The sequence below is a fragment of the Pseudoalteromonas sp. SG41-5 genome (assembly GCF_014164495.1).
In the GTDB taxonomy this organism is placed as follows: domain Bacteria; phylum Pseudomonadota; class Gammaproteobacteria; order Enterobacterales; family Alteromonadaceae; genus Pseudoalteromonas; species Pseudoalteromonas rhizosphaerae.
The window spans coordinates 1-51,123 of the sequence record NZ_JACJFH010000027.1; the positions used below are offsets into that span (position 1 = coordinate 1).

Here is a 51,123-nt window from a genome sequence, read left to right on the forward strand (position 1 = left end):
GCCCAGAGGTTCGCAGCTTTTTAGTTGCTAATGCAATGTATTGGTTAGAAGAATTTGCCATTGATGGATTACGTGTCGATGCTGTTGCCTCAATGCTATACCTTGATTACAGTCGTGAAGATGGACAGTGGATCCCGAATAAGTTTGGCGGACGTGAGAATCTTGGTGCTATTGAGTGTTTAAAACAAGTTAACTTACGTTGTTATGCTAATAACCCCGGCATTATGATGGTAGCTGAAGAGTCAACGGCATGGCCTGGTGTTACCCGTCAGGTGAATCATGATGGCTTAGGGTTTGGTTACAAGTGGAATATGGGCTGGATGAACGACAGCCTTCACTATATGCAACGCGATCCTTTATATCGCCAACATCATCATCACGAATTAACTTTTTCGATGGTGTATGCCTATAGTGAAAATTATATTTTACCTTTAAGCCATGATGAAGTGGTGCACGGTAAAGGCTCATTAATTGAAAAAATGCCTGGTGATGATTGGCAAAAATTTGCAAATTTACGCGCGTATTATGCATTTATGTGGGCGCATCCAGGCAAAAAATTACTGTTCATGGGCGGTGAGATTGCCCAGCGTAGCGAGTGGAATCATGATCAATCAATTGATTGGCATTTACTTGAGCATCTATCGCATCAAGGTGTACAACGAACTATCGCGCAGCTCAATAAAGTATATCGCGATGTTCCAGCTTTACATCAGCTAGATACTGATCCGTCAGGTTTTAGCTGGATCGATAATCAAAATGCTCAACAAAGTATTTTTAGTTTTATTCGCTTTGCTAAGAAAGCCAGTAATTACGTGGTTGTGGTAAGTAACCTCACACCAACGGTTTATCATGATTATTGTATTGGTGTACCAAGCTCAGGTGAATTTGAAGTCATTTTAAATACCGATGACGAACAGCTATTTGGCTCTGGAGTACAAGTGTGTGGGCAATCAGCTAAAACAACCAGTACAGCAACTCCATGCCACGGGCATCAACATAGCATTAAACTCTCACTGCCAGCGCTTGCGACGGTTTATTTAAGAAGGGTGGCTGATGAGTTTATCGATTGAATTAAATAAAGGGCAAACTTTTCCGCTGGGAGCCAGTGTATTAACAAACGGTGTAAATTTTGCTGTTTATGCGCCATTGGCTAAACAGTTGTATGTGTGTTTATTTGATGCCAGTGGTCATACCGAAGTTTTAAAGTTAGCAATGAATAATAATGAAGGGGGGATATGGAGTTTACATATAACCCCACTGGCTATGGGCACTTTATATGGTTATCGCGCAGAAGGTGAATATCAACCTAAAAAAGGATTGTTTTTTAATAGCCAAAAATTGTTAATTGACCCCTATGCAAAAGATTTATTTGGTGAGTTTACCTGGAGTGAACGCCACTATGGGCAAATGCCTAAAGGTACTTTGAGTACGGTAAACAACGCCATTGATATCCCTAAATCTAGAGTCACACAGCTGCAGCCTTATCAAGGTAAAAAACCGGGCCATAGTTGGGGAGAAACGGTTATTTATGAATGTCACGTTAAAGGCGCCACAGCACGACATCCCTCTATTCCAAGTCAGCTACAAGGTACCTATTTGGGCTTGAGCCATCCCAGTTTTATAGAGCATTTACGTACACTTGGCGTAACCACTTTAGAATTGTTACCGGTACATAGTTTTATTAGCGAACAGTTTTTAACCGCCAAAGGCCTGCAAAACTACTGGGGTTACAATACATTAAATTTTTTTACACCAAATAAAGATTACTTAGTAACTGATGAAATTGGTGAATTTCAACAAATGGTTACTAAACTTCATCAAGCGGGTATTGAAGTGATTTTAGATGTGGTTTACAACCACACCGCAGAGGCTGGTAGCGACGGTCCTTTGTTATCTTGGCGCGGCCTAAATAACCCTGGTTATTACCGTAGTGTTAACGATAACCCTGAAGTTTATATCAATGACACTGGGTGTGGTAATACCTTAAATATAGACGACCCATTTAGCTTGAAAATGGTACTCGATAGCTTACGTTATTGGGTAGAAATAATGGGTGTTGATGGTTTTAGGTTTGATTTAGCAACTATTCTTGGACGGACGCCGCATGGCTTTAGCCAAACCCATAGTTTTTTACAAGCAATCAATCAAGATCCAGTGTTAAGCCAAGTGAAATTAATTGCTGAGCCTTGGGACATAGGCCCTGGTGGTTATCAATTGGGAGCATTTCCTGCGCCTTGGCGTGAGTGGAATGATAAATACCGTGATGTTGTTAGGCGCTTTTGGCAAGGGCAGCACAATATGCTGGCTGATCTTGCAAAACGTTTACATGGCTCTTTTGATTTGTTTGATCATAATCACCGTGGGCCATTAAATAGTATTAATTTTATAACCAGTCATGATGGCTTTACTTTAACCGATTTAGTGAGTTACGAACAAAAGCATAACGAAGCGAATGGTGAACAAAACCGCGATGGGCACAGTGCTAATTATTCGTTTAATTGCGGTGTTGAAGGCTTTACTGATGATTTAAAAGTTACCTCCATGCGGTTACAACAACAAAAAAACTTTTTACTTACCTTACTACTTTCCAAAGGAGTGCCTATGCTGTCATCAGGCAGTGAAATGGGGCACTCGCAAGGAGGGAATAACAATGCTTATTGTCAAAATAACCGCACTAGTTGGCTGGCATGGAAAGACTCGCAGCGTAGCCACAGCCTCATTCGTTTTATTGACGATGTATTGACCTTACGAAAGCAACACTGTGTGTTTAAACACAGTGTATTTTTACACGATAGCGATAAGCGATTTAGTGTTGATTGGTATACCGAGCAAAGCCAAGCCATGCAAGAAAGTGACTGGCATGATGGTTCAAAACAGTTTTTGATGTATAGCTTAAAAGATACACAACTAAATACGGCATTACTCATTATTTTGAATGCCAGTAATGTGGCAGTTAAATGTCAATTACCTGCTAATCACGATTTATCGGTATGGCGTTTAGCGCTTAGCAGTGTTGATCAAGCAATGGTTAAAAATACAGAACAGTTTGAGGTTGCTGCACAAAGCAGTTGGGTTTTTACAGCCAATTTAGAGGACGAATGTAATGGCGAATAATGGTGAACAAATGTGTGTTGCTAAAGGTTGGCAAGATGCCCCTTTAATAGATGAAAGTACGCTTGAAGATGATTTATCACGCCATTTCTATTATACCCTTGGGCGCGATAAGGTCGGAAAGTCTCAACTGTATTTGTATAACGCACTAGCGTTGACAATTCGCGATCGATTAGTCGCTCGTTGTCGAGCAACAAAACAGCAAATGCACAGTGAAAAGCGTCGTAAAACGGCTTATATATCACTTGAGTTTTTAATGGGCCGAGCACTAGGTAATGCCATTTTAAATTTAGATTTAGAAGAGCAAGTCAAACTTGCACTTAATAATTATTGCGCTCACATTGAACATGTTGCGCAAGCAGAGCATGACGCTGGGTTAGGTAATGGTGGTTTAGGCCGCTTAGCTGCGTGTTTTCTAGATAGTTGTGCGAGTTTAGCATTACCTGTAACCGGTTATGGTATTCGTTATGAATACGGCATGTTTAACCAGTCAATCGAAAATGGCCATCAAATAGAGCAGCCTGATAATTGGTTACGTGAAGGGCATCCATGGGAGCTGAGCGCACCAGAGCAAGCCAAGCGTGTTAAGTTTTTTGGCCATGTTGAAAGTTATACTGATAAGAACGGACGCATTCATCGACAATGGTTAGACACTGAAGATGTATTAGCTGTCCCTTATGATGTGCCGATCCCTGGCTATAAAAATGACATAGTTAACACCCTCAGACTCTGGAAATCAGAAGCCACTGATGAGTTTGATTTAGGTGAGTTTAACGCCGGTAGTTACTCAGAAGCCGTCGCGCATAAAAACCTTGCCGAACAAATCACCATGGTACTTTATCCTAATGACAGCAGCGAAAATGGTAAAGAGCTACGTTTAAGGCAGCAATACTTTTTATCGTCGGCGAGCTTACAAGATATTGTTGGTCTATGGGTATCACAGCATGGTGAAAAGTTTAGTGATTTTGCTGATTTTCATGTTTTTCAACTTAATGACACCCACCCAAGTATTGCTGTTGCAGAGTTAATGCGATTGCTGATTGATGATTATGACTTGGATTGGGATGCTGCATGGCAGATCACCACAAAAACCATGGCGTATACCAATCATACGTTGCTTCCAGAAGCGCTCGAAAAGTGGTCTGTGTCATTATTTGCGCGTTTATTACCGCGTATTCTTGAAATAATTTATGAAATAAATGCACGTTTTCTTGCTCAAGTTGCGTTGGCGTGGCCGGGGGATGTTGCAAAACAACAAGCGTTGTCTTTAATTGAAGAAGGCTCAGATCCACAAGTAAGAATGGCGTATTTAGCCATTGTTGGCAGTTTTTCAGTTAATGGCGTAGCAGCATTGCACACAGAATTACTTAAAGAAGGTTTGTTTAAAACTTTTTATGAATTGTGGCCTGAAAAATTCAACAATAAAACTAATGGTGTAACGCCAAGGCGGTGGATAGCTCATTGTAACCCCAAACTAACACAGTTGATTGGTGAAAAAATTGGTCAAGATTGGGTGAGGGATTTTGCGCAAATTAGCCAGCTGCGTCGCTATTATGATGATGTTAAATTCCATAAACAATGGCAAAGCGTCAAACTTGAAAACAAACAACGGCTAGTTGATTTAGTCAAAGAGCGTTGTGGTGTTGAATTTGACACTAGCATGCTATTTGATGTGCAAGTTAAACGAATTCATGAGTATAAGCGCCAATTACTGAATGTATTACACATAATTCACTTGTATGACCGGATCCGTCGTGGCGATACCGCCAATTTAGTGCCACGCTGTGTATTACTAGGAGGAAAAGCTGCACCGGGGTATTACATGGCTAAGCGCATTATTAAGCTAATTAATAATGTTGCAGATGTGATCAACAAAGATCCGCTTGCTCAGCCTTATTTACGGGTGGCATTTTTACCAAATTATAATGTTACAGCAATGGAAACGATTTGCCCCGCAACAGACTTGTCTGAACAAATTTCAACCGCAGGTAAAGAAGCATCTGGTACCGGTAATATGAAGTTTATGATGAATGGGGCGTTGACGATTGGCACTTTAGATGGTGCTAATATAGAAATTCGCGATGCAGTAGGGGCTGATAACTTCTTCTTATTCGGCGCACAAGCGGAACAAATTGAGGGAATAAAACAAAGCTACAACCCATTACACATTATTCATAATACGCCTGACTTACTAAGTGTTATGCAATTACTTGAAAGTGGGCACTTTAATTTATTCGAACCTGGTTTATTTGACGACATTATTGGTGCAATCAAAAGCCCACATGATCCTTGGTTGGTTGCCCACGATTTTGATAGTTTTGTACAAGCACAAAAGGCGGTTGAACACGCTTATCAAGATCAACAGCATTGGACGCAAATGAGTATTTTAAATACTGCGGCCAGTGGTACTTTTTCAAGTGATAGAACGATCAGCCAATACAGTGATGATATTTGGCATTTGGAAGCATTAACAACATCTAGTTCGGCCGACACAGCCGTAAGCAACAGCAAAGATTAATACGGAGATAAATTATGCCAAGTTATGCAAATCGCTACATAAGTAGTCTGACACGAGAAACCTACGCACTGATTTTAGCAGGGGGCAGAGGTTCACGCTTACATGAATTAACAAACTGGCGGGCCAAACCGGCAGTTTATTTTGGTGGCAAACATCGTATTATCGATTTCCCGCTATCAAACTGTATTAATTCAGGTATTCGTCGTGTTGGGATTGCCACACAGTATAAATCGCACTCGCTGATCCGCCATGTCAACCGTGCATGGGGCCACTTTAAAAAAGAACTGGGTGAATCGGTAGAGATATTACCGGCATCACAGCGTTATGGTGACGAATGGTATTGCGGCACTGCAGATGCGGTGTTCCAAAATATGGATATTATTCGTCATGAGCTACCTAAGTATGTAATGATTTTATCTGGCGATCATGTTTACCGTATGGATTACGGCGGCTTATTGGCAAAACATGTTGAAACAGGTGCAGACATGACGGTGTGCTGTATTGAAGTTCCTTGCGAAGAAGCCGCAGAAACATTTGGTGTGATGACGGTAGATGAAGAGAAACGAGTACGTCGTTTTGATGAGAAACCGAAAATGCCAAGTTCAATTCCTGGTCGTCCGGGCACTTGTTTAGCGTCAATGGGTAATTATGTATTTAATACTGAGTTCTTATTTGAACAACTAAAAAAAGACGCAGAAAACGAAGGTTCAGGCCGTGATTTTGGTCATGATATTATTCCGGCAATTATTGAAGAGCATAATGTATTTGCTTTTCCATTTCGAGAGCCAGGTCATGACGGCCAACCTTATTGGCGTGATGTGGGTACACTTGACTCATTCTGGGAAGCAAACATGGAACTGGTGATGCCAGAGCCACAGCTGGATTTATACGACCCAACTTGGCCTATTTGGACTTACCAAGAACAACTGCCACCGGCTAAGTTTATTTTTGATAATGATGACAGACGTGGCATGGCTGTAGATTCAACCGTATCAGGCGGCTGTATTATTTCAGGCTCGGTGGTTCGTAAATCACTGTTATTTTCTAATGTACATATTCGTTCATACTGCGTCATTGAAGAGTCAGTGATATTACCGGGTGCGATTATTCAACGTAATTGCCGCATTCGCCGTGCTATTATCGACCGTGGTTGTGAAGTGCCTGCGGGCGTTGAAATTGGTTTTGATCGTAAAGCAGACGAAGAAAATGGTTTCAGAGTATCTAAAAAGGGTATTGTGTTAGTGACCCGTGAAATGCTCACAGAACTTTCCAAAAAACTTGAGCGCCAAGAGCGTGAGAGTAAACGATTAGCTTAAAATATCATACAGTTGTAGGAAGTAAGAAAAAGATGCATGTATTAATGGTTGCGGCCGAAAATGACGCTTTACCAAATGCCAAAGTGGGTGGTGTTGCAGATGTACTACGAGATTGTCCCAAAGCATTAGCGGAGCTTGGCTTAACCGTTGATGTGGTTATTCCAGATTATGGTTTTACCGCGTTAGAGCGTGTGCAATTAGGCACGCTCCATGTGCCCTTTGCCGGATATATCTATGATGTTCAAGTGTGGCAAGTATATGTTGATCAGCAGCAAGTCAGGCAATTAGTACTATCACATCCGTTATTTAGTCAGCACCATGGCGCTGTATACTGTAATGATGATGGTGACCGACCTTTTGCCACTGATGCCACTAAGTTTGCATTATTTAATGCTGCAGTGTGTGAAGCGCTATTGCAAGGTGTGATCACTCGTCCTGATGTGTTGCATTTGCATGATTGGCACAGCGCGTGTGTGGCGGTATTGTTAAAGTTTGATCATCGGTTTGCATCTTTTTCTTCTTTGCGCAGCGTATTTACAGTACACAATATTGCACTGCAAGGGATCCGCCCATTCAAAGGAGATGATTCAAGTTTAGAAGCATGGTTTCCGGCGTTGAGTTATAACGGCGAGATATTATGCGATCCGCGTTATCCTCATTGCTTTAATCCGATGCGCAGCGCTATCAATTTAGTTGATAAGATACATTTAGTATCTCCAAGCTACGCACAAGAAGTATTGCAAGCCAGTGAACCGCATAATGGTTTTTTTGGTGGTGAAGGCTTAGAGCGCGATTTGAATAATGCGATGGCGAACAATAAAGTCGTCGGAATATTAAATGGCTGTGAGTACACTGAGCACAATGCACAGTCAACCAGTACGCTATCACAATTATACTTTGAGATAGAGCAGGCATTGTTTGTTTGGATGGCTAAAGAAGTTAACCTGCAAAGCAGTAACTATATAGCTCATCAACGGTTGCAGCAGTTCATTGAGCAGCCAGTTAAAGGGCCTTTAGTCACCAGTGTTGGACGCCTAACCGATCAAAAAGCTTTGTTACTGCGCCAACCCTACGAAAACCAGCAAGTGCTTGATGCATTGTGTGAAAAGTTAAATGAACAGCAAGGACGTATGATCATTTTAGGTTCCGGTGACACGGCCCTTGAAGAGGTTATAACAACTGCCATGGCACGAAATAGTAACTTATTATTTTTAAAGGGTTATGGTAATAGCGTTGGCGAATTACTGTATGAGTTAGGGGACTTATTCTTGATGCCTAGCTCCTTTGAGCCATGTGGTATTAGCCAAATGCTTGCTATGCGAGCAGGGCAGCCTTGCTTAGTACATCAAGTCGGTGGTTTAAAAGATACTATCACTCATTTGGAAAATGGTTTTAGCTTTAGTGGTGACACATTACAAACACAAAGCGAGGCGCTGGTAACGTGTTTTGCTAATACTCTTACTCTGAGACAAGAACAACCCAAACAATGGGATGAAATTGTCAGCAATGCTAAGGCTGCTCGCTTTACATGGTCTTATGTAGCAAAGGACTATATCAGTAAACTTTATAATTAATACTGCTATTTATCATCTTACTAGCTATAATGGATTGCAATAACATTATGATTTAGCTACTTAGTATTGTGTTTTATTTCGTAACTAACCATCAATAGTCGAGTTTAAGGGTGAAAAAGTGCAAGTATTTGTTGCGCGCCAAGCAATATTCAATCGTCAACAACATGTAGTTGCCTATGAATTATTGTTTCGTAATAGTACCAATAATTGTTTTCCAGATATTGACGAAAGCGTCGCAACAGCAAAACTGATCATGGAAAATCAGCTTAATTTTGGCACTCGACATATTACTGCTGGTAAAAAAGCACTGATTAATATCGGTCCTGATTCTTTAAAAATGGATTTATGTGCATTTTTGCCTTCGCAAGATGTGGTACTTGAGTTGCTCGAAACAATTGAGCCGACAGAAGAAAACTACCAGCTATGTCGTGCGCTGTTTCATAAAAACTTTGTGTTAGCACTTGACGATTTTGTATATGAGCCTAAGTGGGAAAGGTTTTTAAAACTTGTTAAATTAATCAAATTTGATATTCAAATAACTCCTTTGCAGCAAATTGAACCGATGATTCGACGGCTGCAAAAATACAAAAAGCTAAAGTTGCTTGCTGAAAAAGTCGAAACTATTGATGATTTTAAAATAGCTCATAAGATGGGCTTTGATTATTTTCAGGGTTATTTTTTTGCCAAGCCGGTAGTCATTCAACAAAAAGACATTGATATAAACTATGCATTAGCATTGACCATCTATGCACAAGTTATGAAAGAGCATCCTGATATCAATGCGATTGCGCGATTGTTTCAATTAGATACAGCGTTAGCATTTAAGTTATTAAGATTGATCAACAGCGGTGTGTTTCCTGTCCAAAAAGAAATAGAGTCACTCAAACAGGCTTTAGTCTATTTAGGCCATGATCATATAAAGAAGTTTGTTAGTTTGATCATTACCGCTCACGTTGGACAAACGAAACCTAACGAATTGATCAAAATGTGTATCATTCGGGCGCGATTTTGTGAGCTGATAGCGAAAAAGATAGCGCCTTCGCAAGCGAATAGTGCCTTTTTAACCGGTCTTTTTTCGTTGTTGGATGCAATATTAGATCGCCCAATGGAGCAATTACTCCTTCGTTTACCATTTCCAGAACCAATCAAAGACGCTCTAATGGAAGAAAAAAACACCCTGTATTATATCCTTGCAACAGTAAAAGCGTATGAATCAGGTAGCTGGTGGGCTATGGAGCAAGCAGTTGTATTTATTAACATAAATAGTGATTTACTGCCGAAGTTTTATCGAGATGCGCTAGACTGGTCAAACATACATAAGCACAACTAATAAGTCGAGCCCAATAATGCGTAATCAAAATATGGATGTTATTCGTGGTGTTGCTGTGCTTGGCTTAATGTACATGAATGCCTATTCCTTTGGTTTATTTGAATTTGGTTACGTACCATTACAGTCCCCGCCTTTTTCGGATCATGTTATTCAATGGGTGAGCCTTAGTGTTATTGACGGCCGCTTTCGCAGCTTATTTTGCTTACTCTTTGGTGCTGGCTTATATATTCAGTGGCAGCGTTACCAGCAGCTTGAGCAATTGCAAAAACGCTTAAAAGTATTGGCCGTGTTTGGTTTACTACATGGCTTTTTGTTGTGGGCTGGTGATATTTTGTTTATCTATGCATGCGCAGGTTGGTTGGTCATACAGTACCTTGATGCGAGTGACGAGATGTTATTAAAACGCGGTTGGCAATTTCTATCATTAGCCGCAGCGATAACGTTTTTGATAGCCTTAATTGACCCCACACTGACTATCTATCGAGATTCAGCCGATTTTTTAGCAAGTTATAATGCTTCACGAGGATCGGCATTAACTATTTTTGTCAATAATAGTGTGATGTTTATCGTGATGCTCATTGCACTTCCGCTGATCACTTTGTGGATGGCTGCAGGATTAATGCTATTCGGTATTTATGGCTATAAAAATAAACTGTTTGAGACTGGTTTAACTAAATTAAGCAAAATCAGAGTTTTGTCAATTGCGCTACTGTTAAGTGCGATTAGGATCAGTTTTGAATACCAATCTAGCTTATTTATTAGTGCATTAAAAGAACCCGTAAGCTGGTTTGCAGCATTATTCACAGCCCTATTAATTATTCATTTTGTGGTAATGCTGATGACAAAACATGACTTTCACTTTATTGCATTGCAGCGTGCAGGAAGGCTCGCATTAACTTTATATCTAATGCAAACTATTTGCTTGTTATTGTTGTTTAAAGTTTTTTATCCGCACTGGGTGCTAAGCTTTAATCATTTAGAATATTACGTATTAGTGAGTGGTTTAGTTATTTTTCAACTTAGTTTTAGTGTGATTTATTCGCGTTATTTTAAGCAAGGTCCAATGGAATTTATTTGGCGAAAGTATGCAAATGCTGCTTGAGTTGAAGCTACTGTAAATAGTGTGGTAATTTTTCACTGTCACTGCAGGTTAAAATTATCGCAAACCCATATACCGTAAAACAGAGCAATCGTTTAAGTATAAACAAACAGACTAGATGTTTGCTGTGAAAAGGCTAATTGTTGGTTTAACGGCGCTTTATACTGCGTTATTAATTTTAACAAGTGGCTTCTATTGTTTGCAATCTATGCCTTGTCTAAATCGCTTTTAAATTCAACTGAGCTCGCATCTTAAGGTGGTTTGGGTATACAATATCGGCCTTTAAAATTAATATGAATTTGGCCCATGACAGACTTAAAACGATTAAATAAATTTATTAGTGACACTGGTTTTTGTTCACGACGCGAAGCGGATAAATATATTGAAGATGGTCGTGTTACTGTCAATGGTATTCGACCGGAAATGGGTGTCAAAGTAGCATTGTCTGACACGGTACTGATTGATGGTAAGCCGCTGAAAAAAGTGCCGAAACGCGCGTACATCGCTTACAACAAACCCGTTGGTATAACCTGTACAACTGAGCGTAAAATTCAAAGTAATATCGTCAAAGCGGTTAACTACCCAGATCGTATTTTTCCAATTGGTCGCTTAGATCGCCCATCAGAAGGGTTGATTTTCCTGACAAATGAAGGAGATATCGTCAATAAAATCCTTCGTGCAGGCAATAATCATGAAAAAGAGTATGTTGTTACAGTCGACAAGCCATTAAATCGTCAGTTTGTGAATAAGATGGCAGGTGGTTTACCAATTTTAGATACAGTCACGAAAAAATGCAAAGTTACACAAACAGGACCGCAACAATTTACTATTGTATTAACGCAAGGTTTGAATCGTCAAATTCGTCGTATGTGTGAGTACTTGGGCTATGAAGTGGTCACCTTAAAACGCGTACGTATCATGAATGTCACGTTAAAAGGCTTAAATGTTGGCCAGTGGCGCCATTTAACTGAGCAAGAAATGGCTGAGATTAATAACTCGATTGCCGACTCGGGCAAAACCGAGGAGTTATCAGTGGATGAGAACAAACAATCTGCGAATATCAGCAAGCCTAAACAAGCACGCACGCCTTACAAAGATAACGATAAAAAGCGTGATTTTGCTAAGCATGTCAAACAAGGCCGTTTTGATTCTAAAAATGACCAAATTAACGCCAAACCTGCAAGAAGAAATAGCACCACTCGCACAGGCACATTAAGCCTTAAAAAATAAGATCAAATTGTAAAACCAGGAACAACATAAATTGTGCTCCTGGTTTTATTTAAACCTCAGTTATTTTGCTTTTGGCACCTCAATTTTAAATAGCACGGTATAGAGCACCGGCACTACGATTAATGTCAGCACGGTTGCAAAGCCTAAACCAAACATAATCGTCACCGCCATTGATTGGAAGAACACATCAAATAATAATGGGATCATTCCTAAAATGGTGGTGATTGCTGCCATCGCAACGGGGCGCACACGGCTTACACCGGAATCAAATACTGCTTGATAAGGCTCTTTGCCTTCACTGAGCTCAAGGTTGATCTGATCTACCAACACAATGCCATTTTTAATCAACATACCGCTTAAGCTTAATAACCCAAGTAGCGCCATAAAACTAAATGCGGCGTTCATCACTAGCAAGCCGGCGCTGACACCGATGATTGCTAAAGGTACTGTGGCCCAAATAACCAGAGGTTTTTTTACTGAGTTAAATAGCAACACAGTGACTGCAAACATCGCTAAGTAGCCCAAAGGTAACGAGCCAAAAATAGCTTTTTTTGCCTTTGTTGATGATTCAAACTCACCGCCCCATTGTAATTCATAGCCATTAGGGAGTTTAATTGCTTCAATACCTGGCCTGACTCTTGAAAATAGTTTAGCGGGTGTTTCATCGCCTATTACGTCATGATCGGCCATTACTGTAATAGTACGTTTGCGATCGCGGCGCATTATTAGGCTGTCTTCCCACTGTACAACAAACTCATCCACCACTTGAGTAACTGGCACGAATACGCCTAATACTGGGCTGTATATTTGTAGGTCACGGAGGCTTTCAACATTAAGACGCTCTTGTGCCGGTGAGCGGGCAATAATGGGGATCTGTTGAGTACCATCTTTGTAAATGCCGACTTTTTTACCGGAAAAACTGGTTAATAATAGTTGGTCCAAGTCTGTTTTAGCGATACCCAGACGCCGCGCTTTTTGTTCGTTAAGTTGCGGGCGAATGAGTTTTGAGCGTTCACGCCAATCATCACGAATATTATAAGCACCGGCATCTTTTGCTAGCACTTCTTTTGCTTGTTTAGCTAATTGGCGAAGCACTACTGGATCAGCCCCCGAAAAACGCGCTTCTATTTTAGCATCAGTAGAAGGGCCTATTTCCATACGTTTTATTTTAAGCTTGGCATCAAATACATGGTTGTATTCATAGTCGCGAACTTTTGCAATCATCGTCGCCACTGCTTCGCGGTCTTTTACACGGATAATTAATTGACCATAAGCTGGGTATGATTTTTCAGGTGCGTAGGTCAACATAAACCGTGGTGCGCCTTGTCCTATCGTTGATGTTACTTCTTCGACCAGCTCATCTTTTTGTAAGAATGCTTCGAGTTTGGCGACGCCATCTAAAGTGGCATGAATATCAGCCCCTTGGGTATGCCAATAATCTACGTAAAACATTGGCGTGTTAGAAGCTGGAAAAAACGCTTGTTTAATAAACTTAAAGCCAAAAACAGAGCTAGCTAATAAAACGACCATCAACAATAAAGTGGTTTTACGAAAACGCATCGAGGTGCTTAATAAACTTTTATATAGATTAAAGATCACACCTTGATATGGATCTTCATCATGGCTTTGCTGCTTGAGCTCTGTTTCTTTGAACATTAAGTCAGCAAAGAAAGGAGTTAAGGTGATGGCAGTGATCCAGCTTAGTAATAATGAGATAAATAATACCCAAAATAAGCTGCCGGCAAATTCCCCACTAGCGTCAGAGCTTAAGCCAATTGGCGCAAATGCAGTAATCGCAATCACGGTTGCGCCAAGTAAAGGCCACTTTGTTTGCTCCACTATATTAGCCGCTGCTGTTATCTTTGTTTGCCCTCGCTTTAGGTTTATTAAAATCCCTTCGGTGACTACGATGGCGTTATCAACCAACATTCCTAATGCAATGATCAGCGCACCTAAAGAGATACGTTGTAAATCAATCGCAAACAGTTTCATGAAAATGAATGTACCTAATACGGTCAGCAATAAAATTGCCCCGATCAGTACGCCACTTTTAAAGCCCATAAAGACAAGCAGGACAACAATAACGATAGCGACAGCTTCGAGTAAGCTGATGATAAAGCCATTGACTGATTTTTCGACTTCAACAGGTTGGTTATAAACGGTATTTATTTCCATGCCATGGGGGCGCTGATATTCAAGCGATGCTAAATGCGCTTTAATGTTATCGCCTATATCCACAACGTTTACACCACTGCTAAACGATACGCCAACGAGCAAGGCTTGCTGCTGGTTAAAACGGATTACATTATTAGGTACTTCGGCGTATTCACGAAACACCGTTGCAACGTCACCGAGGTAAATCAGTTCATTTTCACCTGGTTTTGAGATCAGTAGATTTTCGAGCTCTTTTACGTCTTTGAATTCGCCTGTTGGGTGCAGTCTAATTGATTCATCGCCTACGCGTATTTTACCTGCATTCGATACGGTATTTTGTGATTGCAATAATTGATATATTCTAGTTGGTGCAATACCAAGCTGCGCCAGCTTACGCGTCGATATTTCAACCATCACCTGTGCTTGTTGTTCACCACTGACGGTCACTTTACCTACGCCGTCAACGAGTACCAGTTCGCGCTTTAAGTAATCAACATAGTTTTTTAGTTCGTCATAAGAGTAACCATCGCCAGTGACGGCATACATTACGCCGTATACGTCGCCAAAATCATCTAAAATGGTACTTGGGTATACACCACTTGGCAGTGATGAAGCGTTATCGTTAATCTTGCGCCGTAGCTCATCCCAAATTTGTCGTAAGTCTTGTTTGCGATAGTTGCTTTTCATTTCAACGGTAATTTGTGATTTCCCTGGAGATGAAATGCTGGTTACGTAATCCACATACGGCAATTGTTGAATTGCATTTTCAATCGGAAAAGTAACTTCATCTTCTACCTGTTGTGGTGAAGCGCCAGGATATAAGGTGATCACCATGGCTTTTTTTATTGTAAATTCAGGGTCCTCAAGCTGACCAAGTCCTAAATAAGATACTACGCCACCGATTAATAGTAATAGCGCGCACATCCAACTGACGACCTTTTGTTTTATGGCAAGTTCAGCAATGCTCATTTTATAAGCCTCGCTCTTTTTGCCACGGACGTACTTGCATGCCTTCTTTAAGGTAGTGAACACCAGCTGCGACCACAGTTTGACCTTGCTCTAAACCAGCAAGCACTTCAATACCACGTCGATGTAATTGGCCAACTTCAACAGCTTGCTTTTTCACCTTGCCAGTCTGTGGATCGTATAGCCAGACATAGCTGTTATTAGTAGGCTGTGTTGGTTCAGAGAACACCGCTTCAACAGGGAGTAAAATATAGTGTGATTGCGAGTGAGTAACTTTACTTAGATCAATATCTACACTGCCGGTCATGCCTGCCAACAGGTTAAAATCCTTAGGCACAGGTAATGAAAATACCACCTTGTAAGTTAATGTGGCTGGATCTGCTTGGGTGTCGAATTCTTTAATCATTAAGGTATATGATTTATTTGGAAAACCGTCAAAAACCACGCTTGGCTGATAGTCAATGTCTTTATCAATACGGGCGATTAGTTTTTCGGGTACTTGAATGATCACATCCATTAAATCACGGGTTTCTAAGCGAAGAATGTTTTGTTTTGCTTGGATATTCTCAAAGTTTTTAACAAACACTTTGGAAACGGTGCCGCTAAAAGGGGCACGTAATTCGCTATTATCTAAGTTGGTTTTTGCAATTTTTAATGCCGACTCAGCTACCTGTTTATTGGCAAGTGCCTGATCAAGTTCGGATTGACTGGTAATTGATTTATTAAATAGTTTTTGTACGCGTTCAAGTTGCGAGTGCGCCAATTCAAAACGTGCTTTTCGCTCATCATATTGCAGTTGAAAATCTTCAGGGTCTAACTTGGCAAGGAGTTGATCTTTTTCAACATGTTGACCCGCCAATGCCGGGAACTCTAATAACTCACCGTTAACTCTAAACGCCAAATAAGAGCCTTGATTTGCCACTACTTCTGCCGGAAAACTGCGTATTGTCTGATCTGAGTTAGTATCAATTTCAAATAGTTTTACTGGACGAATAGCTTGTTCGACGTGAGTGTCGGTATTTGACTCTTTACAGGCGACTAAACTCAGTATTAATGTTGATATAATTAAAACTGGCGACAGTTTCATGGTCTTCTCCGTGGCTATGAAAACATAAATTAGGTGCAGCATACGCCGCGAACATATAAAATAAAAATTATTAAATTTTAAAAAGATCATAAATAAAATTTATAATCTTAAGTTGGACCATTATGAACTTAGTGCAGTTAAAAATGCTTGATGCCATTGTTCGCACTCAAAGCTTGTCGCAAGCTGCTTCAGCACTGTATAAATCGCAACCAGCTTTAACGTTAGCTATTAAGAAACTTGAAGCTGAGCTTGGTTTTGAATTGTTAGATCGTAGCCATTATCGATTGCAATTAACTGAAAAGGGTCGTATTTATCATCGCGAAGCAGCATTATTATTAGATGCTCAGGCACATTTAGCACAACTGGCCAGTGAGCTTGCACTTGGTAATGAAGCAAATTACAAAATTTGTTATGAGCAGTTATGTCACCAAGCACTGTATAACGATATTATTTGCAATGCTTTTGTTAAACATACCAGCACCGAGTTTAGTGTAACCAGCGGAAAACGCTTTGTTTCTCTTGAGCAAGTTAATAAAGGACAAGCAGACTTAGGGATTGGTCCGTGGTTTGATTTGTTTCATGCTACAGGCGATTTAGAAAGTTTACCGATTGGCAAGCTCGATATTGGTATTGTTAGTGTGACAGGATTAGTGCCAGATAAAGTAACTTATCAACAATTACAGAACTTTCCTTGTTTAGCGATGTTTGAAAGTGATATGAGTTTTGACTCTGATCGTTTATCGTATTCAAAAGGCTCTACCATGATGAAAATTGATGATATATCAACTTTAAAATCGTTTTTATTATCGGGAGCTGGCTGGGCAATGATGAGTTTAGCGCATTGTCAAAATGAACTTGAAAGTGGTGTATTACAACAAATTAAAATACTAGACAGAGAAAATACGTTTAGCGCACAGATCAGAGTATTCCGACAAAATGCCACTCATCATGGACCCGTGGCAAGAGCCGTGTGGCAAGATTTTAAGCAGTTAAGTAAAACGTTTTTAGGGTCGTAAATGCAAGCCAGTAAAGAAGACAAAATTTATACTGTGATGGCGAATATACCGCCAGGAAAAGTAGCTAGTTATGGACAAGTAGCGGCAATGGCAGGATTGCTAAATAATGCTCGGCTAGTAGGGCGGTTATTAAAGTTAATGCCAAAAGATTCAAGCATACCTTGGCATAGAGTAATCAACAGCCAAGGTAAAATTTCTTTTCCTGAAGGGACAGCGCAGTACCAAAAGCAATATCAATTACTGCAAAGTGAAGGCGTAATTTTTAAAAATGGTCGTGTTAATATGCGTCAATTTCAGTGGGACTAATTAAAAAATTTAACCGACCGTAATAATATAGCGGCTGATTGCAATATAGTGACAAACACAGCCTGCAATCACAAATACATGCCAAAGTGCGTGGCTATATTGACGACTTTTAGCACTATAAAAGAGTGTGCCGAGACTATACAAAATCCCTCCACTGAGTAACCACCATAGTGCATTTACTGGCACATTTAAATAAAGCGGGTAGACAATTGCAACTGCAAACCAACCCATTAATAAATATGTTGATAAAGACACCTTTTTGTTTTGTTTTTTCACCATTAATTTATAGCACACTCCGCCAAGTGCTAAAGACCATATAAATACCAGCGTTAAAATCGACCAAATTCCGGTTAATGAGAGTACTAAAAAAGGGGTGTAAGTGCCTGCAATCAAAATATAAATAGCACAGTGGTCACATTTTTTATAAAAAGCCCGCGCACCTATGCTGCTACTGCTGTGATAAAGCGTAGATGATAAAAACAGCAACAATAAACTACCGCCATAAATAATTGCACTGACCGTTGCTTCAATCGTGTGTATCTTGCCGGTAAGCTCCCACAATACAAACAGTGAAAATACAACGCCTGCGCCGTGAGACAAGCTATTAAGTTGCTCTTCTTTTTTAGAATAAGCGGGTTCAACCGACATCACATACTCATCGTAAAACATTAATATGGGTTTGAGTGTGCAAGTGTACGCTGAAACTTTCAATGCTTATTTATTGACTATATTTTAGTATTTTTAACCACTTTGAATGGTTTTAAAATTCACATCATCAAAAGGTTATGCACTTATGTGATTTAAAGTGCATAAAAAACAATTGGTTAAAATTTATTTCGTGGTTGGCACAACCTTTGATTAAGTAATAGCGACTAACTTAATAACACAATAGGGAATACCATCATGAAAAGCATTATTAAACTATCTGTTGCAGCACTTTTGGTTGTTGGTTCTACACAAGCAAGTGCAAATGACGGTCAATTAGATATCACTCAAACGCTATCAAACAGCATTGCACATTATATTGAAAGTACGAGTGATGAATTACAAAGCAAATTAAAACAGTCATTGTTTAGTGATTCGCAAAAAATGTTAACTGAACTGCTTTCACAGCATAGTGAGCAATCAGCTAAAGTTGCGGAAAATACATCACAACTCGTTGCAACTAGCAATGCAGTAAAAGTTGAGGATTAAGGCAATGAGCAGCGAATTAGGATTATTAGCTTTAATGTTAGCACCTGTAGTGAGCTTATTAAGTGTGTATGCCTCAGTTGAATTATTACGCAACGTAGGGCAGTGGTTAAACATAGGCTAAGGGGATAGCGATAAGTAATAATCAGTAACGTTGATCTTATTTGCTGCGGTGCACGTAACGTAATGCATAGTTAAACTGATGTAGTAAGCCTTATGAAACGTGCAATCTTTCCATTACCGGTATTTATTCTACCAAGCGGGTATACGCGGTTGCGTATCTTCGAACCTCGCTATCTTGATATGGTTAAAGAATCACTTAAAAATGATCATGGTTTCGTACTTTGCCAGTATGATGTTGATAGTTATCTCAACGTTCCTAGGTATGGATGCTTAGTTGATATTATTGACTTTTCACAAGATCAACAAGGACAACTATTAATTGATGTGGTGGCCAAATCTGTGGTTGAGTTAACTGATATAACTCAAGATAAACAGCAACTGCGTTTCGGTCAGCTATCTGCACCTAAAACATCTCTTTGGTTTGAACAACCTCACAACTTAGAGCGCGATGATTCATATTTAGTAACGGCACTAGAGCAGTTGTTTGCTGCTAATCTAGAGTTAACCGATTTATACCGCCAGACACACTTTGATGATCTGAATTGGGTGCTTGCAAGATGGCTTGAATTATTACCTATTTCAATTGATAAAAAACAACAGCTTGCCTTTAAATCGGACTTTGCGAATATCCACTCTTTCCTTCATACTGTGATTAATAACGAATTTTCCTAATTAATATGATCTTATTTTAGTTGCTCTGCGTATTGCACAAGCAAGAACACTAATAGGAATATTATGATGGTAAGTCAACAACTTTCAACACGTTGTGAACCTAACACAGGTAATTACACTGCCATGCCACAAACGCCAAGCAAAGAACTTGCAGATGCATTATCTGCGGTTGCAGCTAATCGTGATAAACACGCTTTTGCTTATTTATTTGCGTACTTTTCACCGAAAATAAAACGCTTTGGTATTAAGCAATTTAATTCAGAAGCGCAAGCGATGGAATTAGTGCAAGACACCCTTACCTCAGTGTGGCGAAAAGCACATCTTTATAATAATGATAAAGGTGCAGCTACAACGTGGGTATATACCGTAATGCGTAACGCATCATTTGATATGCTCAGAAAAATGAAAAGTAATAAAGAAGACAATATTAGCGAAGATATTTGGCCGCTAGTTGAGCAACATGATAATGCCGACTATGAATTTAGTGATCATCTTGAAAACCAGCAAATCAAAAATTACCTCGATAAATTACCTCAAGCTCAACGCGATGTTGTTAAAGGCGTTTATTTTCAAGATATGTCACAAGAGCAACTTGCAGATCAATTGAATATTCCAATTGGTACTGTGAAGTCACGTTTACGTTTAGCGTTACAAAAATTACGCAATGAAATGGGAGACCGCAATGATTAAACATCACCCAAGCGATGCGCTATTAGCGCAGTATTGTAATGCGTCATTACCGGCGAGTATCAGTGTTGCTGTCGCTATTCATCTTGACATGTGTAGTTGCTGTAAAGATAAAGTGCAACGCATTGAAGCGCAAACTGCTGTAGATGTGTTTGCGCATCATAATGAACAACTGCAAACTACAGATTTAGCTATTGATGAACTATCATTACTTGATGCAATTACTGCTGACGATAGTATTGATGATGTATATAAAGTGACGCCACAAACTATCCTTGTCAATCAGCAAAATTATCAATTGCCTCGTGCTCTTGCCCGTATTTCACATAGTAAGTTTATGCAAATGGGTAAGTTATCACGTTCTCGTATCGCTCTCGATGATGGTGCGCTACGTTCGAGTTTGCTACACATAGATGCTGGTGGGGAAATCCCTGAACATACCCACACTGGTTTTGAACTGACTTTATTACTCGATGGTGAGTTTAGTGATGAAGACGACCATTATGTGCCTGGCGACTTTATGTGGCTCGATGGTCGTCATCAACACACTCCGATCACAGAAAAAGGCTGTTTATGTTACACAGTAGTCAGTAGTGCTCTACACTTTAATAAAGGACTGAGTAAGTTACTCAATCCAATTGGCAATTTGATTTACTAGGAGTGTATATGCAGCAATCGACTATTCAAATAGGCATAAGTGCATGCCTTGCAGGTGAGAAAGTTCGGTTTGATAGTGGCCATAAAAAATCAAATTTTTGCATGGATGAATTTGCTAAACATGTTGAATATAAGCGTTTTTGTCCTGAAGTAGCGGTAGGTCTACCGATCCCAAGACCGACAATTAGACAGGTTAAAGTAGGCACAACTATTAAAGTGTGCCGTCCTGACGGCAGTGGTGATGTTGGCCCACAATTGACAGAGTACGGTAAAAAAGTTGCCACAGAGCAGGCTGCACAATTAAGCGGCTTTGTTTTTTGTGCTAAAAGTCCAAGCTGCGGCATGGAACGGATCAAAATATACAATGAAGCAGGCACCGGTAATACATCAGAAGGCGTGGGTTTTTTTGCTGCGCAAATTATGGCTCACAACCCATTGTTACCGTGTGAAGAAAATGGTCGTTTAAATGATATGCACTTGCGTGAAAACTTTGTAATGCGAGTGTTTACTTATAAAAACTGGCAATTATTGCGTCAACAACCAGCAACCCTGCATAGGTTAACGCAGTTTCATGCGCAATATAAGTATTTGTTAATGGCTCACAATTATCAGGCATATAAAGATCTTGGTAATTTACTGGGCACCTATGTTGGCGATGATTTTGAGCAGCTTGCTGACGATTATATTGCAGGTTTAATGGCAGCGCTGAAAAGACCTGCCTCACGCAAAAATAACAGCAATACTTTAATGCACTTACAAGGCTACTTTAAAAAACATTTATCCAAAATTGAAAAAGAAGAGTTACGAGATGCAATTGATGAGTATCGCTCAGGTTTAGTGCCGCTGTATGTACCGCTGACACTCTTAAAACATCATTTGAAAGTACATCCAAACGAATACTTAGCAAAGCAAGTTTACTTCAACCCTTATCCTCACGAACTTAAATTACGCTACGGAATTTAATGAACACTGTATTTTGGTTTAGGCGCGATTTGCGCCTTTTTAATAATCATGCCCTTTATCAAGCAATCGACAATGGTTGTAAAGACGCTATATTTTTTATCACTGAGCAACAATGGCAACGCCATGGTGTTGCTTCAATACAAATTGATTTGCTAAAACGAAGGTTAAACTTCTTAGGTCAGTTACTAGCTGATAATGGCATCACCTTGCATATCATTGAAGCGGGTAATTACGCAGGATGTGTGCAGCAGTTAAGCGAATTCTGCCAGCGACATTCAGTAACGCAGTTATTTGCCAATAAAGAATATGAAATTAATGAAGTTGAGCGCGATAACGCATTTTTACATCATGCTGATGAACTTAAAGTATCAGTCACCTTGTTTGATGGTGACGTGGTTGCACCGCCTGGAACGGTACTGAATCAAAGTGGTGAGATGTTTAAGGTGTTCACCCCTTTTAAAAATGCCTGGCTAAAGCAATATCAAGATACTCATTTTTATTTTCAAGCCCCCCCGACAATGTTTAGCCCAATACCTTGGCAAGGTTCAGCGTTACTTACCGGTGATGATTCCTCACATAAGTGGCCAGTTGATGATGCGTCATTAAGTCAAATCTGTGCCCGCTTTATCAGCGATAAATTACTCAGTTATAAAGATCAGCGAGATATTCCAAGTATTAAAGGCACATCAGGCTTAAGTCCGTATTTAGCTTTAGGCATTGTCAGCGTTCAGCAATTAATTGCTCTTGTACAGCAACAATATGTCGATGTTTTAAGTAGCTCTAAAAGCAATTTATTTACTTGGGTCAACGAGTTAGTGTGGCGTGAGTTTTATCGTCATTTAATTGTGGCTTATCCAAAACTTAATAAATATAACAATTTTAATGAGAAATATGACCCAGTAAAGTGGCGAACTGATGAGGCTGATTTCACTGCTTGGTGTGAAGGTAAAACAGGCTACCCGCTTGTTGATGCCGCTATGAGACAGCTTATTCAAACTGGCTGGATGCATAATCGCTTACGAATGGTAGTTGCCAGTCTTCTTACCAAACACTTGTTAATTGATTGGCGTAAAGGTGAACGTTTCTTTATGCAGCATTTGATCGATGGCGATTTAGCGTCTAACAACGGCGGTTGGCAATGGGCTGCAAGTACCGGGTGCGATGCCCAGCCATACTTTAGAATATTCAACCCGATTACTCAAAGTGAGCGATTTGATCCTGATGGTGATTTTATTCGTAAATATATACCGGAGTTGGAAAATGTGCCGAATAAGCAAATTCATTTTCCACATGAATATTTAGCGAAAAGCGGCAAAGCAAAAGCAGTTTATTGGCCAGCAATCGTTGATCATAAAACGGCTCGCTTACGAGCGCTTGATGCATTTAAGGTATGATATGAGCAACCACAGAACAGATAAATTTATCGCGATATACCAAAAGCTAAGTAAAGAAAATCTACATTTACTGAGTGATATTTATGCTGCAGACATTCACTTTTCTGATCCATTGCATGAAGTCGATGGTTTAGCTGACTTACATCAATATTTTGCTAAACTTTATAGTAATGTTATTGAATGCACGTTTGATATCAGTGATGCTGTTAGTGTAGGCGATAATGCTTTTGTTTACTGGACTATGTATTATCGCCATCCAAAGCTTAGTAATGGCCAGCAAATAGCCGTAGCAGGCCATAGCAAGTTAACATTTACTGGTGACAAAATCAGCCTTCATAAAGACTACTTTGATGCTGGTGCATTACTTTATCGACATATCCCTATTCTCGGTTCAATTATTAAATACATAGATAATAAGGCAGCGGAATAATGATCACGCTTATAACAGGTGCAACATCAGGTATTGGTGAACAACTTGCGAAACTGTATGCGCAAGCCGGGGATACAGTGATCGCTTGTGGGCGTAACCAAGAAAAACTAAACGAACTTGCGCAACTAACGAATATTGAAAGTTGTCAGTTTGACGCTACTGATTTACAAGAAATACGAAGTAGCACTGTTGCTTATACGCAATTTGATCGCGTTATTCTTAATGCTGGCAATTGTGAGTATATCGATGATGCGCATAATTTTGACAGTGCATTGTTTACCCGCGTTGTTACTACTAATTTGCTTTCGATGGGTTACTGTCTTGAGGCTTTACTACCGAGGATAAAGTCCGGTGGTCAGTTGGTGATTGTCAGTTCAAGCGTAACTTATTTACCGTTACCGCGCTCACAAGCATATGGCGCATCAAAAGCTGGGGTCAGTTACTTAGCAAAAAGTTTAGCCATTGATTTAGCTGATATTGACGTAACCTTAGTGCACCCAGGCTTTGTTAAAACACCGTTGACTCAAAAAAACGATTTTCCAATGCCAATGTCAGTTACTGCAGAAAAAGCGGCAAATTATATTATCAAAGGGGTCGCTAAGCGCCGCAAAGAGGTGCATTTTCCTTATCGTTTTACCCTTATTTTAAAATGTTTACGCATGTTGCCGCTGCCAATTTGGCTCATGCTTGCAAAAGGATTAAGTCGTTGAAAAAAATAGCAATTATAGGTTCTGGAATTGCAGGATTAAGCTGCGCGCATTTGTTGCACAAAAAGTATGATATTACGGTATTTGAAAAAAACAACTACATTGGTGGGCACACCGCAACGATAGATATACAGGTTGATGGTGTTAAGCGTGCTATTGATACTGGCTTTATTGTTTTTAATGATCGCACTTACCCTTATTTTGAAAAGCTGTTAAAGCGCATCGGCGTTGAACGACAACCGACAGAAATGAGTTTTAGTGTGCATAATCAGCAAACTGGTTTTGAATACAATGGCCACACTTTTGCCAGTTTGTTTGCTCAAAAGCGCAATATATTTCGTCCGCGTTTTTGGAAGTTACTTAGTGATATTGTGCGTTTTAACACCTTGTGTAAAAAACTATATCATGACAACGACTACCAAAGTGAGCAGATGCTAGGTCAGTTGCTCGACCAACACGGTTTTAATGATTTTTTTCGTTACCATTATATTTTGCCGATGGGCGCGGCTATCTGGTCAACAAGTATTAAAGAAATGAGTAATGTTGGCGTTGAGTTTTTTGTAAAATTCTTTTTCAATCATGGCTTATTAGATATTACTAATCGTCCGCAGTGGTATGTTATTCCCGGTGGTTCAAGGGAATATATCAATCCATTGATCAGTGGCTTTAAAGATAAAATAAAATTGAACACGGATATACAGTCTATTTTTCGCACCCCGGAGCAGGTGTTGATCCGATTGAAAAATGGTACCGTTGAGCAATTTGATAAAGTTATTTTTGCTTGTCATTCTGATCAAGCTCTCGCTTTACTTGAAAACCCAAGCACAGATGAAAAAGCAATTTTATCAGCCATTCCCTACACTGAAAATTCAGTGATTTTGCATACTGACACTGCTTTGCTGCCAAAACGTAAAGCCGCATGGGCCAGTTGGAATTATCTACTTACCGATAATCTTGATAAAGCTGCTGTTGTAACTTATCAAATGAATATTTTGCAAGGCATAACAAGTAAAACGCAATTTTGTGTCACGCTTAATCACCGCGAGGGAATTGATAAAACTAAAATACTCCGAGAATTTACGTATCATCATCCAGTATTCAATAAAACGTCTATTGCTGCTCAGCAACAAAAACAGCTTATTGATGGAGCCAACAACAGTTATTTTTGTGGCGCTTATTGGTATAACGGATTTCACGAAGACGGCGTGAAAAGCGCTGTAGATGTTGCTCGCAAACTTGGGGTTGAATTTGAATAGTGCACTTTTAATCGGTGATGTTCGTCATCACCGATTAGCAATTAAAGCGCATAGCTTTAATTATCAGTTGTACATGATGTGGGTTGATCTTAATGCTCCTCAGCAACTTGATGGTGTTCACCCTTGGCTTGGAACAACAGGCTTTAAAGCACTTAAATTTAAACAATCCGATTATCTTAATCGTGATTTAGATACTCAACAACCAATCAAACAACGAGCAATTAATAAAATTGTCGAGCTGGGGATTACTGCTCCGTTTAGTAATGTCTATATGCTCGGACAGCTGCGCTGTTTTGGGGTGTATTTTAGCCCAGTTAACTTTTTCTTCTATGAAACGGCTGATGGCGATTTTCCCTATATGGTTGCTGAAGTGAGTAATACCCCCTGGAACGAGCGACACTATTACTTGGTTGATTTACACAGGAAAGTGAACTTTAAAAAGGCTTTCTCCGTATCACCATTTATGAGTTTAGATATGGATTACCACTGGAAAGTGCGTTTAACAAAGCACAATACTATGATCCATATAGAAAATAAAAAAGATAATACGCTATTATTTACTGCCAGTTTGCGTTTACAACGCCAGTCACTCAGTCGTGCTGCGGTTACTGCGTTACTGAAACGTTTTCCTGCCATGACCATCACTGTGATGAAAGGAATTTACGTACAGGCGTTTAAACTATTTTGTAAGCGAGTGCCTTTTTTAGGTCACTCAGGCAAGAATTGATTAGCTAAAATAACGAAGGTCATGAGATGGAAAAAATATCCAGTTTAGCTGATAACGCATCAAGTAGCTTGTTAAGTAAGCTGTATAAAAAGTTAGTCATTGGTGCGTTTGATAGCATTGAAGTTGGCGCAATTACCCTAGTTGATGGTAACGACGTTCAACACTTTGGTGATCCTCAAAGTCACTTGCAGGCTAAAGTAGTTGTTAATAATCCGGCAATGTATAAAGCATTTGCGCTCTCTGGCAGTGTCGGAGCTGGCGAAGCTTATATTTTGGGCCTGTGGGAATGTACTAACTTAACTCAGTTGATTGAAATTTTTGCCATTAATCAGGCTCAACTGGACCAATTTGAACGTAAGTTTGCGTTTATTAGTAATCTTTACAATCGAATAAATCACCGTAAAAACAAAAATTCTGAGCAAGGTTCAAAGAAAAACATTGTTGCTCATTACGATTTAGGCAATGAGTTGTATTCATCATTTTTAAGCACTGAAATGCTTTACTCAAGCGCTGTCTACCCATCAAAAGATGCTTCTCTTGAGCAAGCACAAAGTCATAAGCTTGATTTAATCTGCCAACAAGTAGATTTACAACCCGGTGAAACGGTTATTGAAATTGGCACAGGGTGGGGAGCGTTTGCCATTCATGCTGCAACACATTATGACTGCCACGTTACTACTACAACTATTTCTGATGAGCAACATGCGTTTGTGGCAGAAAAAATTATCCAGTTGGGGCTTGAAGATAAGATAACCTTATTGAAACAAGATTATCGTTTACTCGAAGGCAGTTACGATAAGCTAGTGTCAATAGAAATGATAGAAGCGGTTGGTCATGAATACCTACCCAGCTTTTTCAAAAAATGTAATGACTTACTCAAAGACAGTGGTGCAATGCTGATCCAAGCAATTACAATTGCTGATCAACGCTATCAACATTACCTGAAAAATTCTGATTTTATTCAGCAGTATATCTTCCCTGGTGGTTGTTTACCGTGTATTGATGAAATGAATAAGCAAATAAAAAGTCAATCAGACATGGTGGTACACAGCATTAACGATATCGGCGTTCATTATGCAAGAACCTTAGCTGATTGGCGCACACGGTTTATCGCAAGCTGGCCAGAAATCGACAAAGTTAAGTTTGACCAGCGCTTTTATCGATTATGGTTATTTTACTTAGCTTACTGTGAAGGCGCATTTAGGGCGCGAGTAACCAGTACAGTGCATTTAGTTGCCCGTAAACCGCGTTTTAACCATTCAAGTGATGACATTGCGCTCAGTTATTAATTTTTTGCTGTTTCAAGGAGTGTGGTTTTTAGCATTATTCCTTGAGCAGCGCGCTATCATACCGATTTTATTAATCATCATAGTGATGTTATGTCTGTCGCAACAAAAGCAACAAGATATGCTGTTACTGTGCTATGGCTTAATGATCTCGTTAAGCTTTGAATATTTGATGGTTGAGGTTGGCTTTTTATCTTTTAGTATATCGCCCTTTCCATTGTGGTTTGTATTACTTTGGTGTGCTTTACTGTTAACCATCAATACATCAATGCAATTTTTGCATCGCACGCCTTGGTATTTAGCGCTGTTGCTCTGTGCAGTTTTTGCCCCCGCAAGTTATATTGCTGGTGCACGCTTTGGGGCGTTAGAGGTTCATCCTGTAGTTTGGCAATTTTGGCTTATATATGGTTTAGCTTGGTCGTTTATGTTCAATTTTATCAGGATTATAAATACATACAGCAAAAAGTACCTGTTAGTTTCTGAACATAAATGAACATACAGGTGTAACTATTTAACTTAGAAATTTGGAGTCCGGTAATGATAGCAAGATTAACTAAAGGGCTAATTATTTTAAGTGTATTGGTATGCAGCCGAAGCTTTGCTGCTGATTTTAAAGTGGTCGGTGAGGCTCGTTTTGAGTATCTATTTTGGGATGTTTATCAGGCGCAGTTAGCAACCCCATCGGGGATCTATCAGTTTGGCAATCACCCCACTAAACTGACATTGACCTATTTACGCGATTTTACTGCCAAGGACATAATCAAAGCGACGAACGAACAATGGCAGCATTTGGGCAAAAAAGAGATCATTAAAAAATACGATGCACAGTTAGCTGCGCTTTGGCCGGATATCAAAAAAGGTGAATCGCTATCGTTCATTACTGATGAAAATGGTATTGGCACATTTTATTTTAATGATAAAAAGCTAGGGGCTATAGAGCAAAGTGGTTTTGCGGATGACTTTTTAGCTATTTGGCTTGATGCTAATACCTCTGAGCCACAGATGCGAAAACAACTAATAGGGCAATAACATGAAGCGAATTACTATATTATTTTTACTTAGTTGCACATTTTTATTAAGTAGCTGTGCTGCGCCAGATGTTGAGTATTACCAAGGAAGTCAGCCAGAATTTAATTTTAAACAATTTTTTAATGGCAAATTGAAAGCCTATGGCGTTGTCCAAGACTTTAAAGGTGAAGTAACCCGTAAGATGGTCGTTGATATGAATGCGAGTTGGGATGGCAATAACGGCGTTATAGAGGAAGATTTCGTTTACGACGATGGTGAAACCCAACGCCGAGTGTGGAAAATAACACTCAATGCTGACAATACTTTAACTGGCACTGCAGGTGATGTGATAGGTATCGCGAAAGGAAAAAGTAATGGCAGTGTATTTCATTGGCAATATACCCTTAAATTACCCTATGGAGATGACACCATTGAAGTTAATTTAGATGATTGGATGTATCTGGTAACACAATCGCGCTTGATTAACCGTACAGCTATTGATAAGTTTGGCATTGAGGTTGGGGAAGTGACCTTAGTTATCGAAAAAGTTGAATGATAAACAAATTGTCATATTGATTTATTAAATACTGCTTAAATTCATTGTTGGTTAATCTTTAAATCAATATTTATTTCGGCAATTATTTAAAATTTACTCATTTTTTAAGAATTTACGCGAAAAAAGCATTTTGCTGTTGCCAATACTTAAAAAATGCATAAAGATAGGTTTTGCGAAGGCAAAATAATAACGAATAGGAATTTAACAAATGAATAAAGCTCAATTAGTTGAAAAAATCGCTACTGATGCAGAAATCTCTAAAGCAGCAGCTACACGCGCACTTGACGCATTCACTGGTGCTGTTACTTCTTCTTTAAAAGAAGGTAATTCAGTTGCACTAGTTGGTTTTGGTACTTTCTCTGTAAAAGAGCGTGCTGCACGTACTGGCCGTAACCCACAAACTGGTGCCGAAATCCAAATTTCAGCGGCAACTATCCCAAGCTTTAAAGCAGGTAAAGGTCTTAAAGATCAAGTTAATCCTTAATCAATTAGATTGGTTAAATAAAAAAGGGCTAATTAGCCCTTTTTTTGTATCTGCTCATTAATCTAAGGTTTAAGCTTTTAGTGCTTTATCACCGCGGCCAATACCTACCGCACCAGAGCGTACAACTTCAATTATGTCTGTCTCATGACGTAAGGTATCTAAAAACGATTCAATTTTATCTGTGCTACTAACAAGCTGCAATGTGTAGCTGTTGCGACCCATGTCTAAAATAGCACCTTGGAATACATCGACCACTCGCGTTACTGCCGCTCTTTTAGCTTCATCTTGAGCGAATACTTTTACTAATAGCAGCTCACGTTCAATATGCGCCATTTCAGTTAGATCAATAATCTTTAATACATCTACTAATTTATTAACCTGTTTAGTGATTTGCTCAACCACACGGTCATCACCCATGGTAGTGATAGTAATACGTGATAAAGAATGATCGTCTGTTGTGCCAACGGTTAAACTATCGATGTTATAAGCTCGTTGTGAGAATAGGCCAACAATACGCGACAATGAGCCTGGTTCATTCTCAAGTAAAATAGATAATATACGACGCATTATGCTTTCACTCCTTTACGTAACCACATTTCATCAACTGCTCCAAGCTTAATTTGCATTGGGTATACATGTTCATTTTCATCAACAAGAATATCTAAAAACACTAAACGGTCAGTGATCGACATGGCTTTATCGATTGCGGGCTGTAGTTCATCAAGAGTATTAACGCGAATACCGACATGGCCATAACTTTCAGCAAGTTTGACGAAATCAGGTAACGATTCCATATACGACGATGAGTGACGACCGCCATAGACCATATCTTGCCATTGACGCACCATACCCAGAGAGCGGTTATTCAGTGACACCACTTTTACAGCCAAGTTATATTGTAAACATGTCGAAAGTTCTTGAATGTTCATTTGAATCGAACCATCACCGGTGACACACACTGACTCTTTATCCGGGAACGCAAGTTTTACTCCCATTGCCGCTGGCAGACCAAAGCCCATAGTGCCAAGACCCCCTGAGTTGATCCATTGGCGCGGGTTTTTAAACGGGTAGTACTGCGCCGCAAACATCTGATGCTGACCTACATCAGAGCTTATATAGGCATCACCATTGGTAGCTTTATAAATTGCTTCAATGACGGCCTGAGGCTTTATTTTATCGCCCGCGGTGCTGTAGCTTAAACATTTTTGTTCACGCCAGCTAATGATCTGACGCCACCAATCTTCTTGAGCACTACGATCAATTTTGATTGGACTTTTATCTATGGCTGTCTGTAATTGCTCAAGTACGGTTGATAAACAACCGACGACTGGAATGTGGGCTTTGATCGTTTTTGAAATAGAGGTCGGATCAACATCAACATGAACAATCGTCGCATTGGGACAAAATTTCTTCACGTTATTGGTTACCCTGTCATCAAATCTGGCGCCTAGAGCTAAGATCACATCGGCATTTGCCATCGCCTTATTTGCTTCAAGGCTCCCGTGCATACCTAGCATACCAACGAAATTAGGGTGAACCCCGGAAATACCGCCCAATCCCATTAAGGTATTAGTGATTGGTGCATTGAGTGATTCAACCAAATGAGTCAGTTGCTCTGAAGTGTTAGAAATAATAATCCCGCCACCAGAGTAAATGACCAGTTTTTTAGCTTCTAAAATAGCGGCAACGGCTTTGCGAATTTGCTTTGGGTGGCCTTTGGTATTTGGGCTATAGGTTCTCAGCTCTGTGGTTGCTGGAAACTCAAAATCAAATTTAAGTGCAGGGTTTAACATATCTTTTGGCAGTTCTACGACCACAGGACCTGGGCGTCCAGTACTTGCAATATAAAATGCTTTAGCCAAAATTTTAGGAATATCTTTTGCGCTACGACAGTTAAAACTGTGTTTTACGATTGGCCGAGAGCAACCAACAATATCGGTTTCTTGAAATGCATCATCACCAATTAAGTTAGTCGGCACTTGACCGGATAGCACTACCATAGGAATAGAATCCATATAGGCTGTAGCGATCCCCGTGATACAGTTTGTCGCACCTGGACCTGATGTTGCTAATACTACGCCCACTTCACCTGTGGCACGTGCATAACCATCAGCCATATGGGTTGCTGCTTGTTCATGACGAACTAAAATATGCTCAACATCATCTTGCTGAAATAATGCATCATAAAGATCTAATACTGAGCCACCGGGGTAGCCAAATATATATTTTACCTTCAATGCCTTTAATGCCTGAACAACTAGTTCGGAGCCATTATATTGTTGTGTACTCATCCTCATTCCTCTGTGTGCCTGTTACCGATTGATTATTATCATGAGTAATAATGTGCTATTGCACGCACTCCCCATTTATTCTGTGCAATTACCGTATAATTTAAATGCATAAAAAAACCCCCGCTTAGGGCGGGGGTTTTTAAAAAGCTATTTCACCTTCTAATACATCCCCGCTGGGCTTAAAACTAAGACCAGTACGAGTACAGTGACTAGGTGAAATTGATATTTCATAACGTTATTTTTCTTCTCGGTATTTGTTATATAAGTTCAAATGAGTTATTGCGCTGAGATAGCCGAATAACTCATTTAGTCTACAAATTTAATAGTCTTATTTTTAAAGGTTTTGCCAGCTAATGTCAACAGCCAAAACGGCAATGTTGCATTAAAATTCCAAATTAATTGTTTTTATATTTAAAAGTTGCTTTAAATTGCATTTTTAACCGTTAAAAGCAAAGAAATTATGCTTTTTTGAAGCGTGGCGATATTCACTGTATATCTATAAATGTAATGTAAGTATATAAATTATTCGCTATTATTATCGTTATGGAGTTGTTGATAGGTGATCCTGTGAAATACTCACAATTGTTATGTGGCCTGACTTTGGCATTGTTAAGTCAACAGAGTGTGGCAAAACCACAAAATAGTAGCCCAACTGATATTGGGGTCGTTAACAAAGAGCGAATTTTATATTGGTTAGATAAACGCGGGCAGCTTGACGATAAAATAGCGCATGACAAATTATTGTCTGATTATATTGGCCGTGGTGAATCGATGCATTCACGTCGGCAGCTTAACCCTCAAGTTTTAACCCAACAACGAAAAATGGCTCAGCGCTTAGCGAGTGTGTCTTCGCAGTTACCTAACTCGACGCACAATACCGTAAAAGTGTTGGCTATATTGGTTGATTTTCCTGACTTACCTCATGATGATAATGGCTTAGCCGCAGTTGATAGCGATATGTACTACTCAAGCTATAGTCAGCAGCATTACCAACAAATGTTGTTCGCTACTGATGGTTACTCAGGTCCACAGCAGCAACCGTTGCAAACAGCGTATCAATACTATCAGCAAGCCTCAGGGGAAAGCTTAGCATTTACGGGTCAAGTTTATGGCTGGGTAACAGCCGATAATGATGCGAAAAGTTATGGGGCTCGCCAAGGGGGTAATAATGATATTGATGCCCCTAGTTTAGTGCATGAAGCGGTAGAAAAAGCCGTAGCCAAATTTAATATTAATTTAGCCGATTATGATTTAACAGATTTGGATGATCGTGATGGTGATGGGATCACCAATGAACCTGATGGGATTATTGACCATGTTATGATTTTCCACTCGAGTATAGGTGAGGAAGCCGGTGGTGGCGTACTGGGTACTGATGCAATTTGGTCACATCGTTTTTATGTGTACGACCAAAACAATCAGCCAAGTGCGGTTGATGGCAGTAGTATTCGTTTATTTGGTTATACTATAAATCCTATCGATGCTGGTATTGGCGTGGTGGTACATGAGTTTGGTCACGACTTAGGTTTGCCTGATGAATATGATTTAACCGGCAGTGCGCTGGGGGAGCCAGTTGCGCTTTGGTCTGTGATGTCTGGTGGTAGTTGGGCAGGCTCACCTCGTGGCTCACAGCCGGTGATGTTCAGTCCTTATGCACTCGAGTACTTACAAAACCGTTATCAAGGAAACTGGCTTAATCAAACGACGATATCGTTAGACGAAATCGATACCAATCAACAGCAAATACTTCGCCATAGTAGTGGGGTATCAACTGAATTAAACCAGTTAAAAATCACCCTACCAACCAACTTACAACCGTTTTATCAAGCAGTAGAAGGGCACTTGCAATACTACTCTGGCAGTGGTGATAATGTTTCAAAAAGTATGACATTTACAGTTAATATACCTGCAAGTACGCAGCCTACTTATCTTGATTTAAGTGCCTATTACAGCATTGAAACGGATTATGATTATGCTCAAGTATTAGTAAACGCACAGCCTATTGCTTCGCAATATACTCAAGCAGTCAATCCATTTTATGGAGACATTGGTCCATATATAACAGGGTCTTCAAGTTCAGTAAATGACGCTCAGCAGCCGAATAATTATTTACGGCATCGTTTTGACTTATCAGCTTATGCTGGTCAAACAATCACACTTAGTTTTAACTATAAAACGGACACTTATACTCATTATTTTGGTCTAGTGGTTGATGATATGACCATTAGCCAAGGTGATACTTTCGTTTGGCAAGATAATGCAGAGCAGTCAACACAAGCACAACTTGATGGCTTTAGCCGAGTGGGGGATCACATCTATGCAAAACCACACAATTACTATTTACAGTTACGTAGTTATTTAGGAATAGATAGTGGTTTACAAGTTGAGCAGTATTCACCGGGTTTATTACTTTGGTCTGCTAATGAACAGTATACAGATAATAATACTCCTGAGCATATTGGTGAAGGGTTTATATTGGTTGTTGATGCCGATCAAAATGCCATTGCAAAAGGTAATAGCAGCGCACCTGCCAGTACTACGATTCAGTTAAGAGATGCTGCTTTTAGTCTTTATGATCAGCGCCAAGGTTTAGGCGATACGCAGTTAACAGCAATCACTGAGTTTAATGATAATAATGATTACAGTTTTGCCACGCAACCGGCCTCTGGTGTAAAAGTTTCAACGTTTGGTTTTAATTTTTCTATTGTTGAGCAAGCGATTAATAATAGCTCAATTGAATTGAATTTAGGCTATACACCACAGTCTGGGATCAATGTAATTACTAATGATCTCGAAGCGAGTTTTGAAATTAAAGGAATGGCGTTGACCCCAACCGATAGTTTTAACTGGCAGTTTGGTGATGGACAAAGTAGTGATGAATTGAATCCAAATCATAAATTTGCCGATTACGGTAGTTACACTGTGGGTTTTACTCGTACTAATGAACAAGGGCAGCAGTTTCAAGAATCGATGACTTTTGTGCTTACTGCGCCGTTATCAATTTCTAGTGTGGATACCAGTATAGAGAAAGGCAATGTTACTGCAAAAGTCACTGTATCAGGTGGTCAAGCACCTTATGACTATGCATGGCAATTAGGTGATGGCTCAACTGCGAAAGGGCAGAGCATTAACTACCGCTATGAATACAGTGGCGATTATACCTTGAGCGTTATTGTAACTGATGCAAATGGCGCTATGCAGTCTTTTGCAACCCAAGTGTCGGCAGATGTATTACTTACAACACAGGCCAGTTACAGTGCAAAAGATTTGCTGGTTAATTTTAACAGTGATACCAAAGGCGGGTTTAATAATTACACTTACAGTTGGGATTTTGGAGATGACAGTGCTGTAAGCCAACGTGCTAATCCTACACATACTTATAGCCAAGCGGGAAGTTATACGGTGACACTGATCGTGACTGATACCTCTGCAAAAGGCATAAAAAACACCTTACCGTCTAGCAAGCTTATGGTAACAGTGCAAAAACAAGTTGCCAGTTCAGGCTCCAGTGGCGGAAGTATATTTTGGTTATTGTTACTGCTACCGCTCAGTTTTCGAACAAAGAGGCAAGCATAAACTAAGTGACAAAAAAGCCAGTAAATACTGGCTTTTATTATAATGCTAATAATCTAGGTTTGGTTTATAAACGGTCGATAACAGCTTGAGTGAAGTCAGTAGTACCGTGACTGCCACCTAAATCGCGAGTGGTACGATCACCCGATTTAATTACGTCAGCTACAGCACTGCGAATACGCTCTGCAGTTTCGCCCATTTCTAAATGCTCTAACATTTGAATAGATGCCAAAATAACAGAGGTTGGATTTGCTAAGTTTTTACCAGCAATATCAGGTGCGCTGCCATGAACTGCTTCAAAGATTGCTGCATCTTCACCGATGTTAGCGCCAGGTGCCATACCCAAACCGCCTACTAGACCAGCACATAGATCAGATAAAATATCACCAAACAGGTTTGTAGTAACGATAACGTCAAACTCTTCAGGGCTCATTACCAGTTTCATACAGGTTGCATCAACAATCATTTCAGTTGATTCAATTTCAGGATAACGCTCAGCAACTTCACGAGCTACTTTTAAGAATAAACCTGAAGTTGATTTTAAGATGTTAGCTTTGTGAACCGCTGTCACTTTTTTACGACCTTCACGCACGGCTAGTTCGTAGGCAAAAGTAACGATTTTTTCAGCACCTTCACGGGTGATCATAGACATTGCTTGTGCTTCGTTGCCATCTTCTGATGTCACTTGGCCTAAACCTGAATACATACCTTGCGTATTTTCACGTACCGTGATGATATCAATGTCTTCATAACGTGCTTTGGTGCCAACAAATGACTTTACTGGGCGTACATTGGCGTATAAACCAAACTGCTTTCGTAATGTTACATTGATTGAAGTAAAACCTTCACCAACTGGCGTAGTTAGTGGGCCTTTAAGAGTAATTTTATTACGCGCAATAGTATCAATGGTATCTTGTGGTAATAATTCACCGGTCTTTTCTAGGGCTGCAAGACCTGCATCAACGAATTCATAATCAAAATCGCACCCTGCGGCTGTTAAGATCTCAAGGGCTGAATCAATAATACTCGGACCGATGCCGTCGCCTTTGATCACTGTGATGGTTTGTTTGGCCATGAACTTTTCCTATTACGAGTTAGAAATGCACGTAAATGTGACGCATTATTATACCAATCGACTTAAATATTTAACCATTCTAGCGTGCTAAATAAAGCGCTAACTGCGTTATGAATTTCTCAAGTAGAACAACTACATGTCGAAATTTATGCCTTGTTATCACTCTATTTATCTGTCGCTATAAATGGCTAGTAACTTAACACGATTGGTATTAAGCGATTACTTGTTAGATTATTTACGTGAATGAGTTTGAAAATACAAGCGGCTTTTATAGCAATTTATTCAACTTTTTGCCAGTAAAACCCACGAAAACGCACTAAATTAGTCACTATGTCTAATAAATATTCATACGCTATTGCTTAAACCTAGGCTTGGTAGCTGTGCATAAAAATCCTCGCTGGACTGCCAATCTAAGCGTTTTAACACTTGCTCAAAAGTGTGTGTTTGCCAACTACTTTGTATTACGTTGGGTTGATACACCTTAATAACGACGAGTTTTATTGCAACCCATAATTGTGCCTCTGCAGATAAGTGTTGTTTTTTTTGCTGCTCTGCATCTAAGAGCGCTTGTGTCCATGGATTGTCACCAAGCAATTCAAGTAAATAAGCCGATAAATGCCCACTATCATGAATCGTGACACCAAATAGCCACGCAAACGGCATACTTACATCACTTTTAGGTGAGTGTTCATACACTGTCTTACGGCTAATTGTGGTGCTACAGTATTCAATCAAATAATTAACGTAACCATAAATAGGCAAAGCGAGGTGCTCGAACTGGTTGTGTTGATCACGACTTACCAGCTGGTTTAATAAACTTATTATTGCCTGTAAGCGTAATTGTATATGTTGCATTAATGGATGTGCTTGGTAGTTTACTAATTGCTCAAAGAGCACCCGTTGAATGATCGCTGGTGCATTGTATAAGCCGACCATTGATAAACAATGGCGTAAATCTTTGCCTGCTAGGTGCTCTTTATTATAAGGCTTCACTGCTTCACGAAGTAACTCAATTGTCGCTGGATGATTGTTGAGTAATTTAGCAAGGGCACTGTATGAGTATTCTTTTTGTATTTTAACTTGGCTTATCAGCATCAGTAATTGTTGTTTTTCAAAGTTTACAATTTCAACAGGGGGGGCTATGTGCTCATTGAACCATACGCTAAACAATAATCGCTTGTCTTTACTTGGGCGTTGTTTTGAATGTGATTCTAGCTTTGCCTTAACGCTATACCATTTGGTTTTTTGCTGCTCATGCAATGCAATTAATAAATCCCGTTGCTGGTGGTTTTTACCAATATAAGTGAGCTGCTGATCGCTATAATTAACTAAAGAGCCTGGCAGGTAAGGGCCAAAATGACCGATTAATGCTTTTAATGCTTGTTGGGCAAACAGGTTAGGAGTACGGATATAAATATCAGCCACTGCCTTATAGATATCAATATGATCATTTTGGGTACGATAGGTAATGTTCATCGCAATAATATTTGCTAACGCAACTAACGTCGTTGGTCCATCATAGATCATGATTTTTGGCGTGCTTAGCAAGGCCTGCTTATACTTATTTAAGCGCGCTAAAATACACGCAATATGGTCAGTGGGAACGTTAGCTGATTGCAGTAATTTTACTGCTAGCTGATGACGCGACTGCCATTGCTTTTTTTCTTGTTGGGTAAGAGGTTGGCGCAGGGCCAGCTTATTAGTTTGTGTTTGCACACATAAATAGTTAGTTAAACACACACAAATAAGCAATTGGCTGATTTTACTGTCGTAACTTAAACTGCGACAAAATGCGGCGACAATGACACATTGATTGACCACTAAGTTGGTTGTATAACCTTGTGTTTCTGCATATAGAGTAAGCTGGGCTTGTAGTGCATTTGGATGTGAATCATAGAGTTTATAATATTGCTCAGCCAGTTGTGTCAACAGCGGATAAATTTGTGGCCACTGACTTTTATTATTATAACGCCTTAATATTTGGTGAGTTTTTTCAAATAGGCTGGCAAGATCTTGTGCGCAGAGTGCATCCATAAGTAATTAATTACCCGCGTTGCTCAAATGCATCAAATGCACTTGGGCCCCACAAAATCAATTCGCCATTTTTAAACAGTAAACCAGTACACTCATCCATAGTCGTGATCCCATCTGATTTGATATGTTGAGTACGGTAAAAAATAATTTGCCATACTTCCTCTTTATCACGTTTCGCGAATGTTAGATCAGGACTGCCTAAATACTCTAAAACTGTGTTTAAGTTAGTCGGTGTTTCGACACTTAATTTAGCGATATAACGTTTATTGAACGCTTCTCGGTCTTGCCAGATCATCGCCTGTGGATCATCTTTATAAAAAGTAATGACCAAAGTAGCGATCAAGGCGTATACACCCAAACCTAATATGAGATAGCGAAAAACCTTCTTAAACATTGTGCACTCTTACGCTGAGACTTAAATTTAGTATACGCATAGTTCAAATCCAGTGCTACGTGAATGCGATTAATTGAGCCTTAACTGCTTTAAACTAAAGCCTAAGTTAATATCTGTACGTAAACCAACCAAATGTTTAGAGGTAATATAGTCAGCCATTCCTGTCGCTAACTTTTTACGAACTGCTGTAGAGAGCGTTTCATCCTCTACCGCCAATGTTATATCTGCGTGCTTACTAATAATCTCTTGTGCTGTTTTAGTACCAATTCCCTTAATACCCGGAATATCATTCGTTTTATCACCAGCCATTGCCCAAAAATCAATTAATCGAGCTTGCTCAACACCAAAACGTTGTACGATAGAGTGATGATCTAAATATTCTTTTTTAAAATAATCATACACATTAATATAATTATTTAAGCTAGGTAAAAACCCTTTATCAGTGGAGATAATTGTACTATACAACTGATTTTGCGCCATTTTATCGGCTAATGTCGCGATAATATCATCAGCTTCATCATTTACTGGGGCAAACACCACAATACCCGTTTGCTCAATCGCCTGTTTAAATTTATCTAATGAATTTTTCAGAGTTTCAGGCATGGGGGCACGGCTGCTTTTATATTGAGCGTAATAATGATACCGCCAGCTTTTATCACCATCAAATACAGCAATAGCATGCGTTGCTTGGGTGATCTTTATAAGTTTTTCACAAGCGTGAGCTACCCGCGCGCAGCAGGTATTTATCATTTGCTCATCACTGCCTTTGTTTTGATTACTATCAACTGCATAAATGCGCCTAATTAAATTAAGCGCATCGATTAAAAGTAACTGACCTGACACGAATACATTAACCCTTATGCTTTGACTTCATAACATGGAACATATTGACTGCCTGGGAGCTTCATCCTTCCTTGCTCAACAAATGCTTGCAGCAGTTTGTCCATGGCTTTCATTAAAGTCGGCTCACCGCTAATGATAAACCGGCCATGTTGTTTAATGGCTTGTATGCCTTCGTCTTTAACATTCCCTGCAACAATACCTGAAAATGCACGGCGCAAATTAGCGGCTAGTAATTGTTTTTCTTGGTCTAAATGTAAATCAAGCCCAGCCATATTGGCATGAGTTGGCGCGAAAGGTTGCTGAAATTCATTTTCAATTTTTAACGTCCAGTTAAAGTAATATGCATCGCCCTGACTCTTGCGGTAATCACGCACATTTGCCATTGCAGATTTGAGTTTGATCCCAACTAATTCTGGGTTATCAATAATAACTTCAAATTTATCAAGCGCCTCCTTACCTAACGTCATTTCAATGAACTGGCATAATTCGCTAAAGTAATTTTCACTTTCTTTCGGCCCAGTTAAAATAACCGGTAACGACTGTTTGGCATTATCAGGGTGAAGTAAAATGCCTAGTAAATACAATAACTCTTCAGCAGTGCCAGCGCCGCCAGGGAAAATAATTATAGCGTGGGCGGTGCGTACAAAGGCTTCAAGGCGCTTTTCAATATCTGGTAAAATAACCAGTTCATTGACGATCGGATTTGGTGGCTCTGCGGCAATAATACTTGGCTCTGTTAAGCCCAAATAACGGTTATTGGTGTTGCGTTGTTTTGCATGTCCAATGGTTGCACCTTTCATTGGACCTTTCATGGCACCGGGGCCACAGCCAGTACAAATATTTAAGCCACGTAAACCAAGCTCATAACCTACTTGTTTAGTGTATTTATATTCGTTTTCATTAATAGAATGACCACCCCAGCAGACAATCATACTTGGATCGCTATTAACGCGAAGCGCTGCGGCATTACGCAACATATCAAAGACCATATGAGTAATGGCTTTTTGTTCGGTTAAATCTTTTTCGTATTTTTGACAAATAAATAAAATATCACGAATAACAGAGAAAATATGTTCGTGGATCCCAGTGATTATTTCACCATCAACAAAAGCCGTAGTCGGAGGATTGAGTAGTTCAATTTTTATGCCTCGCTCACGGCTTAATAAGCGAATATCAAAATCTTGATATTTATTGTAAATCTCTGAGCTGGAGTCAGTATGACTGCCAACATTGAGAACAGCTAGCGCACAGTTTCTAAATAACTTATAACGCTCACTGGTAGACGATTGCTCTAATAAATCAACTTCGAGCTGCGACAGTAAATCTAACACACCTGTCGGGTTTAACTGTATTAACATAGGCGTTCTCCTTGCTATAAAAAGCACTAGGTCGGTCGCTGTTATTTATTGATACACAAGCGATCACGACCGGTATTTTTTGCTTTGTAGAGAGCATCATCGGCGCGGTCAAAAGCGCCCAATGGGGTATCACCTTTTTTAAACTGCGTGGCACCGACGGAAACTGTTATCTCTACTTGTTTATCTCTGAACTTAAACGGAATCCCTTTCACCGCTTTTCTTAGTTTTTCAAGAGGTTTTTTGGCATGCTCTAAGGGCATACCTGGCATTAATAAAACAAATTCTTCACCGCCATAGCGGGCTATAAAATCAGATTTACGAATTGACATTTGCAGCGCTTTGGCAATCACTTGTAACGTTTTATCACCCGCGCTGTGACCATATTTATCGTTGATAGACTTAAAGTGATCAACATCAATCACCACTAAGGTGACATCGGATTCTTGTACTGCAAACAAATGAAATTCGTGATGAAAGCGTTCGTCAAATGCGGCTCGGTTTGGCAGTTTGGTAAGGCCATCAAGCAAACTTTTAAAACGTTGCTCATGCAGGCGTTTTTTATATTTAGATAATTTAGTTTCAAGGCTGCCAATGCGTTGATTGATCTCTTGAAAACTGTTTAGCAACATATCGCGATCTTGCTGCTCGAGGCGCTCTTTTTCAATTAAGTCTTCACTTAACGATTTTAATTCGTTATCAACTAAGGCTTTTAATGATGAAATTGAAGTAGCATTTTGGGTTTGTGCTGTCAGATTGTTAATTTTATCTTCAATGCGCTTATTTAATGCAGTAAATTCAGCCCCCATTGCTTCTGAATGTTTACTTGTAGAAACAATTGAGTGGTGTAATTCTTCAAGCGTTTGGTTCAATGACACTAAAAAGCTTTGTGCAGATTGACGCTCTTTACTGATATTGTTGGCAATGATGCGAATAATATCGATTGCAGAGGTCAATAAATCATCCACTGAATCGGTTTCAGAGATATTATTTTTGATGGTTTTTACTTGATCTGCAGCTTCATCTTCAAATACTAAATCATTAGCTAAATTGAGTAACTCTTTTGCTAAATTAGGTTGCACAGCAGTTTGCTGGCATTCAGGAATAGTCAGTTTTACTTGTAAGGCTTGATGATAAATCGTCACTAAACGATTAAGGAGTGGAATGAAATCCCGCGTCGATTGCACATTATTCAGTTCATGATCCAGTAAATGACGCAATGTTCTGCGTGCATCATCTGGTAACCCTTTGGTTTTCTGCAGTAACTTGCCAGCATCGAGCACACTGTTATGAAGTTCACGCTGATGTGTGGCCTGTTGTGCTTCTTGATTTTTTAGCAGTGTAAGAATTTCATCGATCTGTGGCGCGAATAATTCAAAATCGACCCCTTTAGCCAGCGCACTACGAAACTTAGCTAAGCGATTATCAAGTTCAATGTCCATACCTTTACAGCTTAACGATAACTTAGCTGCAAAGTGTGTCAATGTGTCTACTTGATGCTTACGTGCATGTTCAACTACCATACGAGTATCAATGGCTTGTTTAAGTTTTTTATTTAAAACTTCGAGCTGTTGTGACACTAATAGTTACCGCCATTGATTAAATCTTACATGGTTGTAAGTTTACAACAAAAATTGCACAAATGTAGTCAGTAAGTCAAAAACTTAGCATTTGTTGATGATTTTTATTCATCGAACCTATCTGCACGTGTATTTATCGCTTTTAATTCACATTTTCTATCATCATTGTTAGGCTCACGCATAATAAAATCACTTGATATATGAATTAAGAGCCTCTATGAAAAAGTTTTTAGCATTATCGGTATTAGCCGCTTTATCTCACTCGGCATGGGCCGATGTTAATTATTCACTTGCTGTTACTCAACCTGAACATCATTTAGGCAACGTTAGCGTAGAATTTCCACAAACGGCACAAGCACATTTAGATGTAAAGTTGCCAGCTTGGCGAACAGGTCGTTACGAAATTTTGAACCTTGCAAACGGTGTGCGTTTTTTTGAAGCAACAGGCGATAATGGTAAAGCATTAAAATGGGAAAAAATTGATGCCAGTACATGGCGGGTACATTTAGATAAACCAACAGAAGTTAAAATTGATTATCAAGTGTATGCTAATGAGTTAGGTAAACGTGCGCGCCATATTGATGATAGCCACGCATTTATAGATGCATCAGGCTTTTTTATGTTTAGTGAATCATTTCGTCAAGAGCCAGTGACGGTTAAGCTAGATGTACCGAAAGCATGGCGCTCAGTATCGGGTATGGATAATGCAGGCTCAAAACATAGCTTTAAAGCCGCAGATTACGATGTATTAGTTGATTCGCCGATTGAAACGGGTATTAATGAACTCCATAAATTTGCCGTAGATGGGCGCGATTATGAATTAGTGATCTGGGGCAAGGGCAACTATGATGTTGAGCAAATGCTTGAAGATCTTAAGAAGCTGGTAGCAACAGGCAATATTATTTGGGATGCTTACCCGTACCAACGTTATGTATTTATGGTACATGCAACCTCAGGGGCAGGTGGTGCCACCGAGCATTTAAACTCAACGATTATTCAGCGTCCGCGTGACCGTTTTGGCTCGCGTGAAGACTATCTTGCATTTATTAGCACCGCAGCACATGAATTTATCCATACTTGGAACGTAAAAGCATATAGACCTGAAGGTTTAGTTCCTTACGATTACACGCATATTAATTACGATAAACTATTATGGATAGCGGAAGGTTCAACCAGTTATTTTGAAGATCATTTAATGGTGCGCTCAGGGATTGCCACGACGGATGAATTTTTAAACGTGTTAACGAAAACCGTCAACCGTCATTTATCATCGCCTGGGCGTGAGGTACAAAGCGCCACCGAAACCAGTTTTGATAAATGGATAAATCAAGGTGGTGACCATGCTCGTAACTACAGTACTAATATTTACTCAGAAGGTTCATTGATTTCGATGGCCCTTGATATTGATTTACTTGAGAACAGCCAAGGTAAGCAAAGCTACCGTGATATTCATCGTGCACTTTACAATCAATATAAAATGCCGCATGGCTTTACTGCAACTGACGTGAAAACTATTTTAAAACAGTTAACGGGCCGCGATTACAGCCAGTGGTGGGCAAATAATGTTGATGCACCAGCAGATATTGATTTTGACGCACTGTTTAAAAAAGTAGGCTTAATGTTAGAGCGTCCAAAAGATGCAAAAGCCGTTGCCAGTGTTGATGCGATGGCAAAAAATACCGGTGAGTTATTAACTTTAACTCATGTGCGTCGCGATGGCGCTGCATGGCAAGCGGGTTTGACCAGCGATGACAAAATTGTGGCAATTAACAAAAAGCATGTTGGTAAAGATTTAAAATCAAGCTTAGAAACATTTAAAGCAGGGGATAAAGTAACCATTGATTTTATCCGCCGTGATGCACTGCAAAGCACCACAATAACGCTAGCACAAAGCTTTGATAAAGATAAAAAGCTAGTTGCTGACAAACAGGCAACTGCACAGCAAATGGCATTATTTAAAGCATGGATGGGTGTAGAGCACCCAAACCTCGTTAAAAAATAAATACTATTTAATGATGCTAGGTTATGAGTAAAAAGGAGCTGCGGCTCCTTTTTTGCATTTAGGAGTAGTGGGTAAAGCACGCTTAGTTTGGGCAATAAATGCCGCCGTTGCAAAGTGATTGTTTACCGCACTACGGAGTTGCTGACCTTTACGCGCTAAAAACGATTTCTTTTCGCGCGCATTACTACGCGATTTGATATCACTTACCTGCTCACAATCTTGGGAGAATGGATACGGTAGTAATGAATAGCCAGCGACTTGAGTTTCCCAAATATGTTGTAGATCACAATCAACAGGGCGAGCAAACGTTTTAGTGGCAGCTAATAATTGTTTTGCACCTTGATAACTGATTGCAGTAGCACAACATCCTGTCATCAACTTTTTATGGATCACTAATCGTTGCTCAAACTGCAACGGTATCTGATAGGCGATTTTGCGAGTACGGTTTTGATAAGCTGAGAGTTTTATAAGTTGCCAAGCAAGCGGTAATTGCTCAATATTTTTAATTGCACTACCGATACTTGAATCTAAGATAAAGTCATCTTCGAGCACAATTGCGTAATCAAGTTTTCTATCGACAATGGTTTGCCACGCTTTGCGATGGCTCAAATAACAGCCAATCTGCCCAGCACTGAGCGGGTAGTGATATTCTTGTGTATTGAGGCTAGGACTGTAATTAATTTCTTTTTGTGCTTGCGTGAGCATGGCGCCATCAATTGCATCTATACGCTCAAAACTTAGCCCATGTGCGGTTAATTGTCGCTGGCTGTTTGCCAATCGCTCGGTTGAGCGAGCGAGGTTGATCAAAAAAATAGCAGTCATAGTTAGGCCGTGCATTACTAATAGTATTTAAATCCTAACGATTGAAAATGACTAAATGATTGCATTGTTGTGTTGTTTTTATTGCTAACAGAGCTCGATGAAATATTTGTTTTCAGTATTTTGTTACACAATAGTGTGGCTATTTTGTCGCAGAAATATTGACCTTGCTAAGGCTGCACGCGTAACCTGTTATAGAAACAATAAAAAGGATTAAAAAATGCGTTTAAAACCACTCATAGCATCACTTGCTATTGTAGTATCGGGCTCAACATTTGCTGATGAAGGCATGTGGCAACCACACCAACTTCCTGATCTAGAATCAATTCTGAAAGCCAAAGGATTAGAAATTGATGCAAAATCGATTTCTAAATTAACCGAGTTCCCAATGAATGCAGTGATAAGCCTTGGTGGCTGTACCGCATCATTTGTATCGCCAAAAGGGCTGGTGGTTACCAATCATCACTGTGCTTATGGTTCGATTCAATATAACTCAACACCAGAGAACAATATTTTAGAAAATGGTTTTTTAGCAACAACACCGGCTGAAGACTTACCAGCGGCACCCGGCTCTAGAGTGTATGTAACTGAAACAGTTACCGACGTGACCAAAAAAGTAATAAAAGGCACTGAAAAACTCAGCGCCAAAGCGCGCTACGACGCGCTAGAGAAAAACGAAAAAGCATTAGTGTCAGCATGTGAAGCTGACGATAATTATCGCTGTAATGTGTATTCATTCCACGGTGGTCTAGAGTTTTACTTAATCAAATCACTAGAAATTAAAGATGTACGCTTAGCATACGCGCCTGCCATGGGCGTAGGTAAGTACGGTGGCGATATCGATAACTGGATGTGGCCGCGCCATACCGGCGACTTTTCATTTTATCGTGCATATGTAGGTAAAGACGGCAAACCAGCTGAATTTAGCGAAGACAATGTACCTTATGTGCCTGACTCATATTTAAGCGTCAGTGCTAAAGGCGTCCAAGATGGCGACTTTGTTATGGTAGCAGGCTATCCTGGGCGCACTAACCGTTACCGCATTGCTGCTGAAGTTGATTATGTATTTAATACCAGCTATCCCAAATCACGCGAGCATAATTCAAAATATGTGTCTTTAATTGAAGAGAATTCAGAAGATGGCAGCAAAGCGCGTATTGCTTATGAAAGCACTATTGCGGGTTACAATAACTATATTAAAAACTACGGGTCAATGATAGAAAGCTTTAATAAAGGCACTATGTATGAACGTAAAAAGCAATTTGAACAAGATCTCACTGCGTGGATAAACAGCGACCGTAAGCGTAAAAAACAATACGGTAAAGTGTTAAATGAACTGTCGGCGCTAGTCGCTCAATCGCAACAGCACAATGATCGTGATCGTATGCTTGGCTATGTACACCGCTCACAAATGATCAGTACCGCACGTAGCTTATATCGCTTAGCGTATGAGCAACAAAAACCTGATAGCGAACGTGAATCTGGCTATCAAGAACGCGATTTACCACGCTTTGAAGCCGGTTTAAAGCGCATGAGTCGCCGTTTTGATGCAAACGTTGATAAAGCCATTTTATTACATTTTTTAGAGCTTTATGCTGCGTTACCTAAAGAAGAGCGTTTTGCAGAAGTAGATAAAGTTTTTGAATTAGAAAATGGCTTTGATAAAACCAAGCACAGTGCACTATTAGCAAAAATGTATGCTAATTCAACGCTAGATAATGAAGACGTTCGTATCGCGTTATCTACGCAATCATTTGCTGAACTTGAACAAAGCCAAGATGCATTTATGCAATACGCGAAGGCCATCTTTGCCGTAATGAAAGCTGAAGAAGACAAAGACAAAGCACTTGCCGGTAAACTACAAGCGGCGCGTCCACAGTTAATGAGTGCTATCATAGCGTTTAATGAAGCACAAAATAAACCTGTGTATGCAGATGCGAATAGCACATTACGTGTAACGTATGGCACTGTTGGAGGCTATTCACCGCAAGACGGTTTGATAGCAACACCGTTTACATCACTTGAAGGGCTACTTGCAAAAAACACCGATGTTGATCCATTTAACGCGCCTGAAAAACTGCAACAGCAAATCAAGGCTAAAATATTTGGTGATTACACCGGTGGCATGAATACCGTACCAGTTAACTTTTTATCAAACGTAGACACGACTGGAGGTAACTCAGGTTCACCAACACTTAACGGTAAAGCCGAACTGGTAGGCTTACTGTTTGATGGTGTGTACGAAAGTATTATTGGCGATTGGGATTATAACCCAGCACTTAATCGTTCAATCCACGTTGATTCACGTTACATGCTGTGGGTGATGGATAAAGTAGATAACGCACAAAACCTATTAGACGAAATGAAAATCGTAAAATAAGTAATCAGTAAAATAGTAGGGCGCTTACCATAACGGTAAGCGCCTTTTTTAATAAGTATAATTTGTAATGACTTATGTCTACTTTTTGCTATGAGCGGAAGTTGATTTGCCGAAGCCGAACTGGCAATAAAGCACAAACAAAGCAAGTACTTACTTTATAAATGAGCTCAGAACACCGTATAGGGTAGCAATATCAATTGGTTTTGCTATATGTGCATCAAATCCTTGGCTTAAATAATCAGCAACGTCATCAATCATTACATTTGCGGTTAGTGCAATTATCGGTATATGCTTATTGAAATTAATGATATTTTTCATTGCTTCAACACCATCCATTTCAGGCATTTGTATATCCATAAGTATCAAATCAAAGTCCTTTTCTTTAGCTGCTTCTACTGCCTGTTTACCGTTATCTACAATAGTTAATGATGCATTAGTGCCTTCGAGCATTGACTGAATGACAATTTGATTGATTTCGTTATCCTCAGCAATCAGTATTTTCTTTCCCCTCAACGGCGGCGGAGTCATAGATTTTTGTACGAAAGAGCTGACACTCTTATTGGTTATAGTTAATGGTAATATGACTCTTATAGTGGTGCCTCTACCCACATTGCTTTTTACATCGATAGTGCCTCTCATCATAAGAATAAGACTGAGGGTAATCGACATACCCAGCCCAGTTCCACCAAATTTACGTGTTGTTGAGTTGTCTGCCTGTGAAAAACGATCAAATATACGAGCTTGAGCTTCCTCACTCATTCCAACTCCTGTATCAGCCACTTCAAGACTAATAGCCTGCTTTTCTTGGTAAAGAGTTTCGCTCAAGTGAATGTTTACGCTACCCTTTTCAGTAAACTTAACAGCATTCGACACAAGATTGAGTAATATTTGCTTAACACGGACAATGTCTCCTAACCAGTGATCATTAAAATTTTCATCAATATTACTGACAAGTTTAATACCCTTATTACTGACTATGCTGTCCACTTCAAATTTCACAGATTTAATTATATCGCTAATCGAGAAAGGCTCTTGCTCTAGGCTTAGTTTATTGCTCTCTATCTTTGAGTAATCCAAAATATCGTTGATAATGGTTAACAGCGATTTAGAAGACGATACTGCATTTTTAAGCATTACTTTGGACTTGGCATCGAGATACTCAGTATTGACCATCTGCAGTCCGCCTAAAATTGCATTCATGGGCGTACGTATCTCATGGCTCATATTTGACAAAAATTCACTTTTCGTTTGGGTTGCCTGCTCAGCTTTTTGCTTAGCTACTTCTAGCTCATTTATCGCATTTATTTTATCTGTAATGTCGTAATTTACACCGATGACTTTTAGAGCGTTGCCATCATTATCTCTAATAACTTCTGCGCTAGCTTTGATTGTTCTTACCTGCCCGTTTGGATGTACTACTCTAAACTCTGGATTAAAAGCACCTAAACCTGATACGGCATCCTCTAATTGTTTGTTAGACTCTTCCATATCATCAGGGTGAAGACTATGAGTCCAAGCTTCATAAGCACCAGAAAAACAATTCTCTGTAATGCCATACAGCTTGTACATCCATTCATCCCAGATTAATTCTCCCGAAATGACATCCCACTCCCACACACCAATTTGAGCTGATTCATTTGCCAATTTCATTCTCAGAGAACTGGTTTCAGCTTGGTTTTTTGCTATTTGTAATTCGGTTTCTATCTGTTTCTGATGGGAAGTATCTTGGATGACAGAGCAAATCAGCTCATCGCCATTTGCACTCTTAATTATAACGCCCGACAATTGTACGGGGTATTCATAACCCTTTTTATGAATATATTCTTTATAGTAAGGTCCGTAACGGCCTGTTTCTGAGAGGGATTTTAGTTGTTCTTTTTCTTGTTCTTCGTACTTTTTTGGTGTCAACTTCCAATAGTCCATTTGATTTAGTTCGTCTTTGTCATAACCACTAAAACGACTCAGTTCCTTGTTAACATACTCAAATAAACCATTATCTAACCTATTAATTGCAATGCCTACCGGCGCTAAGCTAAAAAACTGTTCAAATTTTTCTTTTTCCTCATTGAAAGCGTAGCTAATTCGTTCTATGTCTGTTGAAGCACTATGCAATTTGTTTTGCGTCTCAACTAATTCACTAATATCTCTACCTATGGCTAAAATAAAAGCATCACCATCCACATTTAATACAGTCAGAGATACAAGGCATGGAAAAGATGAGCCGTCTAATCGAGAGTGAACCCACTGAAACAGCTGTGGCCCTTTAGTCAGAGTATTTTCAATGTGTTCTGCGGCTATTTCCTCTGAACGTCTGCCACATGGTTGATACTCAGGTGAGATATCAGAAGGCTTTAAATTAATAAAGTTGTCTTTACTTTCCACGCCGTGCATATTGATTGCAGCTTGGTTACATTCTGTGAATTTACCAGATTTCAGATCGATTATTGATAGTGCGTCCCCAGATACTTCAAACAACTTCTTATACTTTATATTTTCAGCTCTAGCGTTTGCAAGCTGAACTTTAAGCTGGTCAATCTCCGCTTCGAGATCGTTTGTGGGATTACTCATAAGAACTCACTGTTAATTGTGTTTTTTCTTTTCCTATATATAACAATAGCTATAGTCCATTTTTTGTAAAAACAGAAGTTTTAAATAGAGAGTATTGAGTGGCTATTTCCTTATAGCACCGTTTGACGAGAATCAATATTTTTTCAAATAGCTACAAACTACGAGAAGATAATTATAGTTGGCTGTAATGATAAGTGAAAAATACAACAGATTATTGTTCTTTTTATTTTTTATAGCTGTAATGGTCTAATGAAACTGGACAGGTTTATAGCGTAAAATGAGCTAAACCCAAAAGGTATCACTATGACCAGAAAATCAAAAGTAACACTCAGTGCACAACAAAAACTTGAATATGCCAAAT

At 39.6% G+C, this 51,123-nt stretch carries 41 protein-coding genes; 28 read left to right on the forward strand and 13 right to left on the reverse strand.

Annotation, left to right across the window (positions count from 1 at the left end; genetic code table 11):
* The 8 genes from glgB to rluF form a co-directional block, all read left to right on the forward strand.
* A partial coding sequence (gene glgB, locus H5232_RS09170; protein WP_182830806.1) for a 1,4-alpha-glucan branching enzyme occupies window positions 1–1,070 on the forward strand: 1,070 nt, incomplete at its 5' end.
* The gene (glgX, locus tag H5232_RS09175; RefSeq protein WP_182830807.1) at window positions 1,054–3,114 is read left to right on the forward strand and encodes a glycogen debranching protein GlgX; all 2,061 of its coding nucleotides are present in this window, start codon (window positions 1,054–1,056) and stop codon (window positions 3,112–3,114) included. The genes glgB and glgX, both read left to right, overlap by 17 nt.
* Complete coding sequence (locus H5232_RS09180; RefSeq protein WP_182740062.1) at window positions 3,104–5,629, forward strand: glycogen/starch/alpha-glucan phosphorylase; 2,526 nt, start codon at window positions 3,104–3,106, stop codon at window positions 5,627–5,629. Before glgX ends, H5232_RS09180 begins: the two co-directional genes overlap by 11 nt.
* Before the next feature lie 14 nt (window positions 5,630–5,643).
* Window positions 5,644–6,945, forward strand: coding sequence for a glucose-1-phosphate adenylyltransferase (glgC, locus tag H5232_RS09185; RefSeq protein ID WP_182830808.1), 1,302 nt, complete (start codon window positions 5,644–5,646; stop codon window positions 6,943–6,945).
* Window positions 6,946–6,977: 32 nt separating this feature from the next.
* On the forward strand, window positions 6,978–8,519 hold the full coding sequence (locus tag H5232_RS09190; RefSeq protein WP_182830809.1) for a glycogen synthase: 1,542 nt from the start codon (window positions 6,978–6,980) through the stop codon (window positions 8,517–8,519).
* Between the two features lie 118 nt (window positions 8,520–8,637).
* Window positions 8,638–9,849: an EAL and HDOD domain-containing protein gene (locus H5232_RS09195; RefSeq protein ID WP_182718648.1), complete on the forward strand. Its 1,212-nt coding sequence runs from the start codon at window positions 8,638–8,640 to the stop codon at window positions 9,847–9,849.
* 16 nt (window positions 9,850–9,865) lie between these two features.
* Window positions 9,866–10,951: a DUF418 domain-containing protein gene (locus H5232_RS09200; protein WP_259398509.1), complete on the forward strand. Its 1,086-nt coding sequence runs from the start codon at window positions 9,866–9,868 to the stop codon at window positions 10,949–10,951.
* 303 nt (window positions 10,952–11,254) lie between these two features.
* Entirely contained in the window at window positions 11,255–12,178 is a 924-nt protein-coding gene (gene rluF / locus H5232_RS09205) for a 23S rRNA pseudouridine(2604) synthase RluF (protein ID WP_182767903.1), read from the forward strand.
* A 60-nt stretch (window positions 12,179–12,238) separates the two neighbouring features.
* Here rluF and H5232_RS09210 read toward each other — a convergent pair whose 3' ends face one another.
* Window positions 12,239–15,301 (reverse strand): efflux RND transporter permease subunit, encoded by a 3,063-nt coding sequence (locus H5232_RS09210; protein WP_182718649.1) that lies wholly within the window; start codon window positions 15,299–15,301, stop codon window positions 12,239–12,241.
* Window position 15,302: 1 nt separating this feature from the next.
* Complete coding sequence (locus H5232_RS09215; protein WP_145235892.1) at window positions 15,303–16,385, reverse strand: efflux RND transporter periplasmic adaptor subunit; 1,083 nt, start codon at window positions 16,383–16,385, stop codon at window positions 15,303–15,305.
* Window positions 16,386–16,507: 122 nt separating this feature from the next.
* On the opposite strand from H5232_RS09215, the gene H5232_RS09220 reads away from it, so the two are divergent.
* Window positions 16,508–17,401: a LysR family transcriptional regulator gene (locus tag H5232_RS09220; RefSeq protein ID WP_149980168.1), complete on the forward strand. Its 894-nt coding sequence runs from the start codon at window positions 16,508–16,510 to the stop codon at window positions 17,399–17,401.
* Complete coding sequence (locus H5232_RS09225) at window positions 17,402–17,707, forward strand: MGMT family protein (protein ID WP_145235885.1); 306 nt, start codon at window positions 17,402–17,404, stop codon at window positions 17,705–17,707.
* Between the two features lie 9 nt (window positions 17,708–17,716).
* Here the strand turns inward: H5232_RS09225 and H5232_RS09230 are convergent, their stop codons facing one another.
* On the reverse strand, window positions 17,717–18,355 hold the full coding sequence (locus H5232_RS09230) for a hemolysin III family protein (protein WP_182740059.1): 639 nt from the start codon (window positions 18,353–18,355) through the stop codon (window positions 17,717–17,719).
* Between the two features lie 255 nt (window positions 18,356–18,610).
* Here H5232_RS09230 and H5232_RS09235 point away from each other — a divergent pair, with 255 nt between their 5' ends.
* The 15 genes from H5232_RS09235 to H5232_RS09305 all read left to right on the forward strand — a co-directional run bounded on the left by H5232_RS09235 (window position 18,611) and on the right by H5232_RS09305 (window position 29,848).
* Window positions 18,611–18,901 carry a hypothetical protein gene (locus tag H5232_RS09235; RefSeq protein ID WP_149980170.1) on the forward strand — a complete coding sequence of 97 codons (291 nt, stop codon included), beginning with the start codon at window positions 18,611–18,613 and terminating at the stop codon, window positions 18,899–18,901.
* 213 nt (window positions 18,902–19,114) lie between these two features.
* On the forward strand, window positions 19,115–19,693 hold the full coding sequence (locus H5232_RS09240; protein ID WP_182794299.1) for an LON peptidase substrate-binding domain-containing protein: 579 nt from the start codon (window positions 19,115–19,117) through the stop codon (window positions 19,691–19,693).
* Window positions 19,694–19,759: 66 nt separating this feature from the next.
* Window positions 19,760–20,383, forward strand: a complete 624-nt coding sequence (locus H5232_RS09245; protein WP_182830817.1) for a sigma-70 family RNA polymerase sigma factor — start codon at window positions 19,760–19,762, stop codon at window positions 20,381–20,383.
* Window positions 20,376–21,038, forward strand: coding sequence for a ChrR family anti-sigma-E factor (locus tag H5232_RS09250; protein WP_182830810.1), 663 nt, complete (start codon window positions 20,376–20,378; stop codon window positions 21,036–21,038). Before H5232_RS09245 ends, H5232_RS09250 begins: the two co-directional genes overlap by 8 nt.
* 8 nt (window positions 21,039–21,046) lie before the next feature.
* Window positions 21,047–22,000 (forward strand): DUF523 and DUF1722 domain-containing protein, encoded by a 954-nt coding sequence (locus H5232_RS09255; RefSeq protein WP_145235868.1) that lies wholly within the window; start codon window positions 21,047–21,049, stop codon window positions 21,998–22,000.
* Window positions 22,000–23,394, forward strand: a complete 1,395-nt coding sequence (phrB, locus tag H5232_RS09260; protein WP_182830811.1) for a deoxyribodipyrimidine photo-lyase — start codon at window positions 22,000–22,002, stop codon at window positions 23,392–23,394. The genes H5232_RS09255 and phrB overlap by 1 nt, the downstream gene beginning before the upstream one ends.
* Before the next feature lies 1 nt (window position 23,395).
* A complete protein-coding gene (locus tag H5232_RS09265; RefSeq protein ID WP_145235859.1) occupies window positions 23,396–23,824 on the forward strand; it encodes a nuclear transport factor 2 family protein in 429 nt (142 codons plus the stop codon).
* Window positions 23,824–24,534 carry an SDR family NAD(P)-dependent oxidoreductase gene (locus H5232_RS09270; protein WP_182830812.1) on the forward strand — a complete coding sequence of 237 codons (711 nt, stop codon included), beginning with the start codon at window positions 23,824–23,826 and terminating at the stop codon, window positions 24,532–24,534. The genes H5232_RS09265 and H5232_RS09270 overlap by 1 nt, the downstream gene beginning before the upstream one ends.
* The gene (locus H5232_RS09275) at window positions 24,531–25,787 is read left to right on the forward strand and encodes an NAD(P)/FAD-dependent oxidoreductase (RefSeq protein WP_182718655.1); all 1,257 of its coding nucleotides are present in this window, start codon (window positions 24,531–24,533) and stop codon (window positions 25,785–25,787) included. The genes H5232_RS09270 and H5232_RS09275 overlap by 4 nt, the downstream gene beginning before the upstream one ends.
* Window positions 25,780–26,514 (forward strand): DUF1365 domain-containing protein, encoded by a 735-nt coding sequence (locus H5232_RS09280; RefSeq protein WP_182740057.1) that lies wholly within the window; start codon window positions 25,780–25,782, stop codon window positions 26,512–26,514. The genes H5232_RS09275 and H5232_RS09280 overlap by 8 nt, the downstream gene beginning before the upstream one ends.
* Window positions 26,515–26,540: 26 nt before the next feature.
* Complete coding sequence (locus tag H5232_RS09285; protein WP_182830813.1) at window positions 26,541–27,803, forward strand: cyclopropane-fatty-acyl-phospholipid synthase family protein; 1,263 nt, start codon at window positions 26,541–26,543, stop codon at window positions 27,801–27,803.
* Window positions 27,781–28,293, forward strand: a complete 513-nt coding sequence (locus H5232_RS09290) for a DUF2878 domain-containing protein (protein WP_182718658.1) — start codon at window positions 27,781–27,783, stop codon at window positions 28,291–28,293. Before H5232_RS09285 ends, H5232_RS09290 begins: the two co-directional genes overlap by 23 nt.
* Window positions 28,294–28,337: 44 nt before the next feature.
* Complete coding sequence (locus tag H5232_RS09295) at window positions 28,338–28,829, forward strand: chalcone isomerase family protein (protein WP_182830814.1); 492 nt, start codon at window positions 28,338–28,340, stop codon at window positions 28,827–28,829.
* A gap of 1 nt (window position 28,830) precedes the next feature.
* Window positions 28,831–29,364, forward strand: a complete 534-nt coding sequence (locus tag H5232_RS09300; RefSeq protein WP_149980180.1) for a DUF3833 domain-containing protein — start codon at window positions 28,831–28,833, stop codon at window positions 29,362–29,364.
* A 208-nt stretch (window positions 29,365–29,572) separates the two neighbouring features.
* Entirely contained in the window at window positions 29,573–29,848 is a 276-nt protein-coding gene (locus H5232_RS09305; RefSeq protein WP_145235830.1) for an HU family DNA-binding protein, read from the forward strand.
* 69 nt (window positions 29,849–29,917) lie between these two features.
* Here H5232_RS09305 and ilvN read toward each other — a convergent pair whose 3' ends face one another.
* Both ilvN and H5232_RS09315 read right to left on the reverse strand, forming a co-directional pair.
* Window positions 29,918–30,415, reverse strand: a complete 498-nt coding sequence (gene ilvN / locus H5232_RS09310) for an acetolactate synthase small subunit (RefSeq protein ID WP_149980181.1) — start codon at window positions 30,413–30,415, stop codon at window positions 29,918–29,920.
* Window positions 30,415–32,139, reverse strand: a complete 1,725-nt coding sequence (locus H5232_RS09315) for an acetolactate synthase 3 large subunit (protein WP_145235824.1) — start codon at window positions 32,137–32,139, stop codon at window positions 30,415–30,417. Before H5232_RS09315 ends, ilvN begins: the two co-directional genes overlap by 1 nt.
* A 543-nt stretch (window positions 32,140–32,682) precedes the next feature.
* Between H5232_RS09315 and H5232_RS09320 the strand changes: the two genes are divergently transcribed.
* Window positions 32,683–35,715 carry an immune inhibitor A domain-containing protein gene (locus tag H5232_RS09320; RefSeq protein WP_182830815.1) on the forward strand — a complete coding sequence of 1,011 codons (3,033 nt, stop codon included), beginning with the start codon at window positions 32,683–32,685 and terminating at the stop codon, window positions 35,713–35,715.
* Window positions 35,716–35,779: 64 nt separating this feature from the next.
* On the opposite strand, the gene H5232_RS09325 is transcribed toward H5232_RS09320, so the two are convergent.
* The 6 genes from H5232_RS09325 to H5232_RS09350 all read right to left on the reverse strand — a co-directional run bounded on the left by H5232_RS09325 (window position 35,780) and on the right by H5232_RS09350 (window position 42,993).
* A complete protein-coding gene (locus H5232_RS09325) occupies window positions 35,780–36,787 on the reverse strand; it encodes an isocitrate dehydrogenase (RefSeq protein WP_182718661.1) in 1,008 nt (335 codons plus the stop codon).
* Between the two features lie 345 nt (window positions 36,788–37,132).
* Window positions 37,133–38,821, reverse strand: a complete 1,689-nt coding sequence (locus H5232_RS09330; RefSeq protein WP_182830816.1) for a hypothetical protein — start codon at window positions 38,819–38,821, stop codon at window positions 37,133–37,135.
* 10 nt (window positions 38,822–38,831) lie between these two features.
* Complete coding sequence (locus H5232_RS09335; RefSeq protein ID WP_149980185.1) at window positions 38,832–39,215, reverse strand: DUF3192 domain-containing protein; 384 nt, start codon at window positions 39,213–39,215, stop codon at window positions 38,832–38,834.
* Window positions 39,216–39,284: 69 nt separating this feature from the next.
* Window positions 39,285–40,058: a flap endonuclease Xni gene (gene xni, locus H5232_RS09340; protein WP_182718663.1), complete on the reverse strand. Its 774-nt coding sequence runs from the start codon at window positions 40,056–40,058 to the stop codon at window positions 39,285–39,287.
* A gap of 14 nt (window positions 40,059–40,072) precedes the next feature.
* The gene (gene ppnN / locus H5232_RS09345) at window positions 40,073–41,416 is read right to left on the reverse strand and encodes a nucleotide 5'-monophosphate nucleosidase PpnN (RefSeq protein ID WP_149980187.1); all 1,344 of its coding nucleotides are present in this window, start codon (window positions 41,414–41,416) and stop codon (window positions 40,073–40,075) included.
* A gap of 41 nt (window positions 41,417–41,457) precedes the next feature.
* On the reverse strand, window positions 41,458–42,993 hold the full coding sequence (locus H5232_RS09350; protein ID WP_404687826.1) for a diguanylate cyclase: 1,536 nt from the start codon (window positions 42,991–42,993) through the stop codon (window positions 41,458–41,460).
* A gap of 217 nt (window positions 42,994–43,210) precedes the next feature.
* On the opposite strand from H5232_RS09350, the gene H5232_RS09355 reads away from it, so the two are divergent.
* Window positions 43,211–44,995 (forward strand): M61 family metallopeptidase, encoded by a 1,785-nt coding sequence (locus H5232_RS09355; RefSeq protein ID WP_182718664.1) that lies wholly within the window; start codon window positions 43,211–43,213, stop codon window positions 44,993–44,995.
* A gap of 21 nt (window positions 44,996–45,016) precedes the next feature.
* Here H5232_RS09355 and H5232_RS09360 read toward each other — a convergent pair whose 3' ends face one another.
* Complete coding sequence (locus tag H5232_RS09360) at window positions 45,017–45,817, reverse strand: glycosyltransferase family 25 protein (RefSeq protein ID WP_182718665.1); 801 nt, start codon at window positions 45,815–45,817, stop codon at window positions 45,017–45,019.
* 217 nt (window positions 45,818–46,034) lie between these two features.
* On the opposite strand from H5232_RS09360, the gene H5232_RS09365 reads away from it, so the two are divergent.
* Window positions 46,035–48,194, forward strand: coding sequence for a S46 family peptidase (locus tag H5232_RS09365; protein ID WP_182718666.1), 2,160 nt, complete (start codon window positions 46,035–46,037; stop codon window positions 48,192–48,194).
* Between the two features lie 150 nt (window positions 48,195–48,344).
* Here H5232_RS09365 and H5232_RS09370 read toward each other — a convergent pair whose 3' ends face one another.
* Complete coding sequence (locus tag H5232_RS09370) at window positions 48,345–50,762, reverse strand: PAS domain S-box protein (RefSeq protein WP_182734172.1); 2,418 nt, start codon at window positions 50,760–50,762, stop codon at window positions 48,345–48,347.
* Window positions 50,763–51,123 lie beyond the last annotated feature (361 nt).

Excerpts from the sequence above, each read along its gene's own strand:
- glgX (WP_182830807.1), top strand. The coding sequence starts at position 1,054 with ATGAGTTTATCGATTGAATTAAATAAAGGGCAAACTTTTCCGCTGGGA.
- H5232_RS09180 (WP_182740062.1), top strand. The coding sequence starts at position 3,104 with ATGGCGAATAATGGTGAACAAATGTGTGTTGCTAAAGGTTGGCAAGAT.
- glgC (WP_182830808.1), top strand. The coding sequence starts at position 5,644 with ATGCCAAGTTATGCAAATCGCTACATAAGTAGTCTGACACGAGAAACC.
- H5232_RS09190 (WP_182830809.1), top strand. The coding sequence starts at position 6,978 with ATGCATGTATTAATGGTTGCGGCCGAAAATGACGCTTTACCAAATGCC.
- H5232_RS09200 (WP_259398509.1), top strand. The coding sequence starts at position 9,866 with ATGCGTAATCAAAATATGGATGTTATTCGTGGTGTTGCTGTGCTTGGC.
- rluF (WP_182767903.1), top strand. The coding sequence starts at position 11,255 with ATGACAGACTTAAAACGATTAAATAAATTTATTAGTGACACTGGTTTT.
- H5232_RS09210 (WP_182718649.1), bottom strand. The coding sequence starts at position 15,301 with ATGAGCATTGCTGAACTTGCCATAAAACAAAAGGTCGTCAGTTGGATG.
- H5232_RS09215 (WP_145235892.1), bottom strand. The coding sequence starts at position 16,385 with ATGAAACTGTCGCCAGTTTTAATTATATCAACATTAATACTGAGTTTA.
- H5232_RS09220 (WP_149980168.1), top strand. The coding sequence starts at position 16,508 with ATGAACTTAGTGCAGTTAAAAATGCTTGATGCCATTGTTCGCACTCAA.
- H5232_RS09225 (WP_145235885.1), top strand. The coding sequence starts at position 17,402 with ATGCAAGCCAGTAAAGAAGACAAAATTTATACTGTGATGGCGAATATA.
- H5232_RS09230 (WP_182740059.1), bottom strand. The coding sequence starts at position 18,355 with ATGTCGGTTGAACCCGCTTATTCTAAAAAAGAAGAGCAACTTAATAGC.
- H5232_RS09235 (WP_149980170.1), top strand. The coding sequence starts at position 18,611 with ATGAAAAGCATTATTAAACTATCTGTTGCAGCACTTTTGGTTGTTGGT.
- H5232_RS09240 (WP_182794299.1), top strand. The coding sequence starts at position 19,115 with ATGAAACGTGCAATCTTTCCATTACCGGTATTTATTCTACCAAGCGGG.
- H5232_RS09245 (WP_182830817.1), top strand. The coding sequence starts at position 19,760 with ATGGTAAGTCAACAACTTTCAACACGTTGTGAACCTAACACAGGTAAT.
- H5232_RS09250 (WP_182830810.1), top strand. The coding sequence starts at position 20,376 with ATGATTAAACATCACCCAAGCGATGCGCTATTAGCGCAGTATTGTAAT.
- H5232_RS09255 (WP_145235868.1), top strand. The coding sequence starts at position 21,047 with ATGCAGCAATCGACTATTCAAATAGGCATAAGTGCATGCCTTGCAGGT.
- phrB (WP_182830811.1), top strand. The coding sequence starts at position 22,000 with ATGAACACTGTATTTTGGTTTAGGCGCGATTTGCGCCTTTTTAATAAT.
- H5232_RS09265 (WP_145235859.1), top strand. The coding sequence starts at position 23,396 with ATGAGCAACCACAGAACAGATAAATTTATCGCGATATACCAAAAGCTA.
- H5232_RS09270 (WP_182830812.1), top strand. The coding sequence starts at position 23,824 with ATGATCACGCTTATAACAGGTGCAACATCAGGTATTGGTGAACAACTT.
- H5232_RS09285 (WP_182830813.1), top strand. The coding sequence starts at position 26,541 with ATGGAAAAAATATCCAGTTTAGCTGATAACGCATCAAGTAGCTTGTTA.
- H5232_RS09290 (WP_182718658.1), top strand. The coding sequence starts at position 27,781 with ATGACATTGCGCTCAGTTATTAATTTTTTGCTGTTTCAAGGAGTGTGG.
- H5232_RS09295 (WP_182830814.1), top strand. The coding sequence starts at position 28,338 with ATGATAGCAAGATTAACTAAAGGGCTAATTATTTTAAGTGTATTGGTA.
- H5232_RS09300 (WP_149980180.1), top strand. The coding sequence starts at position 28,831 with ATGAAGCGAATTACTATATTATTTTTACTTAGTTGCACATTTTTATTA.
- H5232_RS09305 (WP_145235830.1), top strand. The coding sequence starts at position 29,573 with ATGAATAAAGCTCAATTAGTTGAAAAAATCGCTACTGATGCAGAAATC.
- ilvN (WP_149980181.1), bottom strand. The coding sequence starts at position 30,415 with ATGCGTCGTATATTATCTATTTTACTTGAGAATGAACCAGGCTCATTG.
- H5232_RS09315 (WP_145235824.1), bottom strand. The coding sequence starts at position 32,139 with ATGAGTACACAACAATATAATGGCTCCGAACTAGTTGTTCAGGCATTA.
- H5232_RS09320 (WP_182830815.1), top strand. The coding sequence starts at position 32,683 with ATGGAGTTGTTGATAGGTGATCCTGTGAAATACTCACAATTGTTATGT.
- H5232_RS09325 (WP_182718661.1), bottom strand. The coding sequence starts at position 36,787 with ATGGCCAAACAAACCATCACAGTGATCAAAGGCGACGGCATCGGTCCG.
- H5232_RS09330 (WP_182830816.1), bottom strand. The coding sequence starts at position 38,821 with ATGGATGCACTCTGCGCACAAGATCTTGCCAGCCTATTTGAAAAAACT.
- H5232_RS09335 (WP_149980185.1), bottom strand. The coding sequence starts at position 39,215 with ATGTTTAAGAAGGTTTTTCGCTATCTCATATTAGGTTTGGGTGTATAC.
- ppnN (WP_149980187.1), bottom strand. The coding sequence starts at position 41,416 with ATGTTAATACAGTTAAACCCGACAGGTGTGTTAGATTTACTGTCGCAG.
- H5232_RS09355 (WP_182718664.1), top strand. The coding sequence starts at position 43,211 with ATGAAAAAGTTTTTAGCATTATCGGTATTAGCCGCTTTATCTCACTCG.
- H5232_RS09360 (WP_182718665.1), bottom strand. The coding sequence starts at position 45,817 with ATGACTGCTATTTTTTTGATCAACCTCGCTCGCTCAACCGAGCGATTG.
- H5232_RS09365 (WP_182718666.1), top strand. The coding sequence starts at position 46,035 with ATGCGTTTAAAACCACTCATAGCATCACTTGCTATTGTAGTATCGGGC.
- H5232_RS09370 (WP_182734172.1), bottom strand. The coding sequence starts at position 50,762 with ATGAGTAATCCCACAAACGATCTCGAAGCGGAGATTGACCAGCTTAAA.